The following is a 57,671-nucleotide window of genomic DNA, read 5'->3' as shown; positions in this document are numbered from 1 at the left end:
TGTTCCTCAAAGATCAGCGCCGTGGCATCAGGACGTTGTGCCGCTTGCGTTTCAAACAGTCGGTGGATCAGCGCATCTTGCGGGAAATTCGCCTGCGTGGCGTTAAAGTCCACCAGCAATTGCTGGTGTTCTGCGGCGGGGATAACCGGCACTTGCAGAATCGGTTGCTGCGGATGCTGGATCAGGGCCTCAATCAGGCCATGCAGGGCAGTGACAAGGTAACGGGTAATGCGGGCGGGATCGACCCCCGCTATGGTCTGGGCGGTGAGCTGGAAACCTGCGGCGCCCAGATCATCCACCGCCAGCGTGATGGGGAAGTTGGTGCGCTCTTCTGCTGTCAGAAGGCGTATCCCGCGCCAAATCTCATCATCCACGGCCTCCGCGTTTGTCTCATTGATATGACTGTGACGGTAGTTCAACAGGGTACTGAACAGGGGCAAGGGAGCCGCCACGCCGCTGCATCGTTGGGCCAGCGCCAGCGGTGCCTGCTCATGTTCCAGCAGCGTGGTCAGGTTTTGATAGGTGGCCTGTACTGCGGCTTGCACGCTCAGGCCGGCCAGCGTGATCCGTATCGGCAGGGTATTGATAAACATGCCCAATATCCTGTCAGCGCCAGAGACTCCCTGCAAACGCCCCAGTAAGACAGTGCCAAAGACGACATCGTCGTGACCACTGATTTTCGCCAGTACCTGCGCCCAGGTGACATGAAACAGTACACCGGAGCTGACGCCCAGGCGGCGGGCTTGGGTGCGAATGGTGTTTGCCAGCGCGGGATCAAGCAACAGGGTTTCTTCATTGATAACACCCTTGTTGCTGGTCATCTCAAGCAGCCCAAAGGGGGCGGTGGGTTCCTCAATATCAGCCAGTTGGCGACGGAAATAAGCTTCGTGTTCAGCGGCGGGCACACTTAACGTTTGGGCAACAAAGTTACGGTACGGCAGGGCTGCCGGCAGGGTTTCAGCTTTGCCCAGCAAGATTTGCGCCATCTCTGCGAAAATCAGCTCCATGGCCATATGGTCACTGACCAGATGGTGAAAACGCAAGACCAGCAGCCACTGATTGTGCTGCGGATCGTAGGCAATATCGGTGGCAAACAACGGGGCCAGCCGCAGATCAAGACGGTGCCGGCGGGGATCAGTGGCGGCACGCAGTTGGGTTATAACGTCTTCTTCGGTGTCTGGGGCGGGTGTAAAGACATTAACGGGCAAGGTTGCCTGACGCCAGACCACCTGAACCGGGTGGGGCAGGCCCTGCCAATAAATGGAGGTGCGCAAAATATCATGGCGGTCGATAACCTGTTGCAGGGCGGCCAAAAAGGCATCGAGCCGTGCCCGGCTGTCAAAGGTGAACAGACTGCGCAGCAGATAATCGTCCCCCTGAGTTTGCAATAAATGGTGAAAGAAAATGCCTTCCTGCAACGGGGCGAGCGGGTAGATATCCTGCACATTGCCGGCACCACCGGGGATCGCCGCCGTCAGGGTGTCGATCTCAGCTTGGGAGAGCGACACCAGCGGCAACATTGCGGGGGTGATCGCCGTGCAGCCGGCAGGGATAAGGTTAGCAGGCACCTCGAAAGCCTTTAAAGCGCGTTGGTCTGCCGACAGGGTTTGTGCCAGCGCCCGCAGGGTCGGGGCATCGAACACGCTGCGCACCTCCAGCCGCCAGCCCAGCTTGTTCAGTCGCTCCATCAGGCTGACGATCATCAGGGAGTGCCCGCCAAGCTCAAAGAAATGGTCATGGCGGCTGACGTGTTCCACTCCCAGCAAGTCTTGCCAGATCTGGGCTAAGGCGATTTCCACGTCTCCGACCGGGGCTTCATAGTGGCGGGTGACCACCGCCGAACCGTCAGGCGCCGGCAGCGCCTGACGGTCGAGTTTGCCGTTGGGGGTCAGCGGGAAAGCATCCAGCATAACAAAGGCACCGGGCAGCATGTAATCCGCGAGGTGCTGGGCAAGCTGCCGGCGCAGTTCTGCCGGCAGGAGTTCAACGCCCTCCTGAGGCCGCAGGTAAGCCACCAACTGTTTTTGCCCGGTCGTGTCTTCACGAACGAGAACGACCGCTTCGTGTACCCCGTGGCACTGCATCAGCCGGGCCTCGATTTCGCCCAGTTCAATGCGGAAACCGCGTAATTTCACCTGAAAATCATTGCGGCCGAGGTACTCGATATTGCCATCGGGCCGCCAGCGGCCGAGGTCGCCGGTCTTGTACATCCGGGCATCGGGATCGGCAGAGAACGGATCACGGCGAAAACGTTCCGATGTCAGTTCTGGGCGATTGAGATAACCACGGGCGACGCCGGCACCGCCAATATAGATTTCACCGGCCACGCCGAGGGGCACCGGCTGGCCGTGTTTATCCAGAATATAGATCTGGGTATTGGCGATCGGGCGGCCAATGGGGATTTCTGGGCGGCCATCTTTATCTTCCATTTCAGGGATGAGATAGGCAGTGGCGAAGGTGGTGGTTTCCGTTGGCCCATACACATGTAACAAAGATTGCGGAGGAGATTCGGCGCGCAGATGAATAGCAGGACGGGTGTCAGTCTGCTCCCCCCCGAACAGGACATAACGCAATCCCGCCAGTGAAGGCCCAATCAAATGGGCATAGTGGTTGAAGAGGGCGGAGGTGAGGAACAGGGCACTCACTCCTTGCGCTGACAAACTGCGACCAAATTCGGCGGCTTGCAGCAACGCTTTTTCGGGGATTAACAGAATACGGGCGCCATGAACCAAGCCGGACCACACTTCCCAGGTGGCGGCATCAAAGGAGATATTGGCGCAGTGGGCAAGACAGTCATCCGGGCCGATATCGGCAAAACCATTATTGATCAGCAAACGCAGCACATTGCGGTGTTCGACCATCACGCCTTTCGGTTGGCCGGTGGAGCCGGAGGTGTAGATTACATAGGCCAAATGACGGCTAGTCAGCCCCAAGCTCTGTGCATCAGGATTATCCGCCGGTTGTGTCGCCAGTTGTGCCGCTAACAGTGGGTCTTGGTCATCAAGAAGATGATCCAGTAACACCGTTGGCAGGGTGCCGGACAGTGTGTCGCGGTGGGCGGCTTGAGTCAGCAAGGCCACCGGCGTGGCATCTTCCAGCATATACGCCAGCCGCTCGGCGGGATAGGCCGGGTCGAGCGGCAGGTAAGCCCCGCCGGCTTTCAGGATAGCGAGCAAACCGATGATCAGTTCCGGACTGCGTTCAGCGCAAATCGCTACCCGATCATCCGGCCGGACTCCCAGTGCAATCAGGTGATGCGCCAATTGATTGGCACGGCGATTCAGTTCGCCATAGCTGAAGGTTTGTTCCTCAAAGATCAGTGCCGTGGCGTCAGGATGTTGTGCCGCCTGCGCTTCAACTCGCTGGTGGATCAACGCATTCTGCGGGAAATCGGCCTGTGTGGCGTTAAAGTCCGTGAGGATTTGCCGGCGTTCGGCGGCGGGGAGTACCGACAGTGGCAGAATCGGTTGCTGCGGATGCTGGCTCAGTGCCTCAATCAGGCCATGCAGGGCGGTGACAAGGTAACGGATAATGCGGGCGGGATCGGTGCCCGTTACGGTTTGGGCGGTCAGCCGAAAATCCACGCCCATATCATCCACCGACAGGGTGATGGGGAAGGAGGTGCGCTCTTCTGCCGTTAGGAGGCGCATCCCGCGCCAAATTTCATCCTCCTCGGCATCTGCCTCACTGACATGACTGTGGCGGTAGTTCAGCAGGGCAGTGAACAGAGGCAGGGCGGTGGGCACGCCGCTGCACTGTTGGGCCAGTGCCAGCGGTGCCTGCTCGTGTTCCAGCAGGGCAGTCAGATTTTGATAGGTGGCCTGTACCACGGCCTGCACGCTCAAATCAGCCAGCGCAATCCGTATCGGCAGGGTATTGATAAACATGCCCAATATTCTGTCGGCACCCGTGACCCTTTGCAGGCGCCCCAGTAAGACCGAACCAAAAACCACATCATCACGGCCACTGGTTTGTGCCAGAACCTGCGCCCAGGCGACATGGAACAGCACGCTGGGGCTGACCCCCGATCGGCGCGCCTGAACGCGAACGGCGTTTGCCAGCGCAGGCTCAAGCAACTGATTTTTTTCGCTGACAGTATCGTCGTGGCGGGGAACCTCAAGCAACCCAAAGGGAGCGGTGGGTTCCTCAATATCGGCCAGTTGGCGACGGAAATAGGCTTCATGTGCAGTGGCGGGCACACTTAACGTTTGGGCAACAAAGTTACGGTACGGCAGGGCGGCCGGCAGGGTTTCGGCATGGCCCTGCAATACCTGAGCCATTTCAGCGAAAATCAGCTCCAGTGTCAGATGGTCACTGACCAGATGGTGAAAACGCAAGGCCAGCAGCCAGTCATTGCGCAGCGGATCGTGGGCGATATCGGCGGCAAACAACGGGGCCTGCCGCAGGTCGAGACGGTGCTGGCGGGGATCAGTGGCGGCCCGCAGTTGGTCTACAACGTCTTCTTCGGTGTCTTGGGCGGAGGTAAAGACATTAACGGGCAAGGTTGCTTGACGCCAGACCACCTGAACGGGCTGGGATAAGCCCTGCCAGTGGACAGACGTGCGCAAAATATCATGGCGGTCGATAATGTGTTGCAGGGCGGCCAAAAAGGCATTGAGCCGTTCACGGCAGTCAAAAGCGAGCAAACAGCGCAGCAGATAATCGTCCCCCTGGGTTTGCAATAGATGGTGGAAGAAAATCCCTTCCTGCAACGGCGCGAGTGGATAAATATCCTGCACATTGCTGACGCCGCCGGGGATCGCCGCCGTCAGGGTGTCGATCTCGGTTTGGGAGAGCGACACCAACGGCAACATGTCGGGAGTGATTGCCGTGCAACCGGCGGGAATAAGGTTAGCAGGCACCTCGAAAATCTGGGGCGCATTCTGGGCGGTTGACAGGGTTTGCGCCAGCGCTTGCAGAACCGGGGCATCGAATACGCTGCGCACCTCCAGTCGCCAGCCCAGCTTGTTCAGTCGCTCCATCAGGCTGACGATCAACAGTGAGTGCCCGCCGAGTTCGAAGAAGTGGTCATGGCGACCGACGTGTTCCAGCCCCAGTAAATCTTGCCAGATCTGAGCCAGGGCGATTTCCACATCCCCCACCGGGGCTTCATAGTGGCGGGTGACCACTGCCGAAGCGTCAGGGGCCGGCAGTGCCTGCCGGTTAAGTTTGCCGTTGGGGGTCAGCGGGAAAGTGTCCAGTATCACAAAGGCACCGGGCAGCATATAGTCCGCAAGGTGCTGGGCAAGTTGCCGGCGCAGTTCTGCCGGCAGAAGTTCAACGCCCTTCTGAGGCCGCAGGTAAGCCACCAACTGTTTTTGTCCTGACGCATCTTCGCGCGCCAGCACGACCGCTTCGTGTACCCCGTGGCACTGCATCAGCCGGGCTTCTATTTCGCCCAGTTCAATACGGAAGCCGCGTAATTTCACCTGAAAATCATTGCGGCCGAGGTAGTCGATATTACCGTCGGGCCGCCAGCGGCCGAGGTCGCCGGTTTTGTACATCCGCGCAGCGGGAGCAGCAGAGAATGGATCACGGTGAAAACGTTCCGCTGTCAGTTCTGGGCGATTGAGATAACCACGGGCGACGCCGGCTCCGCCAATATAAATTTCACCACTGACCCCAATGGGAACCGGCTGGCCGTGTTTATCCAGAATATAGATCTGGGTATTGGCGATCGGGCGGCCAATGGGGATTTCTGGGCGGCCATCTTTATCTTCCATTTCAGGGATGAGATAGGCGGTGGCGAAGGTAGTGGTTTCCGTTGGCCCATACACATGCAGCAAAGATTGCGGAGGAGATTCGGCGCGCAGATGAATCGCGGGACGGGTGTCAGTCTGCTCCCCCCCGAACAGGACATAGCGCAATCCCGCCAGTGAAGGCCCAATCAAATGGGCATAGTGGTTGAAGAGGGCGGAGGTGAGGAACAGGGCACTCACGCCTTGCGCTGACAAACTGCGACCAAATTCGGCGGCTTGCAGCAAAACTTTTTCGGGGATTAACAGAATACGGGCACCATGAACCAAGCCGGACCACACTTCCCAGGTGGCAGCGTCAAAGGAGATATTGGCGCAGTGGGCAAGACAGTCATCCGGGCCGATATCGGCAAAGCCATTATTGATCAGCAAACGCAGCACATTGCGGTGTTCGACCATCACGCCTTTTGGTTGGCCGGTGGAACCGGAGGTGTAGATCACATAAGCCAGATGACGGCTAGTCAGCCCCAAGCTCTGTGCATCAGGATTATCCGCCGGTTGTGTCGCCAGTTGTGCCGCTAACAGCGGGTCTTGGTCATCAAGAAGATGGTCCAGTAACACCGTTGGCAGGGTGCCGGGCAGTGTGTCGCGGTGGGCGGCCTGAGTCAGCAAGGCCACCGGCGTGGCATCTTCCAGCATATACGCCAGCCGCTCGGCGGGGTAGGTAGGATCGAGCGGCAGATAAGCCCCGCCGGCTTTCAGGATAGCGAGCAAACCGACGATCAGTTCCAGGCTGCGTTCGGCACAAATCGCCACCCGATCATCCGGGCGGACACCGAGCGCAATCAGGTGATGCGCCAATTGATTGGCCCGGCGATTCAGCTCACCATAGCTGAGGGTTTGCGCTTCAAAGACCAGCGCCGTGGCATCAGGACGTTGTGCCGCCTGCGCTTCAACTCGCTGGTGGATCAACGCATTTTGCGGGAAATCGGCCTGTGTGGCGTTAAAGTCCGTGAGGATTTGCCGGCGTTCTGCCGCCGATAACAGGGGCAGACGGGCAACGGGTTGGGTTGCATCGTCTACCATCGCGGCCAGTACTTGGTGCAAATAGCCCATCATCCGTTCAATAGTTGCGGCGTCAAACAGATCAAGTGCATACTCCAGTTCCCCCAATAAACCCGCTTCGGTTTCGGTCAGCGATAATGTCATATCGAAGTGGGCACTGTGACGTATCAGTTCAATCGGGGCGAGTTGCAGATCCGGTAACGTGAACGTCTTGGCAGGGATGTTATTGAGTGCCAGCATCACCTGAAAGATCGGGCTGTGGCTTAAACTACGCTCAGGCTGGAGCGTTTCCACCACTTGCTCAAAGGGATAATCTTGATGGGCATAAGCCGCCAGCGCCCGTTCACGGACTTGGTCCAACAGGTCTGCAATGCTGAGGTTATCACTCAGGGTGACGCGCAAGGCCAGGGTATTGACGAAAAATCCCATCAACCCTTCCAGTTCTTTGTGCGGACGATTGGCGACAGGGGTGCCAATAACCACCTCCTCCTGACCACTCAGCCGGGCGAGGACAATACTCCAGGCGGTCAGTACAACCATAAACAGCGTCGTGTTATGGCGTTGTCCAATCGATTTAAGTGATGCCAGTAAGTCAGTATCAAACTGAACAGATAATCGGTTCCCTGCATAAGTTTGTACCGCCGGACGAGGTCGATCCGTGGGGAGTGTCAGCAGGGCTGGGGCACCTTCGAGTTGGGCATGCCAGAAATCGCGCTGTTGGGTAAGCATTTCTCCCTGTAACCAGTTACGCTGCCAGACAGTATAGTCAGCGTACTGAATGGGGAGTGGCGGGAGCAGCGCATCCGTGTTATCCAATTCGGCGCGATAGAGTGCCTCCAATTCGTGCACCAATACACCAATAGACCAGCCATCAGAAATGATGTGATGCTGAGTGATCAGCAGGATATGCTCTTCATCTTCCAGTTGCAGCAATTGGCCGCGGATCAGCGGCCCCTGAGTCAAATCGAAAGGCGTCTGAGCCTCAAGCTCAGTCACTGCCGCAATGCGGGTAGCGTGCTGTTCTGTCTCCAGCGAGCGCAGGTCTTGATAAGAGAGGGCAAAGCCGATATCGGCAGGATCAATCTGTTGGCAAGGTTGTCCCTCAATCAGTATAAAACGGGTACGCAGATTTTCGTGGCGCTCGGTCAGGCGATTGAGCGTGTTATTCAGGGCATCACGGTCAAGGTGACCGGTCAGGCGTAGCCCTGCCTGCATGTGGTAGGCCAGACCCGCAGCCGGATCAAGTTGGTTAAGGAACCACAAACGTTGTTGAGCGAAAGATAATGGCAGAGGCTTATCACGGGCTGCCGGTTTGATGGGCGGCCGCTTCTGGTACTTTTGTGCCTGTAATTGCGCTTTAATTTTCTTTTTTAAAGCAGCTCGTTTCAGATTATCGGGATTGATGTCAGACCTTGTCATTGATTACTTCCTCTGCGGGTATTTTCTTCGCCTAAAATCGTCATTAATTCTTCTGTGGACATTGAATCCAGCGTGTTTTGGAGCGAGTCAAACTCGTTTTTCCCTATCGCCTCCATTTGCGCTGCAAAGATAATCTCCGCCTGTTGCGTTAATTGAGGGGAGAGAAACAGCGAAGAGATGGGAATATCGACCCAGAATTCGTCTTGAATGCGCGTTGATAACTGCATAAGCATCAGTGAATGCCCCCCAAGTTCAAAAAAGTGGTCATGGCGACCCACTTGCTCTAATCCCAGCACCTCCTGCCAGATTTGGGCCAGAATCATTTCTTCCTCACTGTTTGGCGCCTCATAGTGATGGATTGCCACCGCCGATGCGTCAGGGGCAGGCAGTGCCCGGCGGTCGAGTTTGCCATTGGGTGTCAGCGGGAAGGCATCCAGTACCATAAAGGCGCTGGGCAGCATATAGTCGGCAAGGTGTTGGGTGAGTTGCTGACGTAGCTCCACCGGGATCAGTTCACAACCCTCCCGCGGCAACAGGTAGGCCACCAGCCGTTTTTGATCTGGCTCATCTTCACGCGCCAGCACCACTGCCTCACGCACGCCATCGCACTGCATCAGCCTTGCCTCAATTTCTCCCAATTCAATGCGGAAGCCACGCAGCTTGACCTGAAAATCATTGCGGCCGAGGTAGTCGATATTGCCATCGGGCCGCCAGCGGCCGAGGTCGCCGGTCTTGTACATCCGGGCATTGGGATCGGCAGAGAACGGATCACGGCGAAAACGTTCCGCTGTCAGTTCTGGGCGATTGAGATAACCACGGGCGACACCGGCACCGCCAATATAAATTTCACCGGCCACGCCGAGGGGCACCGGCTGGCCGTGTTTATCCAGAATATAGATCTGGGTATTGGCGATCGGGCGGCCAATGGGAATTTCTGGGTGGACGTCTTTATCTTCCATTTCAGGGATGAGATAGGCGGTGGCGAAGGTGGTGGTTTCCGTTGGCCCATACACATGCAACAAAGATTGCGGAGGAGATTCAGCGCGCAGATGAATAGCGGGACGGGTGTCAGTCTGCTCCCCCCCGAACAGGACATAGCGCAATCCCGCCAGTGAAGGCCCAATCAAATGGGCATAGTGGTTGAAGAGGGCGGAGGTGAGGAACAGGGCACTCACACCTTGTGCTGACAGGCAGTGACCAAAAGTGGCGGGTTGCAGCAAGGTTTTCTCTGGGATTAACAGAATACGGGCGCCATGAACCAAGCCGGACCACACTTCCCAGGTGGCGGCATCAAATGAGGTATTGGCGCAATGGGCAATGCAGTCATCCGGGCCGATATTGGCGAAGCCATTATTGATCAGCAAACGCAGGACATTGCGGTGCTCAACCATCACGCCTTTCGGTTGGCCGGTGGAACCGGAGGTGTAGATTACATAGGCCAGATGGCGGGAGGTCAGCCCCAAGGCTTGCACATCAGGAGTGTCCGTCGGTTGTGTCGCTAACAGCGGGTTTTGGTCATCAAGGAGATGATCCAGTAACACCGTTGGCAGGGTGCCGGGCAGTGTGTCGCGGTGGGCGGCCTGAGTCAGCAAGGCCACCGGCGTGGCATCTTCAAGCATATACGCCAGCCGCTCGGCGGGATAGGCCGGGTCGAGCGGCAGGTAAGCCCCGCCGGCTTTCAGGATAGCGAGTAAACCGATGATCAGTTCCGGACTGCGTTCGGCACAAATCGCCACCCGATCATCCGGGCGGACACCGAGTGCAATCAGGTGATGCGCCAATTGATTGGCCCGGCGATTCAGTTCGCCATAACTGAGGATTTGTTCCTCAAAGACCAGCGCCGTGGCGTCAGGACGTTGTGCGGCCTGCGCTTCAACTCGTTGGTGGATCAGCGCGTCTTGCGGGAAATCGGCCTGCGTGGCGTTGAACTCCACCAGCAATTGTTGCCGCTCTGCCGCCGGCAGGATCGGCAGATCCAGAATCAGTTGTTGCGGATTGTGCACTAACGCATCAATCAAACCCCTTATCGCTGTCAGAAGATAATGGGTGACACGAGCCGGATCAATATTGGCCACCGTATGGGCGGTCAGATTAAAACCCTCGCCCAAATCGTCCACCGATAGCGTAATGGGATAGTTGGTGCGTTCCTGCGCGGTGATAACACGCATACCCGACCAGACGGTATTTGCGTCCTCATCATTGGCTTGAGAATGACGGTAATTGAGCAAGGTACTAAACAGTGGCAGGGATTGCGCCACACCACTATCTATACCACTACAGCCTTGCGCCAGTGCCAACGGTGTCTGTTCATGTTCCAGCAGTGTCATTAAGTCATGATAGGTGGCTTGTACAACAGCCTGTACACTGTGACCCGCCAAAGAAACGCGCATTGGCAGGGTATTGATAAACATGCCCAGTATCTGATCGGCACCCGCCCCGCCTTGCAGGCGGCCCAGCAGTACGGAACCAAAGACGACATCATCACGACCGCAGGTCTTGGCCAATACCTGTGCCCACGCGACATGAAACAGGACACTGGGGCTGACTTTCAGGCGTCGGGCTTGGGCGCGAATGGCCTGCGCCAACTCAGACGCAACAGAAAGATGGTCTGCGGCAATGGCGTTATCATCGCTTGGTATTTCATTATTTGATGATTTGTTATCGGGGATGGAGAGAACCCCAAACGGCGCGGTAGGTTCGTCAATATCAGCGAGTCGGGTGCGGAAATAGTCCTCGTGCTCTGTCGCTGATACGTTCAGGGTCTGGGCAATAAAGTTGCGATAAGGCAGTGCGGTGGGCAGCGTTTTCTGACCCTGTAATATCAAAGCTATTTCCGCAAAAATCAGCTCCAGTGTCATATGGTCACTGACCAGATGATGGAAACGCAGTGCCAACAGCCATTCATCCTGTGCGGTATCGTAGGCAATATCCGCCGCAAACAAGGGGGCATGGATCAAGTCAAGGCGATGCCGGTGCGGATCAGTATGTGCTTTTAGCTGGGACGGCACATCGTCCGTTGTGGCCGGAGTAAAAACATGAATATTCAGCCGTGCCTGACGCCAAACCACCTGAACCGGTTGTTCCACTCCCTGCCAGTAAACCGACGTGCGCAAGATATCATGGCGGTTAATCACCTGCTGCAAGGCATCCAAAAAGCTATCGAGACGCTCACGGGAATCGAAAGCAATCAGGCTCTGTAACAGATAGATATCACCCTGTGCCTGCATCAGGTGATGAAACAGGATACCTTCCTGCAACGGTGAGAGTGGATAGATATCCTGTACATTACCCGCTCCACCGGAAACGGTCTCGGTAATCGCATCAATCTTGGCTTGGGATAACGAAACCAGTGGCAACATAGCGGGCGTAATAGCCGTGCAACCGTCAGGAATAAGATTGGGCGGCACCACAAAGGAACTGTTATCACGCTGAAGCGTCTGTGCCATATCGGCGAGGACAGGAACGGCGAAGACACTGCGCACATCAAGCTTCCAGCCGATACGACGTAACTCCTCGATCAAGCTGACGATCATCAACGAATGCCCGCCCAGCTCAAAAAAATGGTCATAGCGACTGACGTGTTCCAGCCCCAGCAAGTTTTGCCAAATCTGGGCCAGCGCAATTTCTGTTTCACCCACCGGGGATTCATAGCCACGTACCACCATCGCAGACGAATCAGGCGCAGGCAGGGCCTGACGGTCCAGTTTGCCATTCGGCGTCAGCGGGAAGGTGTCCAGCATCACAAACGCACCGGGCAGCATATACTCGGCCAGATGCCGGGCGAGTTGCTGGCGCAGTTCAGCCGGCTGCAATTCCACCCCTGCCTGTGGCCGCAGGTAGGCCACCAGCCGTTTCTGATGGGGTTCGTCTTCGCGTGCCAGCACGACCGCCTCACGCACACCGTCGCACTGCATCAGTCTTGCCTCAATTTCTCCCAGTTCAATGCGGAAACCACGCAGTTTGACCTGAAAATCATTGCGGCCGAGATATTCGATATTGCCGTCGGGCAACCAGCGGCCAAGATCGCCGGTTTTGTACATGCGGGCATCCGGCTCTGGAGAAAACGGATCAATAAGAAAACGCTCAGCGGTGAGTTCAGGGCGATTGAGATAACCGCGCGCCACACCGGCACCGGCGATATGGATTTCACCGGCCACACCGAGGGGAACGGGCTGACCGTACAGGTCGAGGATATAGATCTGGGTATTGGCGATCGGGCGGCCAATGGGGATCGAACGGGTCAGATCAACGGGTGAGTCAATGGCATAAGTTGCCGCAAAGGTGGTGGTTTCCGTCGGGCCATAACCGTTAATCAGATAGGCGGGTCGGGAATCAGCTAATTGCACCTGCTGTATATTCCTTGGGTCGAGGACATCACCGCCGGCCAGCAAATAACGTAATTGCCCGAACAGGGGGCTGAGTGCATCCAGATATTCGTTAAACAATCCTGCGGTTAACCAAAGAGCAGTGACCTGCTCCTTAATCAAGCTTCGGCGGAACTGCACCGGATCAAGCAGTACTGATTGGGGAATCACATGCAGACGTGCGCCATTGAGCAGGGCCGCCCAAATTTCCCACGTAGCGGCATCAAATGAGATATTGGCGCAATGGGCAATGCAATCATCCGGGCTGATATCAGCAAAACCATTGTTAACGATAAGACGCAATACATTGCGGTGTTCCACCATCACCCCTTTCGGTTGGCCGGTGGAGCCGGAGGTGTAGATCACATAGGCCAGATGACGGGCAGTCAGCCCCAAGGCTTGAGTATCAGGGTTGTCAGCCGGCTGTGCGGCGAGTTGTGCCGCTAACAGCGGGTCTTGACCATCAAATAAATGGTCAAGTAACACCCTCGGCAGGGTGCCGGGCAGTTTGCTGCTCTGGGTGGTCTGAGCCAGTAAAACAACCGGGGCTGCGTCTTCCAGCATATAAGCTAACCGCTCGGCCGGATAGGCGGGATCGAGCGGCAGATAAGCCCCGCCGGCTTTCAGGATCGCGAGTAAGCCGACGATCAGTTCCAGACTGCGTTCAGCACAAATGGCAACCCGATCATCCGGCCGTACTCCCAGGGCAATCAGGTGATGCGCCAGTTGATTGGCCCGACGGTTCAGTTCGCCATAGCTAAGAGTTTGTTCCTCAAATACGGCGGCGGTAGCCTCAGGCCACTGTACGGCCTGCGCTTCAAACAGTTGGTGGATCAGCGCATCTTGTGGGAAATCTGCTTGAGTCGCATTAAAATCGACCAGCAATTGTTGTCGTTCCGATGCCGGCAGCATCGGCAGCGTGGCAATCCGTTGCGTTTCATCCGCCACCATCGCCGTCAGGGTATGGGTGAAATAAACGACCATGCGTTCAACCGTTGCGATGTCGAACAAATCGGTGGCATATTCCAGCTCGCCCGTTAAGCCGTTCTCGGATTCACTTAAAGACAAGGTTAAATCAAAATGCGCACCACGATGGGTCGTCTCCATCGCCGTGAGTTGTAAACCCGGTAATGTCAATGCTTGGGTTGGAGTGTTATTCAACGCCAGCATCACCTGAAAGATCGGGCTGTAGCTGAGGCTGCGTTCCGGCTGGAGGGCTTCCACCACCTGTTCGAAGGGCAAATCCTGATGGGCATAGGCCGCCAGCGCCCGCTCCCGCACCTGTGTAAGGAGATCTGCCACCCTGAGGTCATCATTGAATGTCACGCGCAGGGCGAGAGTATTGACAAAGAAACCGATCAGCCCTTCCAGTTCATGGTGCTGGCGGCCGGCAACCGGCGTGCCAATCACAATCTCATCCTGACCGCTCAACCGGGCGAGGACACTACTCCAGGCGGTCAGCACAAGCATAAATAAGGTGCTGTTATGGCGCTGTCCCAGTTGTTTCAGTGATGCCAGTAATGGGGCATCAAGATGGAAAGAAATTTGGTTGCCGGCATAAGTCTGCACCGCGGGGCGTGGCCGATCGGTGGGCAGTTCCAGTAAGGCTGGCGCACCTTCAAGTTGAGCACGCCAGAAGTCACGCTGCTCGGTAAGGATGCTCTCTTTTAACTGCTCATGTTGCCAGACCGCATAATCCGCATACTGAATAGGCAGGGGCGGCAAGGAATTATCATCCCCAACAAGGGCGGCGCGATAAAACTCACCCAATTCGCGTACCAGTACCCCAATAGACCAACCGTCGGTAATAATGTGATGCAGGGTAATCAGCAGGATATGCTCTTCATCTGCCAGTTGCAGCAATTGACCGCGAATCAGTGGCCCTTGGGCAAAGTCGAAAGGGGTCTGGGCTTCAAGATCAGCCAGTTCGGTAACACGATGGTGGCGCAGGCCAGCGTCGATATGGCGCAAATCCTGGTAAGACAGGGCAAAACCGATATCAGCCGGATCAATATGCTGGCAGGGTTGGCCGTCAAGGAGCACAAAACGGGTGCGCAGGCTTTCATGGCGGGCAATCAGGTGGTCAAGTGACCTCGTCAGCGCATGGCGGTCAAGCTGACCAGTGAGACGCAGTATCGCAGGCAAATGATAGGCCAGAGACGCCGCCGGATCGATTTGGCTGAGAAACCATAACCGCTGTTGGGCAAAAGAGAGCGGCAGAGGCTGATCTCTGTCTGCGGGTGTGATCAATAACGGTGGTTGCTGAGCTCCGCGAGCCTGCAATTGTTCTGCCACTCTTTTCTCCAGCACAGCGCGTTTCAAGTCATCAAGGTTCACGTTATTTTTTGTCATTGCCTATGTCTCCGCAGGGATTGTCTCCACTTAAAATTGCCATCAATTCTTCTGCTGACATTGAGTCAAGATCGCTTTGGAGTGACTCAATCTCGTTTTCCCCTACCGCACCCATTTGAGCTGAAAAAATGATGGCGGCTTGTTCCACCAATTTGGGCGAACTAAACAATTCGGTCAGGGAAATATTGACCAAGAATCGGCTTCTTATGCGTGTTATCAGTCTGACGGCCATTAATGAGTGCCCACCCAGTTCAAAGAAATGGTCGTGGCGGCTGATACGCTCCAGTTCTAATAACTCTTGCCAGATCTGAGCCAAATCCGTTTCTATTTGTCCTTGTGGCGGCTCATAGTCACGGGTCACCACGGCAGACGAATCCGGGGCAGGGAACGCCCGGCGGTCGAGTTTGCCGTTAGGGGTCAGCGGGAAAGTGTCCAGCACCACAAAAGCACTGGGGAGCATATAGTCGGCAAGGTGTTGGGTGAGTTGCTGACGTAGCTCCGCCGGGATCAGTTCACAACCCTCCCGCGGCAACAGGTAGGCCACCAGCCGTTTTTGATCTGGCTCATCTTCACGCGCCAGCACCACTGCCTCACGCACGCCATCGCACTGCATCAGCCGGGCTTCTATTTCGCCCAGTTCAATACGGAAGCCGCGTAATTTCACCTGAAAATCATTGCGGCCGAGGTAGTCGATATTACCGTCGGGTCGCCAGCGGCCGAGGTCGCCGGTTTTGTACATGCGGGCTTGCGGGTCGGCAGAGAACGGATCACGGTGAAAACGTTCCGCCGTCAGTTCAGGCCGGTTCAGATAACCGCGCGCGACGCCGGCACCGCCAATATGGATTTCACCGGCCACACCGAGGGGTACGGGCTGACCGTGGCTGTCCAGAATGTAAATTTGAGTATTGGCAATCGGGCGGCCAATGGGAATCGAACGGGTCGGATCAACCGGGGTATCAATGGCATAAGTTACCGCAAAGGTGGTGGTTTCCGTCGGGCCATAGCCGTTAATCAGGTGGGCAGGCCGGGATTCAGCCAACTGTACCTGCTGTATTTTCCTTGGGTCGAGGACATCACCGCCGACCAGCAAGTAACGCAATTGCCCAAATAGGGGGCTGAGCGCATTCAGGTATTCGTTAAATAACCCCACCGTTAGCCAAAGGGCCGTGACGTACCCCTTGAGCAGCGTCTGGCAGAACTGTACCGGATCAAGCAACACCGATGGGGAAACCACATGCAGGCGTGCGCCATTGAGCAGGGCAGCCCAGACTTCCCACGTTGAGGCGTCAAAAGCCGGATTGGCACAATGAGCAATACAGTCATTCGGACTGATATCCGCAAAACCACTGTTAACGATCAGACGCAGGACATTGCGGTGCTCAACCATCACCCCTTTCGGTTGGCCGGTCGAACCGGAGGTGTAGATTACATAAGCCAGATGGCGGGCGGTCAGCCCCAAACTCTGTGCATCAGGATTATCCGCCGGTTGTGCCGCTAACAGCGGGTCTGGGTCATCAAGGAGATGATCAAGTAACACCGTTGGCAGGGTGCCGGACAGTGTGTCGCGGTGGGCGGCCTGAGTCAGCAAGGCCACCGGCGTGGCATCTTCCAGCATATACGCCAGCCGTTCGGCGGGATAGGCCGGGTCGAGCGGCAGGTAAGCCCCGCCGGCTTTCAGGATAGCGAGCAAACCGACAATCAGTTCCGGACTGCGTTCGGCACAAATCGCCACCCGATCATCCGGCCGGACTCCCAGTGCAATCAGATGATGGGCCAACTGATTGGCACGGCGGTTCAGTTCGCCATAACTGAGCGTTTGCGCTTCAAAGATCAACGCAGTGGCATCAGGGTGTTGTGCCGCCTGTTCCTCGAACAGGGCGTGGATCAGCGCCTCCTGCGGGAAATCGGCCTGTGTGGTGTTAAAGTCCGTGAGGATTTGCCGGCGTTCTGCGGCGGGGAGTACCGACAGTGGCAGAATCGGTTGCTGCGGATGCTGGCTCAGTGCCTCAATCAGGCCATGCAGGGCGGTGACAAGGTAACGGATAATGCGGGCGGGATCGGCACCCGTTACGGTTTGGGCGGTCAGCCGAAAATCCACGCCCATATCATCCACCGACAGGGTGATGGGGAAGTTGGTGCGCTCTTCTGCCGTCATGAAGCGCATTCCGCGCCAAATTTCATCCTCCACGGCCTCCGTGTTTGTCTCACTGACATGACTGTGGCGGTAGTTCAGCAGGGCAGTGAACAGGGGCAAGGGCGCGGCTACGCCACTGCACTGTTGGGCCAGTGCCAGCGGTGCCTGCTCATGTTCCAGTAATGTGGTTAGATTTTGATAGGTGGCCTGTACCACGGCCTGTACGCTCAAATCAGCCAGCGCAATCCGTATCGGCAGGGTATTGATAAACATGCCCAATATTCTGTCGGCACCCGTGACTCCTTGCAGGCGCCCCAGTAAGACCGAACCAAAAACCACATCATCACGGCCACTGGTTTGTGCCAGAACCTGCGCCCAGGCGACATGGAACAGTACGCTGGGGCTGACTCCCGACCGGCGCGCCTGAACGCGAACGGCGTTTGCCAGCGCAGGCTCAAGCAACTGATTTTTTTCGCTGATAGTATCGTCGTGGCGGGGAACCTCAAGCAGCCCAAAGGGAGCGGTGGGTTCCTCAATATCAGCCAGTTGGCGACGGAAATAGGCTTCGTGTGCAGTGGCGGGCACACTTAACGTTTGGGCAACAAAGTGACGGTACGGCAGGGCGGCCGGCAGAGTTTCAACATGGCCCCGTAGCACTTGGGCCATTTCCTCGAAAATCAGCTCCAGTGTCAGATGGTCACTGACCAGATGATGAAAACGCAAGGTCAGCAGCCAGTCATTGCGCAGCGGATCGTGGGCGATATCGGCGGCAAACAACGGCGCCTGCCGCAGGTCGAGGTGGTGCCGGTGGGGATCAGTGGCGGCCCGCAGTTGGTCTATAACGTCTTCTTCGGTGTCTGGGACGGGGGTAAAGACATTAACGGGCAAGGTTGCCTGACGCCAGACCACCTGAACAGGCTGGGGCAGATCCTGCCAGTGGACGGAGGTGCGTAAAATATCATGGCGGTCGATAACCTGTTGCAGGGCGGCTAAAAAGGCATTGAGCCGTTCACGGCGGTCAAAAGCGAGCAAACAGCGCAGCAGATAATCGTCCCCCTGAGTCTGTAATAGATGGTGGAAGAAAATCCCTTCCTGCAACGGCGCGAGTGGATAAATATCCTGCACATTGCTGACGCCGCCGGAATGCGCCGCCGTCAGGGTGTCGATCTCGGTTTGGGAGAGCGACACCAACGGCAACATGTCGGGAGTGATCGCCGTGCAACCGGCGGGGATAAGGTTAGCAGGCACCTCGAAAATCCGGGACGCATTCTGGGCGGTTGACAGGGTTTGCGCCAGCGCTTGCAGAACCGGGGCATCGAATACGCTGCGCACCTCCAGTCGCCAGCCCAGCTTGTGCAGTCGCTCCATCAGGCTGACGATCAACAGCGAGTGCCCGCCGAGTTCGAAGAAGTGATCATGGCGACCGACGTGTTCCAGCCCCAGTAAATCTTGCCAGATCTGAGCTAAGGCGATTTCCACCTCCCCCACCGGGGCTTCATAGTGGCGGGTGACCACTGCCGAACCGTCAGGGGCCGGCAGCGCCTGCCGGTCCAGTTTGCCGTTGGGGGTCAGCGGGAAAGTGTCCAGTATCACAAAGGCACCGGGCAGCATATAGTCCGCAAGGTGCCGGGCAAGCTGCCGGCGCAGTTCGGCGGGCAGGAGTTCAACGCCCTCCTGTGGCCGTAGGTAGGCCACCAGTTGTTTTTGCCCGGTCGCGTCTTCGCGCGCCAGCACAACCGCCTCGCGCACGCCGGGGCACTGCATCAGCCGGGCTTCTATTTCGCCCAGTTCAATACGGAAACCACGCAGTTTAACCTGAAAATCATTGCGGCCGAGGTATTCAATCGTGCCGTCGGGCAGCCAGCGGCCGAGGTCACCGGTCTTGTACATGCGGGCATCGGGTTCGGCTGAGAACGAATCGGCAAGGAAACGTTCCGCCGTCAGTTCAGGCCGGTTCAGGTAGCCACGCGCCACGCCCGCCCCACCGATATAGATTTCTCCAACCACACCGAGGGGCACGGGCTGGCTATGGCTATCCAGAATATAAATGCGGGTGTTGGCTATCGGTTTTCCGATGGGCACGTTGTCGGGGAGATGCTCCTGATGATCAATATCAAATGTGATACAACCAACCACCGTTTCAGTCGGACCATACTCGTTAACCAGCCGTGATTCAGGCGAGAGTTCATGCCAAAGGGTGACAAGTGAACGGGGAAAGCTCTCCCCGCCGACGATAAAACAATGGGCAGGGCAGAACTGTTTGGCCGTTAGTAATTCCTGACCAATGGCGGCAAGATGACTGGGAGTCATCTTAACCAGCGTCGCGGACGCCATCGGGGTGGATAATAGTGAGGGCACCAGCTCAGTCAGTTCCTGTCCTTCCCGAATAAGGTGGATTTTTCCGCCACAAAGCAGCGGTAGGTAAATACTGGTGACCGTGGCATCAAAGGAAACCGGGGATGATACGATGCTGTTTGTCTGTCCGGCAGCCACATAATGACTGTCGGCCCACTGCAAGTAATTGCTCAATCCACGGTGTTCGACCATCACCCCTTTCGGCCGTCCGGTGGAGCCGGAGGTGTAGATCACATAGGCCAGATGTTGTGATGTCAGCCCCAACGCCTGAACATCGGGATTGTTTTCCCGTTTTTCATCAAAGAGAGAGGATGACGGGGCATCAAGCACCACCGTCGGTAAGTGACTGTTCAGCGTGTCTACCAAGGCCGCCTGGGTGAGTAACACCACCGGTGCGGCATCTTCAAGCATATACGCCAGCCGTTCGGACGGATAGGCCGGGTCGAGCGGCACATAGGCACCGCCGGCCTTTAGAATAGCCAGCAAACCCACCACCATTTCCAGACTGCGCTCGGCACAAATGGCGACCCGATCATCCGGCCGTACTCCCAGTGCAATCAGATGGTGCGCCAGACGATTGGCACGGCGGTTTAGTTCGCCATAACTGAGCGTTTGCGCCTCAAAAACCAACGCTGTGGCATCAGGGCGTTGTGCCGCCTGTGCTTCGAACAGTTGATGGATCAGTGCATCCTGCGGGAAATCGGCTTGAGTGTCGTTGAAATCGACCAGCAATTGCTGACGTTCTGCCAGCGATAACAGGGGCAGGCGGGCAACGGGTTGGGTGGCATCGTCCACCATCGCGGCCAGTACGTGTTGCAGATAGCCGGCTATCCTTGCAATCGTGGCAGCCTCAAACAGGTCAACCGCATATTCCAGTGCCCCGAACAGGCCGGCATCGGTTTCCGTCAGGGACAGGGTTAAATCGAAGTGGGCACTCTGGTGTGCCTGCTCAATCGGGGTAAATTGCAGGCCCGGTAATGTCAGCTCCGTGGCCGGTGTATTGTTGAGGGCCAGCATAACCTGAAAGATCGGGCTGTGGCTTAAGCTGCGTTCCGGCTGGAGGGTTTCCACCACCTGTTCAAAGGGCAGATCCTGCTGGGCGTAGGCGGCCAGTGCCCGTTCACGAACTTGGTTGAGCAATCCGGCCACCGTGGTGCGCTCATCCAAGGTAACGCGCAAGGCCAGCGTATTGACAAAGAAGCCCATCAATCCTTCCAGCTCATGGTGCTGACGGCCGGCAATCGGCGTGCCGATAACCACCTCCTCCTGACCACTCAGCCGGATGAGGACAATACTCCAGGCACTCAACAGGGTCATAAACAGGGTGGTGTGATGGCGCTGCCCCAGCGTTTTAAGTGAAGCCACTAAGCCGGCATCAAAATGAAGCGGGATTTGGCTGCCGGCATAGCGCTGTATCGCCGGGCGGGGGCGGTCGGTGGGCAAGGTCAGCAGGGCGGGTGCCCCTGCAAGCTGGTCACGCCAGAAATCCCGCTGTACCGTGAGCCGCTGATCGTTTAACTGTTCATGTTGCCAGACCGCATAATCCGCATACTGAATAGGCAGGGGCGGTAAGGGATGATGATCGCCCTCAAGCGCCGCAGAGTAGAAAATTCCCAATTCGCGTACCAGTACCCCAAGTGACCAGCCGTCGGTAATAATATGGTGCAGGGTGAGCAATAACACATGCTCCTCCCCGGCCAGTTGCAGCAGTTGACCACGGATCAGCGGGCCTTGGGCGAAATCGAAGGGCGTCTGCGCTTCCCGTTCGGCCAGTTCGGTCACGCGGTCGCCCTGCAACGTCGGATCAAGCGGACGCAGGTCGTGATAAGTCAGGGTGAAGCCGGTATCAGCAGGATCAATCTGTTGACAGGGCTGTCCTTCAATCGAGACAAAGCGAGTTCGCAGGCTTTCATGGCGATCAACCAAATGATCAAGTGCCATAGTCAACGCCTGACGATTAAGTGAACCGGTCAGGCGGAGTGCCACCGGAATATGGTAGGCCAGGCTGGCCGCCGGATCGAGTTGCCCCAGGAACCACAGGCGCTGTTGGGCAAAAGAGAGCGGTAAGGGGTGATGGCGGTCAGCCGTCGGGATCACCGTTTGCAGGGTAGTGGCCGTTTGGGCGAGCGTATGCGCCAGTGTCATTAAGACGGGTTGATCAAAAAGTGTCTGTAACGGTATTTCTCGCGCCAGTTTCTGGCGTATGCGGGCGACCAGTTGGACGGCAAGCAGGGAGTGTCCGCCAAGTTCAAAGAAATGGTCATGGCGGCCAACCTGCTCCAGTCCCAGTAGGTTTTGCCAGATTTGTGCCAGGGCAATTTCTACGTCCCCCACCGGGGCTTCATAGCGGCGGGTGACCAGCGCAGAACCGTCAGGAGCCGGCAGCGCCTGACGGTTAAGTTTGCCATTGGGCGTGAGCGGAAAGGTTTCCAGCATCACAAAAGCACTGGGCAACATATAGTCAGCGAGGTGTTGGGCAAGCTGTTGGCGCAGTGCGGCCGGCAGGAGTTCAACGCCCTCCTGTGACCGCAGGTAGGCCACCAGTTGTTTTTGCCCTGTCGCGTCTTCGCGCGCCAGCACAACCGCCTCGCGCACGCCGGGGCACTGCATCAGTTGGGCCTCGATTTCGCCGAGTTCAATGCGGAAACCGCGCAGCTTGACCTGAAAATCATTGCGGCCGAGGTATTCAATCGTACCGTCGGGCAGCCAGCGGCCGAGATCACCGGTTTTGTACATGCGGGCACCGGGATCAGCAGAGAACGGATCGGCGAGGAAACGTTCTGCGGTCAGTGCCGGGCGGTTTAAATAACCCCGGGCCAGCCCCGCGCCGGCAATATAGATCTCACCCGCCACGCCAGAGGGAACAAGCTGATCATGAGAGTCGAGAATGTAGATTTGGGTATTGGCGATGGGGCGGCCGATCACGGAAACTGTCGGTACACCTGATTGGGCGGAATATTCATACCAAGTCGCGTCACCATTCACTTCGGACGAACCGTAAAAATTGAGCAACCGGAGTCCGGGGTAATGGGTTACTACTTGTCGCGCCAGTTCAGGGGTGAGTTGTTCCCCGCTGCAAACCAATATCCTGATTGATGTTAGAGAGTGACGGTTATCGCGGTGATCATCACCGTGATCGGATATCAGGAGTTTCAAGAGTGAAGGGACAACCACCAAGGTGTTAACGTTAAAGCGCTGCAAGTCTTTGCTGAAACGGACCGGATCTTTCACGGTGTGGTTGTCGAAAACCACCAGTTTGCCGCCAGCCAGCAATACACCCAGCGTTTCAGTTATCGAATCGACAAAGCTGATACTGGTTTTCAGGGCGCCCACCAGTGGTGATGTCGCGATATCCCGGACAAACCACAACAGCCGGTTGCTCAGGGCTTGGTAGCTACTCATTACCCCCTTGGGCAAGCCGGTGGAGCCTGAGGTATACACCACATAAGCCAGATGGTGAGCGGCCAGATCCGGAACCTCTGGATTGTGTTCAGGTTGGGCTTCCATCAGTGGCTCTTGGGCGTCGAGCATGATTATCGGTATAGATATCGGTATAAGTTCGCCAGACTCAGGACGGGTAAAGTGATCAGCCCATGCCGTTTGTGTCAGGATGACGACGGGGGCTGAATCCTCAAGCATATATTTCAGCCGCTCGGTCGGATAAGCGGGATCAAGTGGCACATAGGCTCCCCCCGCCTTGAGAATACCAAGCAGACCCACCACCATTTCCAGACTACGCTCGACACACACGGCGACACGCTCATCCGGTCGGACACCCAACGCAATCAGATAATGGGCCAGCTTATTGGCCCGGCGATTCAGTTCGTCATAGTTGAGTGATTGTGCGCCGCATACTACGGCGATATCGGTGGGATGATGTGCCGCTTCGGTTTCAAGGAGTTGATGGATCAGGACATCTTGCGGGAAATCTCTTTGCGTGGCATTGAAATCCACCCGTAATTTTTGTTGCTCCGGGGCGGACATAATCGGTAATTGCAGAACAGGTTGCTGCGGGTTGTGGATCAGTGCCTCAATGAGTCCCCCCAGGGCGGTAACCAGATAATGGGTGATGTGTGCGGGATCGATACCCGCTACCGTCTGGGCGGTGAGCTCGAAACCGGTGCCCAAATCGTCCACTGTTAGGGTAACGGGATAAGTCGTGCGTTCCTCTGCGGCCAGAATATGGATACCGGCCCACATTGTCTCCGCCGTTGCGTTGTCACCCGCGGCGCTGTGGCGGTAATTTAACAGGGTACTGAACAGCGGCACCGACGGTGTCATGCCGCTGCAACGTTGTGCCAGAACCAGCGGGGCCTGTTCGTGCTCCAGTAACATCATCAAACCGTGGTAAGTGTCCTGAACGGCGTCTTGCACGGTGCGGTTGGTCAGGGAAACCCGGATGGGCAGGGTATTGATAAATAATCCTAATATTTGTTCTGCCTTCGCTCCGCCCTGAAATCGGCCCAATAGCACAGAGCCAAACACCACGTCATCACGGCCGCAGGTCTTGGCCAGTACCTGTGCCCAGGCGACATGGAACAGCACACCGGGACTGACGCCCAGACGGCGCGCCTGAGCACGGATCGCGTTGGCCAGTGCCGGGGTGACAGGGAGACTTGTCTCGGTAATGCGGTCGTCATCCGTATGGACTTTGAGTATCCCAAACGGCGCAGTCGGTTCGTCAATATCGGCCAGTTGGGCACGGAAATAAGCCTCGTGTGCGCCAGCCGGGATGCGTAAGGTTTGGGCGATAAAGTTGCGATAGGGCAGGACAGCCGGTAGGGTTTCGGCATGGCCCCGCAATATCTGGGCCATTTCCGCGAAAATCATATTCATTGCCGTATGGTCACTGACCAGATGATGAAAACGCAATGCCAGTAACCACGCATTTTGTTCCGGATCATGGGTGATATCGGCGGTCAGTAATGGGGCACGGGTCAGATCAATACGGAGCCGGCGGGGATCCGTGGCGGCTCGCAGTTGAACTAAAACATTTTCTTTTGTGTCTGGCATGAAGACATTGACAGGCAGCACAGCCTGACGCCAGACCACCTGAACGGGGTGGGGCAGATCCTGCCAATGGACGGAAGTGCGCAAAATATCATGGCGGTCGATAACCTGTTGCAGGGCAGCCAAAAAGGCATTGAGCCGTTCACGGTTGTCAAAAGCGAGCAAGCAGCGCAGCAGATAATCGTCCCCCTGGGTCTGTAATAGATGGTGGAAGAAAATCCCTTCCTGCAACGGCGCGAGTGGATAAATATCCTGCACATTGCCGGCGCCGCCGGGGATCGCCGCCGTCAGGGCATCTATCTCGGTTTGGGAGAGCGATACCAGCGGCAACATGGCGGAAGTGATCGCCGTGCAGCCGGTGGGAATAAGATTGGCGGGCACGTCGAAAGCCGGTAGCGTGTGCGGGTTTGCTGACAGGGTTTGCGCCAGCGCCCGCAGGATCGGCGTCTCGAACACGTTGCGCACCTCCAGCCGCCAGCCCAGCTTGTGGAGCTGTTCCATCAGGCTGACGATCAACAGCGAGTGCCCGCCAAGTTCAAAGAAGTGATCATGACGGCCGACTTTTTCCAGTCCCAGCAGGTCTTGCCAGATTTGGGCCAGAACGGTTTCCATCTCCCCCTCCGGGGCTTCATAGCGACGGGTGACCACCGCAGATCCATCGGGGGCCGGCAGCGCCTGCCGGTCCAGTTTGCCGTTGGGGGTCAGCGGGAAAACTTCCAGCATCACAAACGCGCTGGGCAGCATATAGTCCGCAAGGTGCCGGGCAAGCTGCCGGCGCAGTGCGGCCGGCAGCAGTTCAACGCCCTCCTGTGGCCGCAGGTAGGCCACCAACTGTTTTTGCCCTGTCGCGTCTTCGCGGGCGAGAACGACGGCCTCGCGCACGCCGTGACACTGCATCAGTTGAGCCTCGATTTCACCCAGTTCAATGCGGAAACCGCGCAGCTTGACCTGAAAATCATTGCGGCCGAGGTATTCAATCGTGCCGTCGGGCAGCCAGTGGCCGAGGTCGCCGGTCTTGTACATGCGGGCACCAGGGGCGGCAGAGAACGGATCAGCGACAAAGCGTTCTGCGGTGAGTTCAGGCCGGTTCAGGTAACCCCGCGCCACGCCGGCACCGGCGATATAAATTTCACCGGCCACGCCGAGGGGCACGGGCTGGCCCTGAATATCCAGAATATAAATTTGGGTATTGGCCATCGGGCGGCCGATGCTGGGTTGCGGCAGGGATAAATCCACCGGGCAGAAACTGGCATCCACCGTACATTCTGTGGGTCCGTACACATTGATAAAGCGGGTGGTTTTTATCTGTTGCAATGTGAACCAGATCTGGGGAGGAATGCTGTCCCCCCCGATCAGTACCTGCCTGGGTTGATACCCGGCGGTAGTTCCCAAACCGGCGTCCAGTAGCCATTGCAATTGAACCGGGGTGCAGTCAAACAGATCCACGGCATGGCGGGCAAAATAGTGCCAGAGCGCCAGGCCATCGGTACGCAGGGTTTCAGGGACGAGCACCAGAGTATGGCCGGCAAGCAACTGGAACCAGCTACTCACAGAGGCATCGAAGACAATACTGGCATTCATGGCCACGCGGCACGGTGGCGTGAGGGCAAGTAGGCGATTCAATCCGGTATAAAGATTGATGACATTCCGGTGCGCCACCATCACCCCTTTGGGCCGTCCGGTAGAGCCGGAGGTGTAGATCACATAGGCCAGATGCTGTGAAGTCAGCCCCAGCGCCTGAGCGTCAGGGTTTTCTTCCGATCCGTTATCCAGTACCGGAGAACCGGCATCAAGGATTACGGTGGGCTGGTGATAATCCAGTGTGTCTAGCAGAGCCGCTTGGGTAAGTAATACCACCGGCGCAGCATCCGCCAGCATATAGTCCAGCCGTTCGGCCGGATAAGCGGGATCTAAGGGGACATAGGCCCCGCCGGCCTTCAAAATAGCCAACAATCCCACCATCATTTCCAGACTGCGCTCGGTACAAATCGCCACCCGATCATCCGGCTTTACTCCCAGTGCTATCAGATGGTGCGCCAGCCGGTTGGCACGGCGGTTCAGTTCACCATAGCTGAGTGTCTGTTCCCCAAACACCACGGCGGTCGCTTCAGGTGCCCGTGCCGCCTGTGCTTCGAACAGTGGGTGGATCAGCGCATCCTGCGGGAAATCCGCCTGTGTGGCATTGAAATCGACCAACAATTGTTGCCGCTCTGATGCCGGCAGCAGGGGCAGGGTGGCAATGGTCTGTGTTTCATCGGCGGTCATTGCCGCCAACACATTGGCTAAGTAGCCGATCACGCGCTCAATCGTGGCCGCATCGAATAAATCAACGGCATAGCCCAGTTCACCGCTCAAACCCGCCTCGGTTTCCGTCAGGGACAGGGTCAGATCAAAATGCGCGCTCTGGTGTTCTTGCTCGACAGGGGTGAGTTGCAGATCCGGTAAGGCCAGATTTTGTAATGTCGCATTCAGGGGCGTATTGTCCAGGGCCAGCATCACCTGAAAGATCGGGCTGTGGCTCAGGCTGCGTTCCGGTTGGAGCGCTTCCACCACCTGCTCAAAGGGCAGATCCTGATGGGCGTAGGCGGCCAGCGCCCGCTCACGGACTTGGGTGAGCAGGTCGGTAACCGTGGTGCGGTCATCCAAAGTGACCCGCAAGGCCAGCGTATTGACAAAGAACCCGATCAATCCCTCCAGCTCATGGTGCTGGCGGCCGGCAACCGGCGTACCAATAACGACTTCCTCCTGACCACTCAGCCGGGCCAGCACAATACTCCAGCCGGTGAGTACGGTCATAAACAAGGTGGTGTTATGGCGTCGTCCCAGCGCCTTAAGCGCAGCGACCAACTCCCCATCAAAATGCACAGGGCAATGGCTGCCGACATAGCGCTGTACCGCCGGACGAGGCCGATCTGTGGGCAGGGTCAGCAAGGCCGGCACCCCGGTAAGCTGGGAACACCAGAAATCGCGTTGAGCTGCAAGGTCGGCGGCTTGCAGCCTGTCGCGCTGCCAAACCGCATAGTCGGCATACTGAATGGGCAACGGAGGTAAGGGATCGTCCTGACTATCAAGGGCGGCACGGTAGAGCGTGGCCAGCTCCTGCATCAGCACCGCGAGGGACCAGCCGTCAGAAATAATATGGTGTTGGGTGATCAATAAGACATGTTCTTCTTCGGCCAGTTGCAGCAAATGACCGCGGATCAGCGGGCCTTGGCTAAAGTCGAAAGGCGTCTGCCATTCAAGCGCGGTCAAGGCAGCAATACGCTGGCGGTGATCGTCCGGCGTTAATGCGCGCAGATCTTGGCAGAACAGGGCAAAACCGGTGTCAACCGGATCGAGTTGCTGGCAGGGCTGGCCTTCAATCAGCACAAAGCGCGTGCGCAGGCTTTCATGGCGGGCAACCAAGCAATTGAGGGCGTGGATCAGGGCAGGGCGATTAAGCCGTCCGGTCAGATGTAACGCCAGCGGGATATGATAGGCCAGACTGGCCGCCGGATCGAGTTGCCCCAGAAACCACAGCCGTTGCTGGGCAAAAGAGAGCGGCAGCGGCTGCAAGCGATCCGCCAGCGGAATGGTCACCTGTGTGGTGACTGCCGTCTCTGTCAGTGTCTGGGCCAGTTCAATCAGACGCGGCCGGTCAAAGAGTGACTGCAAGGGTAATTCGCGCGCCAGTACCTGACGCACCCGCGAAGCCAACTGTACCGCCAGCAGGGAATGACCGCCAAGCTCAAAGAAGTGATCATGGCGGCCGATGCGTTCCAGCCCCAGCACCGCCTGCCAAATCCCGGCCAGGGCGATTTCGATTTCACCCACCGGTGCCTCATACGCTTGCGTCACCACGGACGATGAATCCGGGGCAGGCAGTGCCTGCCGGTTGATTTTGCCATTGGGCGTCAGTGGGAAAGCGTCCAGTATCACAAATGAGCTGGGCAGCATATATTCAGCCAGATGCTGGGCAAGTTGCTGGCGCAGTTCAGTTGGCTGGAGTTTAACACCCTCTTGTGGACGCAAATAGGCCACCAGCCGTTTCTGATTGGGTTGGTCTTCGCGTGCCAGTACGATCGCTTCGCGCACACCGTGGCATTGTTCAAGCTTGGCCTCAATTTCCCCCAGTTCAATGCGGAAACCGCGTAATTTCACCTGAAAATCATTACGGCCGCAGTACTCGATATTACCGTCGGGTCGCCAGCGACCGAGGTCGCCGGTCTTGTACATCCGGGCATCGGGATCGGCAGAGAACGGATCACGCAGGAAACGTTCCGCCGTCAATTCTGGCCGGTTGAGGTAGCCGCGGGCGACGCCGGCACCGGCAATATAAATCTCGCCGATGACACCCCGCGGGACGGGTTGGCCGTGGTTATCCAGAATATAGATGCGGGTATTGGCAATCGGGCGGCCAATGGGAGGCGCACTCTCTTCCTGACTGTCACAGGGATAGAGGGTGGCACAAACGGTGGTTTCCGTCGGGCCATAGCCATTGAACATCTGCCGCCCCTTCGCCCAGCGCTTGACCAGGGCTGGCGGGCACGCCTCTCCCACCACCAGCAAGGTGTGTAAGCTATCGGGCAGTGCATCCATCGTCGCCAGCGCGGTGGGTGGCAGGGCGACATGACTAATGGCATGGGCGGTCAGATAGCCGGACAGGATTTCACCGGGCAGCAGGTCGGCACGTTTGGCGAGATAGAGGCTGGCACCTGCCGTGAGAGTCATGCCGTATTCAAAAATGCAGCCATCGAAACTGTTCGAGGCGAACTGTAAGACGCGGCTGTCAGGGGTGAGTGCCAGCACATTTCGCTGGGTGGTCACCAAATTGCACAGGCCGCGATGTTCGAGCATCACCCCTTTGGGTTGGCCGGTGGAGCCGGAGGTGTAAATGATATAGGCCAGATGGCGGGATGTCAGCCCCAGCGATTGTGCCTGCGGATTGTCATCGGGCTGAGCTGCCAGAAGGGCTCCCTGTGTATCAAGCAGTACCGTCGGTATGGCACTGTCTAACCGATCACTGTCTAATCGATCAAGGAGTACGGATTGAGTCAGTAAGACCACCGGAGTGGCATCTTCCAGCATATACGCCAACCGATCAACCGGATAGGCGGTATCCAGCGGCACATAAACCCCGCCGGCTTTAAAGATAGCGAGCAGGCCAACAATTAATTCCAGACCGCGTTCAACACAAATGGCGACCCGATCATCCGGCCGTATTCCCAGTGCAATCAGGTGATGGGCCAACTGATTGGCACGACGATTAAGCTCGCCATAACTGAGCGTTTGTCCCTCAAATACCGCTGCGATATCCTCAGGCCGCTGTGCCGCCTGCACTTCAACCAGTTGGTGGGTCAGCGCCTCTTGCGGGAAATCCGCCTGTGTGGCATTGAAATCCACCAGCAATTGCTGCCGCTCTGCCGTGGGCAGGATCGGAATAGTCAGGATCGGCTGTTGTGGGTTGTGAACCAGCGCCTCAACCAAGCCACTCATGGCCGTCACCAGATAAGTGTTAATTTGTGTCGGTGCTATGCCGGTTACGGTCAGGGCAGTCAGTTGAAAGTCATCCCCTAAATCATCCACTGCCAGGTTAACGGGATAATTAGTGCGCTCTTCTGCCGCCAAAAGACGGATGCCCGGCCCGATAGCACTGACTATCGCTGTGTCATCAGCTTGGCTATGACGATAATTCAGCAACGTGCTAAATAAGGGGATCGGCTGTGTCACGCCACTGCACTGTTGTGCCAGTGCCAACGGTGCCTGCTCATGTTCCAGTAAGCGGGTCAGGTTACGGTAAGTCTCCTGCACGATGTCTTGTACGCTGCGCCCGCGCAAGGAGAGACGAATGGGCAGGGTATTGATAAACATGCCTAATATCTGATCGGCACCGGAAATACCTTGCAGACGCCCCAACAGTACGGAGCCAAACACCACATCGTCACGGCTGCTGGTTTTGGCCAGAACTTGCGCCCAGGCGACATGGAACAGCACACTGGAACTGACGCCCAGACGGCGTGCCTGTGCCCGGATCGCGTGTGCCAGTTCAGGTGCCAGCAATAGGCTGGCCTGTGTCAACGGATTGCTATCATCGGCTAACTCCCCCGATTTTGGCCGGTCTTTAAGGGTGAGTACCCCAAACGGCGCGGTGGGTTCGTCAATATCAGCGAGTTGTTGGCGGAAATAATCTTCATGAATGGAAATCGGTGTATTCAGTGTCTGGGCGATGAAATTACGATAGGGCAGTGCCACAGGCAGGGTTTCTTGCCCCTGCAATAGCAAGGCCATTTCAGCGAAAATCAGCTCCAGTGTCAGGTGGTCGCTGACCAGATGATGGAAACGCAGTACCAGCAACCACGCATTTTGTGCCGGATCATGGGCGATATCCGCCGTGAACAAGGGCGCACGGTTCAGATCGATACGATGCAGGCGTGGATCAGTGTGCTTTTGTAGTTGTGCGGCTACGTCGTCCATTGTCGCCGGGGTGAAGACATTGATATTCAGTGATGCCTGACGCCAGACCACCTGAACGGGCTGGGGCAGATCTTGCCAGTAGACTGCGGTGCGCAGGATATCATGGCGGTCAATCACTTGTTGCAGGGCAGTCAGAAAATCATCAAGGTGCTCACGGTTATCAAACGCCAGCATGATATGTGATAAATAGTCATCACCTTGGGTTTGTAACAGATTATGGAACAGGATCCCCTCCTGCAAGGGTGCCAGCGGATAGATATCCTGTACATTGCTTGCCCCGCCCGGAATGGATTCAACGAGGGTGTCAATCTCGGTTTGGGACAGCGAAACCAGCGGCAACATAGCGGGGGTGATGGCCGTGCAGTCTGGCGGGATCAGGTTGGGCGGCACGACAAACGCCTCGGTGTGACGCCGGAGAGCCTGCGCCATATCGGCGAGGACGGGGGTGGTGAAGACATGGCGAACATGGAGCTGCCAGCCCAGCAGACGCAGTTCTTCGATCAGGCTGACAATCATCAGCGAGTGGCCGCCGAGTTCGAAGAAGTGATCATGGCGGCTGACCGAGGGCAAGTTTAATAGCTTCTGCCAGATTTGGGCCAGCGCGGTCTCCGTTTCACCGATGGGGGGCTGATGGTTGCGGGTGGCGATAGCGGATGAATCAGGTTCCGGTAGTGCCTGCCGGTTGATTTTGCCATTGGGCGTCAGGGGGAAAGTCGCTAAGGTCACAAACGCGCTGGGCAGCATATAATCGGCCAAATGCTGGGCGAGTTGCTGACGCAGTTCCGCCGGCACCAATTCAATCCCTGCCTGTGGCCGCAGATAGGCCACCAGCCGTTTTTGGCCCGGCACATCTTCGCGCGCCAGCACAATGGCTTCGCGTACGCCGTGGCACTGTTCAAGTTTCGCCTCAATTTCCCCCAGTTCAATGCGAAAACCGCGTAATTTCACCTGAAAATCATTGCGGCCGAGGTATTCGATATTGCCGTCGGGTCGCCAGCGACCAAGGTCACCGGTTTTGTACATCCGGGCCTCTGGCTCTGAAACAAATGGATCTGGCAGGAAGCGTTCCGCCGTCAGTTCCGGCCGGTTGAGGTAGCCGCGGGCGACGCCGGCACCGGCAATATAAATCTCGCCGATGACACCCAGCGGAACGGGTTGAGCATGGGCATCAAGAATATAGATGCGGGTATTGGCAATCGGATGGCCAATAGGCGGTGCACTCTCTTCCTCACTGTCACATTGATAAAGGGTGGCCCAAATGGTGGTTTCCGTCGGCCCATAGCCATTGATCATCAGCCGTCCCTGCGCCCAGCGTTTGACCAAGGTTGGCGGGCACACCTCTCCCGCCATCAGCAACATTTGCAGGGTATCGGGCAGTGCATCCATCGCCGCCAGCGCGGTCGGTGACAGGATCACATGGCTAATAGCATGGGTGGCCAGGTAGCCGGACAAGATCTCACCGGGCAGCAGGTCGGCACGTTTGGCGAGATAGAGGCAGGCACCCGCCACAAAAGTCATGCAGTATTCCAAAATGCAGGCATCGAAACTGTTCGAGGCGAATTGTAAGACGCGGCTGTCAGGGGTGAGTACCAGCGTTTTTTGTTGGGTGGTAATTAAATTACACAGGCCGCGATGTTCAATCATCACCCCTTTCGGTTGGCCGGTGGAGCCGGAGGTGTAAATCACATAGGCCAGATGGCGGGATGTCAGCCCCAGCGTTTGTACCTGAGGATTATCATCGGGCTGAGCCGCCAGACGGGGAGCTGGTATATCAAGTAATACCGTCGGTATGGCACTGTCCAGTCGGTTAACTTGTTCCGCTTGAGCCAGCAAAACCACGGGCGTGGCATCTTCCAGCATATAAGCCAACCGATCGGCCGGATAGGCGGGGTCCAGCGGCACATAAGCCCCACCGGCCTTAAGGATAGCCAGCAGGCCAATCACTAACTCCAGACTGCGTTCGACACAGATGGCGACCCGGTCATCCGGCCGGACACCGAGCGCAATCAGATGATGGGCCAGTTGATTGGCACGGCGATTAAGTTCGCCATAGCTGATTGTTTGTTCTTCAAATACGGCGGCGGTAGCCTCCGGTTGCCGTGCGGCCTGTGCTTCAACCAGTTGGTGGATCAGCGCATCTTGCGGGAAATCCGCCTGTGTGGCATTGAAATCCACCAGCAATTGTTGTCGCTCTGATACCGGCAGAATAGGCAGGGTGGCGATGGGGTGTGTCTCATCTGCTACCATGGCCGCTAGCACATTTTTCAGGTAACCGACCATGCGTTCAGCCGTTGCGGCGTCGAACAGATCGGCCGCATAAACCAGCTCTCCGGTCAGACCCGTGTGGGTATCAGTCAGCGATAATGTTAAGTCAAATTGGGCGCTGGGAGACATCGGTTCAAGTAGTGAACATTGTATATCGGGCAGGGTCAGCTCTTGGAATGGTGTGTTGTTTAAGGCCAGCATCACCTGAAATATGGGGCTGTAGCTCAGGTTACGTTCCGGCTGGAGTGCCTCCACCACTTGCTCAAAGGGCAGATCCTGATGGTCATAGGCCGCGAGCGCCTGTGCCCGGATCGCCTTGAGCAGATCAGTCACCGTGGCGGAATCGTTCAGAGTGACCCGCAAGGCCAGCGTATTGACGAAGAAACCGATTAACGGTTCAAGCTGATAATGGGTTCGGTTAGCCACCGGCGTACCGATGACAATCTCATCCTGACCACTCAGCCGGGCCAGCACAATACTCCAGGCGCTGAGGACAGTCATAAACAAGGTTACGTTATGGCGTTGTCCCAGTGCTTTAAGGGCGGCCAATAAATCCGCATCAAAGTGGACAGGAATTTGCCCGCCGATAAAAGACTGTGCCGCCGGGCGTGGCCGGTCGGTCGGCAAGGTCAATAAGGGCGGCGCGCCTGCCAGTTGAGAACACCAGAAGTGACGTTGTGCCGTGAGCTTGGCTGCTGCTGCTTGCAGCCATTCACGCTGCCAAACGGTGTAATCGGCGTATTGAATGGGCAAGGGTGGCAGGGGATCGTCTTGGCCATTGAGGGCAGCATGGTAGAGGATGCTCAGTTCACGCATCAATACGCCGATGGACCAGCCGTCAGAGATAATGTGATGTTGGGTCAGCAGTAAGACATGTTCCTCATCGGCCAGTTGCAGCAAATGACCGCGGATCAGCGGACCTTGACTAAAATCAAAAGGTGTCTGTGCTTCGAAGGCGGCAAGTTCAGCGAGACGGCTGGTATGCGCTTCTGGTGTGGACAGGCGCAGATCTTGGTAGGATAAAGTGACACCGATATCAGCCGGATCGATTTGTTGGCAAGGCTGGCCGGCGACCAGAACAAAGCGGGTACGCAAAATTTCATGCCGGGCGGTTAACTGATTGAATGCGTGGTTCAGGGCAGGGTGACTCAGGTGTCCGTTAAGGCGTAATATCACCGGAATATGATAGGCCAGACTGGCTGCTTGATCGATTTGCCCCAGAAACCACAGCCGTTGCTGCGCAAAGGATAACGGTAACAGCTGGCTACGGTCAGTCACGGGGATCGCGACCTGCGCGCTGACGGCAATGTCAGCCAATGTTTGAGCCAAATTCATCAGAACGGGGTGATCGAAGAGTTGTTGTAATGATAACTCCCGTGCCAAATTTTGACGGATCTGGGCGATGAGTTGGGAAGCCAGCAATGAATGCCCTCCCAGTTCAAAGAAATGATCGTGGCGACCCACTTGTTCTAAGCCTAACAAGGTTTGCCAGATTTGAGCCAAGGCAATTTCTGTCTCACCGATGGGTTCTTCGTAGTCACGGGTCGCCACATCTTTTGCATCAGGGGCAGGCAGTGCCCGACGGTCGAGTTTGCCATTGGGCGTCAACGGGAAAGCCGCTAATGTGACAAACGCGCTGGGCAGCATATGGTCGGCAAGGTGCCGGGCGAGTTGCCGGCGCAGTTCGGCGGGCAGGAGTTTGGCATCCGGTTCTGCCAGCAGATAGGCCACCAGCCGTTTCTGATTCGGTCTGTCTTCGCGCGCCAGCACGACCGCCTCACGCACGCCGGGGCACTGTCTGAGGCGGGTTTCGATTTCCCCCAGTTCAATGCGGAAGCCACGTAATTTCACCTGAAAATCATTGCGGCCAAGGTATTCGATATTACCGTCAGGCAGCCAGCGGCCAAGGTCACCGGTCTTATACATCCGGGCATCAGGATTGGAAGAGAAGGGGTCGGCGAGGAAACGTTCTGCGGTCAGTTCAGGCCGGTTCAGATAACCGCGCGCCACGCCGGCACCGCCAATATAAATTTCACCACTCATCCCAATGGGCACCGGCTGACCGTGGCTATCCAGAATATAGATTTGGGTATTGGCGATCGGGCGGCCAATCGGTGGCGCTTTTTCTTCCTGATTGTCACAAGGATAGAGGGTGGCACAGACGGTGATTTCCGTCGGGCCATAGGCATTGAGCATTTGCCGTCCTCGTGCCCAGCGTTTGACCAAGGTTGGCGGGCACGCTTCCCCTCCTACCAGCAAGGTGTGTAAAGTATCGGGTAGTGAATCCATGGCTGCCAGTACGGTCGGTGACAGGAGAACATGGCTAATCGCATGGGTTGCCAGATAGCCGGCCAGTATCTCACCAGGCAGCAGGTCAGCACGTTTGGCGAGATAGAGTCGGGCACCTGCCACCAAAGCCATGCAGCATTCCCAGATGCAGGCATCAAAACTGTTCGAGGCGAACTGTAAGACGCGGCTGTCAGGGGTGAGTGCCAGCGTATTTTGTTGGGTGGTAATCAAATTACTCAGGCTGCGATGTTCAATCATCACCCCTTTGGGTTGTCCGGTGGAGCCGGAGGTGTAGATCACATAGGCCAGATGACGGGCGGTCAGCCCCAATATCTGAGCATCAGGATTGTCAGACGGTTGTGCCGTGAGCTGTGCCGCTGACAGCCGATCGCGGTCATCAAGGAAATGATCAAGTAACACCGTCGGCAGGGTGCCGGGCAGTTTGTCGCGTTGGGTGGTCTGAGTCAGCAAGAGTACCGGCGTGGCATCTTCAAGCATATAAGCCAATCGCTCAGCCGGATAGGCGGGATCCAGCGGCACATAAGCCCCGCCGGCCTTGAGGATAGCCAGCAAGCCAACAATTAGCCCCAGACTGCGTTCGACACAGATGGCGACCCGGTCATCCGGTTGGATACCGAGTGCAATCAGATGATGCGCCAGTTGATTGGCCCGGCGATTCAGTTCGCCATAGCTGAGTGTTTGCCCCTCAAATACGGCGGCCGTGGCATCAGGACGTTGTGCGGCCTGCGCTTCAAACAGTGAGTGGATCAGTGCATCTTGCGGAAAGTCGGCCTGAGTCGCGTTAAAATCCACCAGCACTTGCTGCCGCTCTGCTAATGGCAATATCGGTAAGTGGCAGATCGGTGTTTCTGGGGATATCAGGTCGGCTTCGGTGATTTCCCCTCCCCTGATTAAGCCACGATAAATATTAGCGACATCTTCAGCGATGAGTCTTAACGTGACCTCGTCACCGATCAGAGGATGGCAGCAAAACTGCCAGTACCAACGCGTATCATTCACGCGTAACAGTTCAAAACGCCAGCGTTCACCCTGCAAATCAAACGGGCGCACAAAAGCGGCCTGAATGTGTTGTTTCGCTTGCTCTTCCGGGTCTGCATGGTCTGAAAAGTCACGGATTGTCACGGAGACATTCCCTGCATCCGTGAGTGCTTGTTGTGGTAATTCTTGACTCTCGACGGGTTGTAAACGCAATGCCTCATGACGATAAACAACGGCTTCAAAAGCACGTACTAACAGCGCCTCATCCAATTCACCCTCAATCAGAACCACTGAACCAAAATGGTAACAAGTACTATTAGGATGGAGGTATTGAGCGAGCCAAGCGGCTTGCTGAGTAGAACTGAGAGAAAATTTAATACTTCTGTTGTTAATGTTATTGCATGACTTAGGCATTGCTCAACTCCTGTTCATGATATTAATTAACTTTGTCAATGAATTAAATTTGGCTTATGAGACATTGAGTCATATCCAAAATATTAAGGAGTTAAATAGGGTATTAATTCGAAGTTTTATTCTTTAAAATGCAGAAATAACGAGATTTTAATCTATTTATTTTCTGTGGGTGTTATTTGAGATGATGAATATGGGGTGGAAGTGACGCTAAAGTGGCTATGGCATACTTAATATAAAATTGATTTTTGTGTGCTGCCGTGATGTGAATGGGATATCTTGAAAAATCACCGCCAAATGACTGGCGGTGATGATAATATGACCCGATCATGCGACCCGGCGTGTGTCTGTAAGGTCAACTAATCACAGCCCAAGCCTGTAGCGTTTGCCAGAAGGGACTTTGCCGTGCTAATTGACGCTGTTCTTCAAGCATATTCTCCAGTATTTCCAACGTGGTCAGTGGGTTTGCCAGCACGACCCGCAGAACGGTGGTGGGTTGCCGATCCCATTGCACCGGTTTGAGACACGTGCGCGAAACAAAGGATTTTCCGGCACGCCACTGGGCAGTCTGAATATCCTGATTAAGCGCGTTAAGCCATTCATGCAGTTGCTGTCTGACTGGCGCCGAACTTTCCTGTAGCGCCTGTAATACTTTTGGCGGCACATACCGATACGTCAGCAGGCAAAGCTGCGGTTCACTGATTAATTCGAAATCCTCCTGTTGATGGATCAGATCGGCAAATTGGCGGGCTTTTTCGATGCCTGCCTCTATCAGGCGGGCTAATCCTCGTCGGCCAAGCAGATAGAGGTTGCTGTGCAGCATCAGCGACATGGCGCTGCGTGAGCCTTCCAAAGTATGACGTCCGAGATCCTTCGACCCTTTGCGTACAATATAATTGGCATGTTGGGCAATTGTGTTGGTCAGGGTTGGCTGGCGGAACAGCACCATGCCTGATCCCATTGGCACATACAGTTGCTTGTGGGCATCAATCGTTACCGTATCGGCACGTTCGATGCCGGCGAATAAATGTCGATAGCGTTCTGACATTAAGCTGGCACCGCCCCAGGCGGCATCAACATGGAAATGGCACTGCGCCTGTTCCGCGATATCCGCCAGCCTGTTCAGGGGATCGATAGCACCGGTTTCGGTGGAACCGGCTATCCCGACGATAGCCATAGGCTTGATATTGCGTTGGCGCAGTGTCTGCAATTGTGCAAGCAAGGCATCAATGCAGATCCGTCCCTCTCTGTCAGTCTCAACCTTTACCAAGGCATCTTGTCCTAATCCGAGCACATCCACGGTTTTTTTCAGCGAATAGTGTCCCTGTTCAGAGACCAGAATGGCTAAACCACGATAGCCATAATGCAGCAATCCTCTGGCCAACCCCTCGCGTGCAAGACCGGCAAAATCGCCATCGGCGGGCATGAGCTGGTTTCGACACGCCCACATCGCGGTTAAATTAGCCAGCGTTCCGCCAGAACAGAAAGTAGCCAGTGCGTGCTCACCGCTGTGCAACCACTGCTGATAGAAATCTTCGTCACGGTTGTAAACTAACTTGTGCATCATACCCAGCACTTGGCGTTCCAGCGCGGTTAAAATATGCGAGGTTTCCAGTTTGACCAGATTTTGATTCAGTGCTGTCAATACCTTGCCGAGTGCAGGTAAATGTTTGGGAAGCGCCGATGTCATGTGACCCACAAAGGTGGGGGATGACACGGGCACAACGTGATTAAGGATATCCTCACTCAAATACCGGGCATAGTTATCGGTATTAAGCGGAAATTCCGGGATATCCACCGAAACGAATACCTTTTCAAGTTCTGTCAGTTCGCCTATGGGATGGCCTAACTCACGGCGACAATAAGTGACAGGGTCATCTGCAATGTTTGTTTCCAGTTCAAGCAGTCCTTCCTCACCGGGATGGGGAGTAAACTGGTCGAGCAGCGCTTGCCATGCTTGCTCATCCAGACAGGAAGTGTGAAGAGCCATTTTATCCGCCTCGTCGTCGTTCTTAGCTTGGGTTGCACATGTCATCTAATTCCTGCCACAGCTTGGTGATCCACTGCCCGACCTGTGGGGCGGACAACAGGGTCATATGATTGCCGGGTACCAACCTCGTATTGAGTTCAGCCACGTGAAGACCCCACTGGGTTTCGCGCCTTATCCTTTCAGCCAAATCGCCTTTCTCGGCATTGATCAGATGAACCCGCCCCGCATAGCGAGTACGGGGGATATAGCACGTGTTCAGATTAGCCTGCATCACGCGGACAATGCCCTGCAACAGTGATATCGGCGTTTTTGCCGGAAAGAGACCGGCTTTCACCAAGGCATTATGCAGATGCTGAATCTGTTCATCCGGAGTCAAGTCATCAAGATCGGGTCGGGTCAGCGCAAGCGGTTTTTCTAATATCAGGTTATAAATATCGATCAACTCGATGAGCGTCTCAATTCGATTAGTGGGTTTGCAGTCACTCGCTTGCAGGTTAGGCTCATCCGTATCAATCAGGATGAGCGTAGCGACCTGTTCCCCCTCAGCCTGCAATTGCAACGCCATCTCAAAGGCGATCCAACCACCGAAAGAGTGACCGAGCAGGTGATAAGGGCCATGAGGCTGGATGTGCCGGAGATGTTGGATATAGGCACGGGCAGCCCCTTCCACGCTGGTGTAGGGAAAGCTGTGCTCAGCCGTAAATCCGCGTGCCTGCAAAGCATATATCGGGCGTTGTTGGGGGAACGAGAGCGCCAGTTCAAGCAGGCTCGACGGACTGGCACCCGCACCCGGCAGGCAGAATAATGGTGCCAGCGATGGCGATCCCTGTTGAATAATAACGCGCGGGTCGAAAGCAGGCACTGCCTGCAAGTTTTCGCTGATGGAATCTGCGATTTGGTTCAGCAAAGGCGGATGCATGATGGAGAAATGCGTCCCACCAATAGGGTGAAGAACGGCATTATCGCCAACGATGTCGTACCAACCGCGCCAACTATCCCCGTTGGCTAACTCATCCGCGGTATAGAGATGGACAGGTAAGGAGGATTTTTGTGCCACATACCCCTGACCAAGCTGTGTCGTCATCTCGGCGGTATAGAGACGGAGGAGGATATCTTCGCGTGTAATATCGGCCGGCAACCATTGGTGTTCAATGCAGTAATCAATAATTTGCTCTAACGTGCTGAGTTGGTGTAGCGCTTTTAACGCCTGCTCATCGTCAATACGCTGTTGAGTGCGTAGTGAATCAATGATTAACTCAATGCGTGTTGCTTCCTCATCTATACGGCTGGCTGCTGCTGACCGTTCATGACTGCCTTTACCGGCATGGTGATAGGAATCGATCATGCCGATAAACTCCACCGCCTCACCGTCAGTGGTTAATTGTTGCGCGATTTCGTAGGCAATCAACCCGCCGATTGACCAGCCGGCCAGACGATAAGGCCCGTGTGGCTGGACGCGGTGGATCGCCTGAATATGACAGGCCGCCAGCGCCTCAATTGACAGCGGAGGATGCGCCAGCGTGTGGATGCCAAGCGCCTGCAATGCGTAGATAGGCAGCTCAGGTGGCAGTAAAGCCGCCAGTGGTGAGTAAACCAGCGGGTCGCCGGAAGTTTCATGGACTAAGAATAAAGGGCGCAAAGCGCCTGCCGGACTTAACGGTACCGGGTTTGCGTCAAATGGGGATATTGGCATGACAACGTATTCCTTTATCGCCAAGGCGAGATCACATAAGGTGGGATGGGCGAACAAAGTGGTCAGTGCGGCTTCCATACCTTGTTCACGCATACGGTTCAACAACTGTACAGCAAGCAGTGAGTGACCGCCAAGCTCAAAGAAATGATCATGGCGGCCGACTTTTTCCACTCCCAGCAAATCTTGCCAGATCCGGGCCAGTGCGGTTTCTGTCTCACCGACGGGAGATTCATAACGACGTACCACAAAAGCGGATGGATCAGGCACGGGGAGCGCCTGTCGGTCGAGCTTGCCATTCGGCGTCAACGGGAAAGCGGCCAATGTGACAAACGCGCTGGGCAGCATATAGTCAGCAAGATGTTGGGCAAGTTGCCGGCGAAGTTCAGCCGGAAGCAATTCCACCCCCGCTTGGGCACGCAGATAAGCGACCAGACGTTGATCTTCACGGGCGATCACCACAGCTTCTTGCACACCGTGACACTGCCTCAGTTGTGCTTCGATTTCCCCCGGCTCGATGCGGAAGCCGCGCAGTTTGACCTGAAAATCATTGCGGCCGAGGTATTCGATATTGCCGTCGGGCAGCCAGCGGCCGAGGTCACCGGTTTTGTACATCCGGGCAGCCGGTTCTGGCGAGAACGGATCGCGAAGAAAACGTGCTTTGGTCAGTTCAGGGCGATTCAGGTAACCACGGGCAACACCGGCACCGCCGATATGGATTTCACCGGCCACACCGAGGGGAACGGGTTGACCCTGCCTATCCAGAATATAAATCTGGGTACTGGCAATCGGGCGGCCAATCGGAATGGAGTGGGCAACGTTAACCGGGGAAGCAATGGCATAGGTGGCGGCAAACGTGGTGGTTTCCGTTGGGCCATAGCCGTTAATCAGGTGTATTGGCGGCGAGTCTGCCTGTTGCACCTGCTGGATTTTCCGCGCATCAAGCACATCACCGCCGATCAGCAGGTAGCGCAATTGGCCGAACAGCGGCTTAAGGGCATCAAGGTATTGGTTAAATAAACCGGCTGTTAACCAGAGGGCGGTAACGTTTCCCCTGATCAGAGAAGCGCAGAACCGTGCCGGATCGAGCAGTACCGATTGCGGAACAATGTGCAGACGCCCGCCGTTTAACAAGGCCGACCAGATTTCCCACGTCGAGGCATCAAAAGCCATATTGGCACAGTGGGCAACGCAGTCATTCGGATTGATATCGGCAAAACCACTATTAATAATCAGCCGGAGGACATTGCGATGCTCGACCATCACGCCTTTAGGCTGACCAGTGGAACCGGAGGTGTAGATCACATAGGCCAGATGGCGTGACGTCAGCCCCAGTGTTTGTGCTGGCGGATTGTCGGTCGGCTGCGCTGCCAGAAGGGGTTCTGGTGTATCGAGTAATACCGTAGGCAGGGAATGAGTCAGTCGGTTAACTTGTGCGGCCTGAGTCAACAAAGCCACCGGTGCTGCATCTTCCAGCATATAGAGCAGCCGTTCGGTCGGATAAGCCGGATCGAGAGGAACATAGGCACCGCCGGCTTTAAGGATAGCGAGTAAGCCTGTGATCATCTCCAGACTGCGCCCGGTACAAATCGCCACCCGATCATCCGGCTGGACACCCAGCGCAAGCAGATAATGCGCCAGTTGATTGGCGCGGCGGTTCAGTTCGCCATAGCTGATGCGTTGATCTTCAAACACCAGTGCCGTCGCGTCAGGGCGTTGTGCGGCCTGAGCTTCAAAAAGTGTGTGGATCAGTGCTTCTTGCGGGAAATCCGTTTGCGTAGCTGTCTGCGTAGTATTGAAATCCACCAGCAGTTGTTGCTGTTCTGATGCTGGCAACATCGGCAACGTGGCAATCAGTTGCATTTCATCAGCGACCATCGCGGTTAATATATGGGTTAAATAACCGACCATGCGTTCAACGGTTGCCGCATCGAATAAGTCAGAGGCGTAGGATAAAGCGCCGGCCAAATCGGTCTCCGTTTCAATCAGCGATAACAGCAAATCAAAATGAGCACTCACTTGCGCCGGTTCAACGGGGGTGAATTGTAGCTCCGGTAGCGCTAATTCTTGAGCCGGCGTGTTATTTAAGGCCAGCATTACCTGAAAGATCGGGCTGTGGCTGAGACTACGCTCAGGCTGGAGCGCTTCCACCACCTGCTCAAAAGGCAAATCCTGATGGGCATAGGCAGCCAGTGCCCGTTCCCGTACCTGTGCCAGCAGGTCGGCGACACTGAGGTCATCCCTGCATGTCATACGCAAGGCCAATGTGTTGACAAAGAACCCGATTAATCCCTCCAGCTCATGGTGCTGGCGGTTGGCAACCGGCGTACCAATAACAATCTCCTCCTGACCACTCAGCCGGCTGAGGACAATACTCCAGCCCGTGAGCAGGGTCATAAATAAGGTGGTGTGGTGGCGCTGACCCAGTTGTTTCAGTGAGGCCAGTAATGACGCATCAAGGTGGAAAGCAACCTGACGGCCGGCATAGGTTTGTACCGCAGGGCGTGGCTGGTCGGTGGGCAAGGTCAGTAAGGCTGGTGCCCCTTCAAGCTGATCACGCCAGAAATCACGCTGCGCGGCGAGCACCTTATCGTTTAACTGTTCATGCTGCCAGACCGCATAATCCGCATACTGAATGGGCAGGGGTGGCAAGAGCGCATCATGACCAGCCAGCGCCGCGCGATGAAAGGCCCCTAATTCGCGGACCAGCACCCCAAGCGACCAGCCGTCAGTAATAATATGGTGCAGGGTGAGCAATAACACATGCTCCTCTGCGGCCAATTGCAGCAGTTGACCGCGGAACAAGGGGCCTTGGGCAAAATCGAAGGGAGCCTGAGATTCACGTTCGGCAATTTCGGCGACGAGGCCGGCGTGCAAGGCCGGATCACGCGGGCGCAGGTCTTGGCAGGACAGGGTGAAACCGGTGTCAGCGGGATCGAGTTGCTGGCAGGGCTGGCCTGCAACCGAGACAAAACGGGTACGCAGGCTCTCATGGCGGGCCACCAGCCGGTTAAATGCCGCCGCCAATGCCCGCTGATCCAGTGAACCGGTCAGGCGCAGGGCGACAGGAATATGGTAAGCCTGACTGGCCGCCGGATCGAGCTGCCCCAGAAACCACAGCCGTTGCTGGGCAAAGGAAAGCGGCAGCGGCCGGCTGCGGTCAGCCACCGGGATGATGGCCTGCGTCACGGTTGTCGTTTCCGTGAGCGTTTGGGCCAGCTCATGCAGAACCGGCCGGGCAAACAGGGTTGGCAGCGGTAACTCGCGCGACAATACTTGGCGCAGGCGGGCGACCAGTTGGACGGCCAGCAGCGAGTGCCCGCCAAGTTCAAAGAAATGGTCATGGCGGCCAACCCGTTCCAGCCCCAGCAAGTCCTGCCAGATGTGCGCCAGTGCCGTTTCAGTTTCACCGATTGGGGCGGCATAGCCCCGGGTCACCACGGCAGCGGCGTCCGGTGCCGGCAGTGCCTGACGGTCAAGTTTGCCATTGGGCGTTAACGGGAAAGTGTCCAGCACCACAAACGCACCGGGCAGCATATAGTCGGCCAGGTGTTGGGCAAGTTGCTGACGCAGTTCAGCCGGAAGGAGTCTGGCACTTGGCTCCGGCAGTAGATAGGCCACCAGCCGTTTTTGCCCCGGTTCCTCTTCTCGTGCCAGCACCACGGCGTCACGCACGCCGTGGCACTGCCTCAGTTGGGCCTCGATTTCCCCCAATTCAATGCGGAAACCGCGCAGCTTGACCTGAAAATCATTGCGGCCAAGGTAGTCGATATTGCCGTCAGGCCGCCAGCGGCCGAGGTCACCGGTCTTGTACATGCGGGCGGCAGGATGGGGGGAGAACGGGTCACGGAGAAAACGTTCTGCCGTCAGTTCCGGCCGGTTGAGGTAACCACGGGCGACCCCGGCACCGGCGATATAGATTTCGCCCGTCACCCCCAACGGCACGGGCTGGCCGTGCGGGTCGAGGATGTGAATTTGGCTGTTGGCTATCGGGCGGCCGATGGGCGGCAGGGCTGGCTCGTGTTCCGGCGTTGTTCCCAAGGTGTAGGCCGTGACAACATGGCTTTCCGTCGGGCCGTAGTGATTGTGTAACCGGCAATGGCCGGCCCGTTGCAGGAAACGCCGGATGGCCGGTGTGATGCGCAACTGTTCACCGGCGGTAATAATCTGTGCCAGACAGGTTAAATTCCCCTCACCATTCCTTTCAGCGTAGTCAGTGGCCTCAGCAAGCTGCTGGAGCGCAATGTAAGGCAGGAAAATCCGGTCAATCTGTGCTTGCTGAATCAGCCGGAGAAGCTGTTGCGGTTCACGGCGCAGGGCTTCATCAATCAACACCAGACAGCCGCCTTCACACAGGGTGGTAAAGATTTCCTGAAAGGCGACATCGAACCCCAGTGCGGCAAATTGCAGGGTTTTGCCGGTGCCGGCGGGTTGTGAAGGGGAGCGGTGCCATTGCAGCAAGTTTGCCAATGCCGCCAGCGGCATTGCCACCCCCTTGGGCAGGCCGGTGGAGCCGGAGGTGTAGATAACATAGGCCAGATGGTGCGGTGCCAGCCCCCGTGCCTGTGGGTCAGGGTTGTGGTCAGGTTGTCCAGTGAGTGAAGCGATGGGTGCATCCAGTAAAACGGTATCGTAGCCCGTTTCGGCAGCGGGTACGGCCTGATTCAACCTGTCGGCAAGGGCGGTCTGGGTCAGTAAGGCCACCGGTGCCGCATCCCTGAGCATATACGCCAGCCGTTCAGTCGGGTAAGCCGGGTCGAGCGGGACATACGCCCCACCGGCCTTAAGGATAGCCAGTATCCCGGTCACCATTGCCGGGCTGCGCTCAACACAAATTGCCACCCGGTCATCCGGCCGTACGCCCTGCGCGATTAAATAATGGGCCAGTCGGTTGGCACGGTGGTTGAGTTCACCGTAGCTCAGGGTTTGTTCCCCAAAGACCACGGCCGGGGCATCGGGCTGTTGGGCGGCCAGTCCTTCAAACCGGGAATGAACCAAGCCATCCGACGGAAAATCCACCTGGGTGGCATTAAACGCCGCCAGCCGCTGTTGTTCCGCTTCTGGCAACATCGGTAGGGTCGCAATAGCCTGTGTCTCATCCGTGGCCATTGCAGCCAGTATATTTTTCAAGTAACCCGCTATACGCTCAATCGTGGCTGCATCGAACAGATCAGCGGCATAAGTCATGGCACCGGCTAAACCTGATTCAGTCTCGGTCAAGGATAAAGTGATGTCAAAGTAGGCACCATGATGTGCCTGTTCAATCGAGGTAAGCTGCAAATCAGGCAATACCAATTGCTGGGCGGGAGTGTTGTTCAAAGTCAGCATGACCTGAAAGAGGGGGCTGTAGCTTAAACTGCGTTCAGGTTGGAGCACTTCCACCACCTGCTCGAAGGGCAGATCCTGATGAGCATAGGCAGTGAGCGCACATTCCCGAACGTGTGCCAGCAGATCCGCGACACTGAAATCATCATGGCATCTGACGCGAAGAGCCAGGGTATTGGTAAAGAAGCCTATCAGCCCCTCAAGTTCATGGTGCGGACGATTGGCGACGGGGGTGCCAATGACAATATCATCCTGACCACTCAGCCGGGCGAGCACAAGACTCCAGCCACTCAACATTGTCATAAATAACGTGGTGTGATGGCGCTGCCCCAGCGCCTTAAGTGATGCCAATAAGGCGGCATCAAGGTGGAAAGTGACTTGGCCGCCGACATAAGTTTGTACCGTTGGGCGTGGCCGATCGGTGGGCAGCGTCAATAGAACCGGCGCACCTTCAAGCTGGTTCCGCCAGAAATCACGCTGTACAGTGAGCGCCTCTGCTTTTAACTGATTATGTTGCCAGACCGCATAATCCGCATACTGGATCGGCAGGGATGGCAGGGGATGATCATCCCCGTCAAGGGCTGCGCGGTAGAAAATACCCAATTCACGTACCAGCACCCCAAGCGACCAGCCGTCAGTAATAATGTGGTGCAGGGTGAGCAATAACACATGCTCCTCCCCGGCCAGTTGCAGCAATTGACCGCGGATCAGCGGACCTTGGGCAAAATCGAAAGGCGTCTGGGCTTCACGTTCGGCAAATTCGGCGACGAGGTTCGCGTGCAAAGCCGGATCAAGCTGGCGCAGGTCATGGCAGGATAAGGTAAAACCGATGTCAGCGGAGTCGATGTGCTGACAGGGCTGCCCTGCAATCGAGACAAAGCGAGTACGCAGGCTTTCATGGCGGCTAACCAGACGATCAAGCGCAGTCGTCAGCGCCTGACGATTGAGCGCACCGGTCAGGCGCAATGCTGCCGGAAGATGATAGGCTTGACTGGCCGCCGGATCGAGCTGCGCCAGGAACCACAAACGTTGTTGGGCAAAAGAGAGTGGTAAGGGGTGATTGCGGTCAGCCGCAGGGATAACCGTCTGTGTGGTTGCGCCAGTTTGAGCGAGCGTATGCGCCAGTGTCATTAATACAGGTCTCTCAAAGAGTGTCTGTAACGGCAGCTCGCGCGCCAGCTTCTGCCGTATGCGGGCGACCAGTTGGACAGCCAGCAGGGAGTGTCCCCCAAGTTCAAAGAAGTGATCATGGCGGCCGATCTGTTCCAGTCCCAGTAAGTCTTGCCAGATTTGTGCCAGTGTGGTTTCTGTTTCACCGACCGGTGCGGCATAGCTGCGGGTGACTACGGCAGAGGAGTCCGGTGCCGGCAGCGCCTGACGGTTAAGTTTGCCATTGGGCGTGAGCGGAAAGGTTTCCAGCATCACAAAAGCACCGGGCAACATAAAGTCGGCCAGATGTTGCGCGAGTTGCTGGCGTAACTCCGCCGGCACCAGTGTCATGCCCGTCTGCGGCCGGAGATAGGCCACTAAACGTTTGTCACCCGGCGTATCTTCACGGGCGATCACAACAGCTTCACGTACACCGTCACACCGCATAAGTTGGGACTCAATCTCCCCCAGTTCAATGCGGAAACCGCGCAGTTTAACCTGAAAATCATTACGGCCGAGGTATTCGATATTACCGTCGGGCAGCCAGCGACCGAGGTCGCCAGTTTTGTACATGCGCGCATCGGGATTGGCGGAGAACGGATCGAGCAAGAAACGTTCTGCGGTGAGTTGCGGCCGATTTAAATAACCCCGGGCCAGCCCCGCGCCGGCAACATAGATCTCACCCGTTACACCAAAGGGAACAAGCTGACCATGAGAGTCGAGAATGTAGATTTGGGTATTGGCAATCGGGCGACCGATCACGGAAACCGCCGGTACGCCTGACTGAGCGGAATATTCATACCAAGTCGCGTCACCATTCACTTCGGACGAACCGTAAAAATTGAGCAACCGCAGCCAGGTAAAATGGGTCACGACGTGTTGCGCCAGTTCAGGGGCGAGCCGTTCCCCGCTGCAAACCAATATTCTGATGGATGTCAGCGCGTTAATTCCGTGATCCCGTGTCAGGAGTTTCAAGAGTGAAGGGACAACCACCAAGGCGTTAACGCCAAAACGCTGCAAGCCTTCACCAAAGCGAACCGGATCTTGCACGGTGTGGTGGTCGAAAACCACCAGTTTGCCACCGGCCAGCAACACGCCCAACGTTTCAGTGATCGAATCGACAAAGCTGATACTGGTTTTCAGGGCACCCACCAGAGGGGATGTCACGATATCCCGGACAAACCACAACAGCCGGTTGCACAGGGCGCGGTGGCTACTCATCACCCCTTTGGGCAGCCCCGTGGAGCCTGAGGTATACACCACATAAGCCAGATGGTGAGCGGTCAGATCGGGAACGTCTGGATTGTGATCGGGTTGGGCTGCCAGCAGCGGCGCTTGGGCATCAAGTGTGACTATTGGCGTAGTGACTATCGGCGTAGCTAGCGGGATGACATCGGCCGCCTCAGGGCGGATAAGGTGATCAGCCCATGCCATTTGTGTCAGTACTGCTTGGGTCAGTACGACCACAGGGGATGAATCCTCAAGCATATATTTCAGGCGTTCGGTCGGATAAGCGGGATCAAGTGGCACATAGGCACCCCCTGCCTTGAAAATGCCAAGCAGACCGACCACCATGTCCAGACCGCGTTCAACACACATGGCGACGCGATCATCCGGACGGACACCCAAGGCAATCAGGTGATGTGCCAGACGATTGGCGCGGCGATTCAGTTCGCCATAGCTGAGCGTGTGTTCACCGCATACCACGGCGATATCAGCGGGATGGCGTGCGGCTTCGGTTTCAATCAGCCAGTGGATCAGGATATCTTGCGGGAAGTCCGCTTGTGTGGCGTTGAAATCCACGAGTAATGTTTGTTGCTCCGGGGCGGGCATCACCGGGACTTGCAGGACAGGTTGCTGCGGGTGATGAATGAGTGCATCAATCAGGCCACTGATGGCGGTGACCAGATAATGGGTGATCCGCGCGGGTTCTATACCCGTCACCGTCTGAGCGGTGAGGTGGAAACCCACGCCCATATCATCCACCGACAGGGTGATGGGGAAGTTGGTTCGCTCTTCTGCTGCCAAGAGGCGTACCCCGGTCCAAATCGCATCACGCGTTTCTGTCTCACTGGCATGACTATGTTGATAATGACTATGTTGATAATGACTATGGCGGTAGTTGAGCAGGGCACTGAACAGTGGCAGGGGTTGCGCCACGCCACTGCATCGTTGTGCCAGTGACAGCGGTGCCTGCTCATGCTCCAGCAAGGTGGTCAGATTGTGATAGGTGGCTTGTACCACGTCTTGCACACTCCGTCCGGCCAGCGATATCCGCATCGGCAGGGTGTTAATAAACATGCCCAATATTCGGTTGGCGCCCGCAATTCCCTGTAGACGCCCCAATAAGACAGAGCCAAACACCACATCATCGTGACCGCTGGTTTGGGCCAAAACCTGCGCCCAGGCGACATGAAACAGGACGCTGGGGCTGACACCCAGACGGCGAGCCTGAGCGCGAATGGCTTTTGCCAGTGCGGGATCAAGTAACAGGCTGTCTTCGTTGATCGCACTGTTATCGCCGGGTACTTTATCGCTGGGGACTTTGAGTATCCCGAAGGGGGCGGTGGGTTCATCAACATCAGCCAGTTGGGTGCGGAAATAGGCTTCATGCTCGGTGGCCGGCACACTTAACGTTTGGGCAATAAAATCGCGATAAGGCCGTGCCACCGGCAGCCTGTTGGCCTTGCCCTGCAATACTTGGGCAATTTCCGCGAAAATTAGCTCCAGGGTCAGATGGTCACTGACCAGATGATGAAAGCGTAAAGATAACAGCCATTCATTGTGTACGGGGTCGTGGGCAATATCGGCGGCAAACAACGGTGCACGGCTCAGGTCAAGACGGTGCTGACGTGGATCGGTGTAGGCGCGCAGTTGTGACAAAACATCCTCTTCTGTGGCCGGCGTGAAGACCTTGACAGGCAGCGGTGCCTGACGCCAAACCACCTGAACGGGCTGGGCCAAGTCTTGCCAATAGACGGACGTGCGCAGAATATCATGGCGATCGATAATGTGTTGCAGGGCGGCCAAAAAAGTATTGAGGCGTTCACGGCTATCAAAGGCGAACAGGCTTTGCAGCAGGTAATCATCCCCCTGCGCCTGTAATAAGTGTTGGAAGAAGATACCTTCCTGCAACGGGGCTAACGGGTAGATATCCTGCACATTGCTGACGCCACTTGGGATCGTCTCAATAATGGCGTCGATCTCAGCTTGGGATAGCGAAACCAGAGGCAACCTATCAGGGGTAATCGACGTACAGCCTGTGGGGATAAGGTTGGGAGGCACGTCGAAAGCACCCGCCTCGTTCTGGGAGGCCGAAAGGCTGTGCGCCAACTCACTCAGGATAGGGCTGGCGAATACACTGCGCACATCGAGTCGCCAGCCGAGAGGGTGCAATTGTTCAATCAGGCTGACGATCATCAGTGAATGCCCGCCAAGCTCAAAGAAATGGTCATGCCGGCTGATTTGCGTCAATCCCAGCAAATCTTGCCAAATCTGAGCCAACGCCGTTTCCACCTCTCCGATCGGTGCTTCATATCGGCGTGTTGCCACCGCAGATCCATCAGGGGCAGGGAGCGCCTGACGGTCGAGTTTGCCATTGGGGGTCAGCGGGAAAGTGTCAAGCATCATAAAAGCGCTGGGCAGCATATATTCTGCCAGATGCTGAGAAAGTTGCCGGCGCAGTTCTGCGGGGATCAGTTCAACGCCATCTTGTGGCCGCAAGTAAGCCACCAGACGTTTCTGGCCGGCGCGATTTTCACCGGCAATCTCTTTACCTACAACCTCTTCGCGGGCGAGCACGACCGCTTCGCGCACGCCGTGGCATTGCACGAGTTGTGCTTCGATTTCACCGAGTTCAATCCGAAAGCCACGTAACTTAACCTGAAAGTCATTACGGCCAAGATATTCGATATTCCCATCGGGCAACCAGCGACCAAGATCGCCTGTTTTATACATCCGGGCGTTTGCCTCTAACGAGAAGGGATCGGAGAGGAAGCGTTCAGCCGTCAGTTGCGGGCGGTTCAGATAGCCGCTGGCCACGCCGGCTCCCGCGATATAAATTTCGCCCGTGACGCCGAGGGGAACGGGCTGCTTATCGGCGTCGAGAATATAGATCTGGGTATTGGCAATCGGGCGGCCAATATGCGTGACAACGCCGGTTGTCCGATTCAGGCGCGTCCAGGTCGAGTAGGTAGTCGTCTCAGACGGGCCATAGAGGTTGCACACATTCTGTATGGAAGAAAGGGTAAACAAACGTTCCACAATATGCGGTTTCAGCGCCTCACCCGCCAAATTGACCGTTTGAACCGTCGGGGGTATGGCATCGGCTTCGAGCAAATGCGCAATCGCCGATGGCACCGTGTTGATTAAGCTGATTGCTTTTTCTGAGGTGAATCGTTCGGAGGTGAATCGCTCTGAGGTGAATCGTTCAGTATTTATCAGCGCCAGTGCGTCGGCAACAAGATGAACCGTACCACCAGAAATCAGCGGGACAAAGCACTCGTAGACAGACAGATCAAAATTAAATGACGTGGCAAAAAGCGTATGCGCCAATTCTTCCGCGCTGAAAGTACGTTGTGCCCAAGTGAGGAGATTCACCGTATTGCGGTGGGTGATAGTCACCCCTTTGGGTAATCCGGTGGAGCCTGAGGTGTAGATCACATAAGCCAGGTGGCGCGATGTAAGTCCCAATCGTCGGGCATCGGGATTGTCGGTCAGCGGCGGCGCAATCGACCGCGCTTCAGGCACGGGTTCTTGGTGATTAAGGATATCGTCAATCAATACCGTTGGGACGGAACGGGTTACTCCGTCGGCTAACATCTGGGTTGCGATTGCCTTTTGGGTCACTATTGCCTTTTGGGTAACCACCGCCACCGGTGCCGCATCCTCCAGTATATAAACCAACCGCCCGGCCGGATAAGCCGGATCGAGCGGGACATACGCCCCGCCCGCCTTGAGAATAGCCAGCAGCCCCACCACCATTTCCAGATGACGCCCGACACAAATCGCCACCCGATCATCCGGTTGAACACCGAGGGTGATCAGTTGGTGAGCCAGCCGATTGGCATGGCGGTTCAATTCGTCATAGCTGAGCGACTGATCGCCACACACGATCGCGGTCGCTTGGGGGGTTTTTGCCGTTTGCGCTTCGAACAGTTGATGGATCAGGGCATCCTGTGGAAAATCGGCCTGAGTGGCGTTGAATTCCACCAACAATTGTTGTCGTTGTGCCGCGGATAACAGGGGCAGGCTGGCAACGGTTTGTGTTGCATCACTCGCCATGGCTGCCAGTACGTGTTTCAGATAGCCGATTATTCGTTCTATCGTGGCGGAATCGAACAGATCAAGGGCATATTCCAGTTCACCGAACAGACCCGATTCGGTTTCGGTCAGCGATAAGGTCATATCGAAGAGCGTGCTGTGGCGTATTTGTTCAACGGGAGTGAGTTGCAGGCCGGGTAACGTTAACGCCTTGGCAGGGGTGTTGTTTAACGCCAGCATCACTTGGAAAATCGGGCTATAACTCAGGCTCCGCTCAGGTTGAAGTGTTTCCACCACCTGTTCAAAAGGCAGATCCTGATGGGCGTAGGCAGCCAGCGACCGTTCGCGGATTTGGGTGAGCAGCTCGGCAACCGTCGTGTTATCACTGAATGTGACGCGCAAAGCCAGCGTATTGACGAAGAAGCCAATCAGTCCTTCAAGCTCTTTGTGCGGACGATTGGCAACCGGGGTGCCAATCACAATCTCCTCCTGTCCACTCAGCCGGGCGAGGACAATGCTCCATGCCGCCAGCACGGTCATGAACAGGGTGGTGTGATGGCGTTGTCCAATCGATTTAAGGGATGCCAGCAAGGTGTTATCAAACTGGACAGGTAATCGGTTGCCCGCATAAGTCTGAACCGCCGGACGAGGCCGATCGGTCGGCAGATCCAGCAAGGCGGGGGCACCTGCAAGTTGTGTACGCCAGAAATCACGCTGTTTAGTCAGGATCGCCCCTTGCAGCCATTCCCGCTGCCAGACCGCATAATCGGCATACTGAACAGGCAGAGGCGGAACAGGCATATCATCGTTATCAAGCGCGGCGCGATAGAAGAGACCCAACTCGTGCACCAAAATACCAATCGACCAGCCGTCAGAAATAATGTGATGCTGCGTGAGCAGCAACACATGCTCTTCCTCTTCCAGTTGCAGCAAGTGACCCCGGATCAGCGGGCCTTGAGCCAAATCGAAAGGTGTCTGTGCTTCAAGCGCGGTAATTTCAGCAAGGTGGGCAGCGTGCTGCCCTGTGTCTAACGAACGCAGATCTTGATAAGACAACGCGAAGCCGATATCAGCAGGATCAATGGATTGGCAAGGTTGACCTTTAATCAGCCTGAAACGGGTGCGCAAACTTTCATGGCGGGCAATCAGGCGATTGAGGGCATTAATCAGGGCATCCCGGCGAAGTTGACCGGTCAGACGCAGCGCGACCGGTATCTGGTAGGCCAGACTGGCGGCCGGATCGAGTTGGTTAAGGAACCACAAACGTTGCTGGGCAAAAGACAATGGCACGGGCGCATCGCGCATTGCCTGCTTGATGGGAGGCCGCTTCTGCTGTTTCTGTGTTTGTAATTGTTGTTTGATTTTCTTTTTTAAAACAGCACGTTTCAGATTATCGAGGTTCATGTCTTCTGACCTTATCATTGATGACTATCTCCGCCTAACATGGCGATTAATTCTTCTGTTGACATTGAATCCAGCGTGTTTTGCAGCGATTCAAACTCGTTTTTCCCGATAGATTCCAGTTGGGCAGCCAAGATGATCGCGGCCTGTTCCGCCAATTGGGGGGAAAGAAACAGCGAAGAAATGGGAATATCGACCCAAAATTCGTCCTGGATGCGCGTGGCTAATTGCACCAGCATCAATGAATGCCCGCCAAGTTCAAAAAAGTGGTCGTGGCGGCCAACTTGCTCCACGCCCAGCAGGTCTTGCCAGATTTGGGCCAACATCATTTCTTCCTCACTGTTTGGTGCCTCGTAGTGACGTATTACCAGCGCAGACGCGTCAGGGGCAGGCAGGGCTTGACGGTCGAGTTTGCCATTCGGCGTCAGCGGGAAAGTCGCCAATGTGACAAACGCGCTGGGCAGCATATAGTCAGCAAGATGTTGGGCAAGTTGCCGGCGAAGTTCAGCCGGAAGCAATTCCACTCCCGCTTGGGCACGCAGATAAGCGACCAGACGTTGATCTTCACGGGCGATCACCACGGCTTCTTGCACACCGTGACACTGTCTCAGTTGTGCCTCGATTTCCCCCGGCTCGATACGGAAGCCGCGCAGTTTGACCTGAAAATCATTGCGGCCAAGGTATTCGATATTGCCGTCGGGCAGCCAGCGGCCGAGGTCACCGGTTTTGTACATCCGGGCAGCCGGTTCTGGCGAGAACGGATCGCGAAGAAAACGTGCTTTGGTCAGTTCAGGGCGATTCAGGTAACCACGGGCAACACCGGCACCGCCGATATGGATTTCACCGGCCACCCCAAGGGGAACGGGTTGACCCTGCCTATCCAGAATATAAATCTGGGTACTGGCAATCGGGCGGCCAATCGGAATGGAGTGGGCAACGTTAACCGGGGAAGCAATGGCATAGGTGGCGGCAAACGTGGTGGTTTCCGTTGGGCCATAGCCGTTAATCAGGTGTATTGGCGGCGAGTCTGCCTGTTGCACCTGCTGGATTTTCCGCGGATCGAGCACATCGCCGCCGATCAGCAGGTAGCGCAATTGTCCGAACAGCGGCTTAAGGGCATCAAGGTATTGGTTAAATAAACCGGCTGTTAACCAGAGGGCGGTAACGTTTCCCCTGATCAGGGAGGCGCAGAACCGGGGCGGATCGAGCAAGACCGATTGCGGAACAATGTGCAGGCACCCGCCGTTTAACAAGGCCGACCAGATTTCCCACGTCGAGGCATCAAAAGCCATATTGGCACAGTGGGCAACGCAGTCATTCGGACTGATCTCCGTAAAACCACTATTAATAATCAGCCGGAGGACATTGCGATGCTCGACCATCACGCCCTTGGGCTGGCCGGTGGAGCCGGAGGTGTAGATCACATAGGCCAGATGATGTGATGTCAGCCCCAGAGCCTGAGTATCTGGGTTGTGAATCGGTTGTTTTTCAAGTGATGTGTTCAGCGTGTCGAGCGTCACCACCGGCACAGTGGCGGGCAGTTTGTCGATCTGGGCTGTCTGAGTCAATAAAACAACCGGTGCTGCATCTTCCAGCATATCGGCCAGCCGTTCAGTGGGATAAGCCGGATCAAGCGGAAGATAGGCACCGCCGGCCTTGAGAATACCCAGTAAACACACGACTGTTTCGAAACTGCGTTCAAGACACACTGCGATGCAATCATCCGGGCGGACACCCAGCGCAAGCAGATAATGAGCCAGTTGATTAGCGCGGCGGTTCAGTTCGCCATAGCTGATGCGTTGATCTTCAAACACCAGTGCCGTAGCGTCAGGGCGTTGTGCGGCCTGAGCTTCAAAAAGTGCGTGGATCAGCGCCTCTTGCGGGAAATCCGTTTGCGTAGCTGTCTGCGTAATATTGAAATCCACCAGCAGTTGTTGTCGCTCTGCCGTCGGCAGGATCGGCAGATCCAGAATCCTTTGCTGGGGGTTGTGCGTTAACGCATCCACCAGACCCCTTATGGCAGTCAGGAGATAATGGATGAGACGAACCGGATCGATATTGGCTACCGTATGGGCAGTCAGATTAAAACCCTCGCCCAAATCATCGACCGATAGGGTAATGGGATAGTTGGTGCGTTCCTGTGTTGCAATAACACGCATGCCCGACCAGACGGTATTGGCGTTTTCTTCGTTGGCTTGAGAATGACGGTAATTGAGCAAAGCACTAAACAGTGGCATGGACAGCGCCACGCCGCTATAGCCCTGAGCCAGCGCCAACGGTGCTTGTTCATGTTCCAGCAGTGTCATTAGGTCATGATAGGTGGCTTGTACAACAGCCTGTACACTGTGATCTGCCAGAGAGATGCGCACGGGCAGGGTATTGATAAACATGCCCAGTATCTGATCGGCACCCGCCCCGCCTTGCAGGCGGCCTAACAGCACCGAACCAAAAACAACATCGTCACGACCGCAGGTCTTGGCCAATACCTGTGCCCACGCGACATGAAACAGGACACTGGGGCTGACTTTCAGGTGGCGGGCTTGGGCGCGAATGGCCTGCGCCAACTCAGGATCAACAGAAAGACGGGCTTCGGCGATGGCGTTATCATCGCTGGGTATTTCATTATTTGATGATTTGTTATCGGGGATGGAGAGAACCCCAAACGGCGCGGTGGGTTCGTCAATATCAGCGAGTCGGGTACGGAAATAGTCCTCGTGCTCTGCGGCCGGCACGTTCAGGGTCTGGGCAATAAAGTTGCGATAAGGCAGTGCCGTGGGCAGCGTTTCCTGACCCTGCAACATTAAGGCTATTTCCGCGAAAATCAGCTCCAGTGTCATATGGTCGCTGACCAGATGATGGAAACGCAGCGCCAACAGCCATTCATTCTGTACCGGATCGTGGGCAATATCTGCCGCAAACAGGGGTGCTCGTGTCAAGTCAAGGCGATGCCGGTGCGGATCGGTATGCGCTTGCAGTTGGGCAGGCACATTGTCCGTTGTGGTTGGGGTGAAAACATGAATATTCAGCGGAGCCTGACGCCAAACCACCTGAACCGGTTGTTCCAATCCCTGCCAGTAAACCGACGTGCGCAAGATATCATGGCGGTTAATCACCCGCTGCAAGGCATCCAAAAAGCGATCGAGACGCTCACGGGTATCGAAATCCAGCAGGCTCTGTAACAGATAGGTATCCCCTTGTGCCTGCATCAGATAATGAAACAGGATGCCTGCCTGCAACGGTGCCAGCGGGTAGATATCCTGTATATTGCTTGCTCCACCGGGAAGGGTCGCGATGATGGCATCAATCTCGGTTTGGGACAGCGAAACCAGCGGCAACATAGCGGGTGTGATGGACGTGCAATCCTCAGGAATAAGATTGGGCGGCACCACAAAGGTACTGTTATCACGCTGAAGCGTCTGTGCCATATCGGCAAGGACAGGAGCGGCGAAGACACTGCGAACGTCGAGCTTCCAACCGGTACTGCGCAACGCCTCGATCAAGCTGACGATCATCAACGAATGCCCGCCCAGTTCAAAGAAATGGTCATAGCGACTGACTTGTTCCAGCCCCAGCAAGTTTTGCCAAATCTGAGCCAGTGCAATTTCTGTTTCACTGGCCGGGGATTCATAGCTACGGACCACCATCGCCGATGAGTCAGGGGCGGGCAGAGCCTGCCGGTCGAGTTTGCCATTCGGGGTCAGCGGGAAAGCCGCTAATGTCACAAAGGCGCTGGGCAGCATATAGTCAGCGAGGTGCCGGGCAAGTTGCTGACGCAGTTCAGCGGGGACTAATTCAACGCCATCCTGTGGCCGCAGGTAAGCGACCAGACGTTTCTGATCACCGGTGTTTTCATCGAAAGCAGCTTCACGGGCTATCACGACGGCTTCACGCACGCCGTGACATTGCCTCAGTTGTGCCTCGATTTCACCGAGTTCAATGCGGAAACCGCGTAGTTTGACCTGAAAATCATTGCGGCCGAGATATTCGATATTACCATCGGGCAACCAGCGCCCAAGGTCACCGGTTTTGTACATCCGGGCAT

General features: G+C 56.3%; 6 protein-coding genes (2 of these 6 running past the window's edge). All 6 read right to left on the bottom strand.

The window, feature by feature from the left end:
- On the bottom strand, positions 1 to 8,180 hold the 5' portion of the coding sequence (locus XDD1_RS10525) for a non-ribosomal peptide synthetase (RefSeq protein ID WP_045970999.1). Its footprint begins 6,703 nt before the window's first position; 8,180 of the gene's 14,883 nt are visible here — the first part of the coding sequence; the start codon lies at positions 8,178 to 8,180; its stop codon lies beyond the left edge, outside the window.
- The gene (locus XDD1_RS10520) at positions 8,177 to 14,896 is read right to left on the bottom strand and encodes a non-ribosomal peptide synthetase (RefSeq protein ID WP_045970997.1); all 6,720 of its coding nucleotides are present in this window, start codon (positions 14,894 to 14,896) and stop codon (positions 8,177 to 8,179) included. The genes XDD1_RS10525 and XDD1_RS10520 overlap by 4 nt, the downstream gene beginning before the upstream one ends.
- Positions 14,883 to 36,815 carry a non-ribosomal peptide synthase/polyketide synthase gene (locus XDD1_RS10515; protein ID WP_045970995.1) on the bottom strand — a complete coding sequence of 7,311 codons (21,933 nt, stop codon included), beginning with the start codon at positions 36,813 to 36,815 and terminating at the stop codon, positions 14,883 to 14,885. The genes XDD1_RS10520 and XDD1_RS10515 overlap by 14 nt, the downstream gene beginning before the upstream one ends.
- A 352-nt stretch (positions 36,816 to 37,167) precedes the next feature.
- Positions 37,168 to 38,847, bottom strand: coding sequence for a pyridoxal-dependent aspartate 1-decarboxylase PanP (panP, locus tag XDD1_RS10510; protein WP_045970993.1), 1,680 nt, complete (start codon positions 38,845 to 38,847; stop codon positions 37,168 to 37,170).
- Positions 38,825 to 53,650 (bottom strand): non-ribosomal peptide synthetase, encoded by a 14,826-nt coding sequence (locus XDD1_RS10505; protein WP_084721012.1) that lies wholly within the window; start codon positions 53,648 to 53,650, stop codon positions 38,825 to 38,827. Before XDD1_RS10505 ends, panP begins: the two co-directional genes overlap by 23 nt.
- Positions 53,647 to 57,671: the 3' portion of a non-ribosomal peptide synthetase gene (locus tag XDD1_RS10500; protein ID WP_045970991.1), read on the bottom strand. 2,704 nt of this gene lie beyond the right edge of the window; the window shows 4,025 of its 6,729 coding nt (coding positions 2,705-6,729); the start codon falls outside the window, past its right edge — the gene reads right to left on this strand; the stop codon is at positions 53,647 to 53,649. The genes XDD1_RS10505 and XDD1_RS10500 overlap by 4 nt, the downstream gene beginning before the upstream one ends.

The sequence above is a fragment of the Xenorhabdus doucetiae genome, from assembly GCF_000968195.1.
GTDB lineage: Bacteria > Pseudomonadota > Gammaproteobacteria > Enterobacterales > Enterobacteriaceae > Xenorhabdus > Xenorhabdus doucetiae.
The sequence above is the reverse complement of the archived record's forward strand: the minus strand, read 5'-3'. Positions and strand labels throughout refer to the sequence as shown.

Coding starts and splice junctions, on each gene's coding strand:
- XDD1_RS10520 (WP_045970997.1), bottom strand. CDS start 14,896: ATGACAAAAAATAACGTGAACCTTGATGACTTGAAACGCGCTGTGCTG.
- XDD1_RS10515 (WP_045970995.1), bottom strand. CDS start 36,815: ATGCCTAAGTCATGCAATAACATTAACAACAGAAGTATTAAATTTTCT.
- panP (WP_045970993.1), bottom strand. CDS start 38,847: ATGACATGTGCAACCCAAGCTAAGAACGACGACGAGGCGGATAAAATG.
- XDD1_RS10505 (WP_084721012.1), bottom strand. CDS start 53,650: ATGATAAGGTCAGAAGACATGAACCTCGATAATCTGAAACGTGCTGTT.